The 55,311-nt window shown below is 73.1% G+C and carries 55 protein-coding genes, 1 pseudogene and 1 riboswitch (2 of these 57 running past the window's edge); of the genes and pseudogenes, 27 read left to right on the top strand and 29 right to left on the bottom strand.

The window, feature by feature from the left end; translation table 11 throughout:
* Positions 1-120, bottom strand: partial view of a DNA-3-methyladenine glycosylase gene (locus ACQPW6_RS06830; RefSeq protein ID WP_433888630.1) — the beginning only. 519 nt of this gene lie to the left of the window's left edge; the window shows 120 of its 639 coding nt (coding positions 1-120); it begins with the start codon at positions 118-120; its stop codon lies beyond the left edge, outside the window.
* 121 nt (positions 121-241) lie between these two features.
* On the opposite strand from ACQPW6_RS06830, the gene ACQPW6_RS06835 reads away from it, so the two are divergent.
* The 3 genes from ACQPW6_RS06835 (at position 242) to ACQPW6_RS06845 (ending at position 2,369) form a co-directional block, all read left to right on the top strand.
* Positions 242-1,033 (top strand): sporulation protein, encoded by a 792-nt coding sequence (locus tag ACQPW6_RS06835; RefSeq protein ID WP_433888631.1) that lies wholly within the window; start codon positions 242-244, stop codon positions 1,031-1,033.
* 138 nt (positions 1,034-1,171) lie between these two features.
* Complete coding sequence (locus tag ACQPW6_RS06840; RefSeq protein WP_433888632.1) at positions 1,172-1,711, top strand: YbhB/YbcL family Raf kinase inhibitor-like protein; 540 nt, start codon at positions 1,172-1,174, stop codon at positions 1,709-1,711.
* A gap of 154 nt (positions 1,712-1,865) precedes the next feature.
* Complete coding sequence (locus ACQPW6_RS06845; RefSeq protein ID WP_433888633.1) at positions 1,866-2,369, top strand: HNH endonuclease; 504 nt, start codon at positions 1,866-1,868, stop codon at positions 2,367-2,369.
* Between the two features lie 45 nt (positions 2,370-2,414).
* Here ACQPW6_RS06845 and ACQPW6_RS06850 read toward each other — a convergent pair whose 3' ends face one another.
* From ACQPW6_RS06850 to ACQPW6_RS06865, 4 genes are all read right to left on the bottom strand, one after another.
* The gene (locus tag ACQPW6_RS06850; protein ID WP_433888634.1) at positions 2,415-3,182 is read right to left on the bottom strand and encodes a sulfite exporter TauE/SafE family protein; all 768 of its coding nucleotides are present in this window, start codon (positions 3,180-3,182) and stop codon (positions 2,415-2,417) included.
* Between the two features lie 132 nt (positions 3,183-3,314).
* On the bottom strand, positions 3,315-4,280 hold the full coding sequence (locus tag ACQPW6_RS06855) for an SPFH domain-containing protein (RefSeq protein WP_433888635.1): 966 nt from the start codon (positions 4,278-4,280) through the stop codon (positions 3,315-3,317).
* 134 nt (positions 4,281-4,414) lie between these two features.
* Entirely contained in the window at positions 4,415-4,849 is a 435-nt protein-coding gene (locus ACQPW6_RS06860) for an NfeD family protein (RefSeq protein ID WP_433888636.1), read from the bottom strand.
* Between the two features lie 60 nt (positions 4,850-4,909).
* The gene (locus ACQPW6_RS06865; protein WP_433888637.1) at positions 4,910-5,719 is read right to left on the bottom strand and encodes an ABC transporter ATP-binding protein; all 810 of its coding nucleotides are present in this window, start codon (positions 5,717-5,719) and stop codon (positions 4,910-4,912) included.
* Between the two features lie 105 nt (positions 5,720-5,824).
* Between ACQPW6_RS06865 and ACQPW6_RS06870 the strand changes: the two genes are divergently transcribed.
* Entirely contained in the window at positions 5,825-6,613 is a 789-nt protein-coding gene (locus tag ACQPW6_RS06870) for a hypothetical protein (protein WP_433888638.1), read from the top strand.
* 104 nt (positions 6,614-6,717) lie between these two features.
* On the opposite strand, the gene ACQPW6_RS06875 is transcribed toward ACQPW6_RS06870, so the two are convergent.
* The 3 genes from ACQPW6_RS06875 to ACQPW6_RS06885 form a co-directional block, all read right to left on the bottom strand.
* Entirely contained in the window at positions 6,718-6,963 is a 246-nt protein-coding gene (locus tag ACQPW6_RS06875; protein ID WP_433888639.1) for a chaplin, read from the bottom strand.
* Between the two features lie 181 nt (positions 6,964-7,144).
* A complete protein-coding gene (locus tag ACQPW6_RS06880) occupies positions 7,145-7,789 on the bottom strand; it encodes a response regulator (protein WP_433888640.1) in 645 nt (214 codons plus the stop codon).
* Positions 7,782-8,933 (bottom strand): GAF domain-containing sensor histidine kinase, encoded by a 1,152-nt coding sequence (locus tag ACQPW6_RS06885; protein WP_433888641.1) that lies wholly within the window; start codon positions 8,931-8,933, stop codon positions 7,782-7,784. The genes ACQPW6_RS06880 and ACQPW6_RS06885 overlap by 8 nt, the downstream gene beginning before the upstream one ends.
* A gap of 187 nt (positions 8,934-9,120) precedes the next feature.
* Between ACQPW6_RS06885 and ACQPW6_RS06890 the strand changes: the two genes are divergently transcribed.
* From ACQPW6_RS06890 to ACQPW6_RS06900, 3 genes are all read left to right on the top strand, one after another.
* Entirely contained in the window at positions 9,121-9,870 is a 750-nt protein-coding gene (locus ACQPW6_RS06890) for an SDR family NAD(P)-dependent oxidoreductase (protein ID WP_433888642.1), read from the top strand.
* Positions 9,867-11,087 carry an S-adenosylmethionine:tRNA ribosyltransferase-isomerase gene (locus tag ACQPW6_RS06895; RefSeq protein WP_433888643.1) on the top strand — a complete coding sequence of 407 codons (1,221 nt, stop codon included), beginning with the start codon at positions 9,867-9,869 and terminating at the stop codon, positions 11,085-11,087. Before ACQPW6_RS06890 ends, ACQPW6_RS06895 begins: the two co-directional genes overlap by 4 nt.
* A 286-nt stretch (positions 11,088-11,373) precedes the next feature.
* On the top strand, positions 11,374-12,210 hold the full coding sequence (locus tag ACQPW6_RS06900; protein WP_433888644.1) for a transglycosylase SLT domain-containing protein: 837 nt from the start codon (positions 11,374-11,376) through the stop codon (positions 12,208-12,210).
* A gap of 109 nt (positions 12,211-12,319) precedes the next feature.
* On the opposite strand, the gene ACQPW6_RS06905 is transcribed toward ACQPW6_RS06900, so the two are convergent.
* A complete protein-coding gene (locus ACQPW6_RS06905; RefSeq protein WP_433888645.1) occupies positions 12,320-14,971 on the bottom strand; it encodes an FHA domain-containing protein in 2,652 nt (883 codons plus the stop codon).
* Positions 14,972-15,182: 211 nt separating this feature from the next.
* Here ACQPW6_RS06905 and ACQPW6_RS06910 point away from each other — a divergent pair, with 211 nt between their 5' ends.
* Together ACQPW6_RS06910 and serB are read left to right on the top strand one after the other, a co-directional pair.
* The gene (locus ACQPW6_RS06910; RefSeq protein ID WP_433888646.1) at positions 15,183-16,928 is read left to right on the top strand and encodes a streptophobe family protein; all 1,746 of its coding nucleotides are present in this window, start codon (positions 15,183-15,185) and stop codon (positions 16,926-16,928) included.
* Between the two features lie 118 nt (positions 16,929-17,046).
* On the top strand, positions 17,047-18,309 hold the full coding sequence (serB, locus tag ACQPW6_RS06915) for a phosphoserine phosphatase SerB (RefSeq protein ID WP_433888647.1): 1,263 nt from the start codon (positions 17,047-17,049) through the stop codon (positions 18,307-18,309).
* An 18-nt stretch (positions 18,310-18,327) separates the two neighbouring features.
* Here serB and ACQPW6_RS06920 read toward each other — a convergent pair whose 3' ends face one another.
* From ACQPW6_RS06920 to ACQPW6_RS06935, 4 genes are all read right to left on the bottom strand, one after another.
* A complete protein-coding gene (locus ACQPW6_RS06920; protein ID WP_433888648.1) occupies positions 18,328-18,849 on the bottom strand; it encodes a SixA phosphatase family protein in 522 nt (173 codons plus the stop codon).
* Positions 18,850-18,904: 55 nt separating this feature from the next.
* Entirely contained in the window at positions 18,905-19,153 is a 249-nt protein-coding gene (locus tag ACQPW6_RS06925) for a hypothetical protein (RefSeq protein WP_433888649.1), read from the bottom strand.
* Between the two features lie 201 nt (positions 19,154-19,354).
* Positions 19,355-19,477 (bottom strand): SGM_5486 family transporter-associated protein, encoded by a 123-nt coding sequence (locus ACQPW6_RS06930; RefSeq protein WP_433888650.1) that lies wholly within the window; start codon positions 19,475-19,477, stop codon positions 19,355-19,357.
* A gap of 42 nt (positions 19,478-19,519) precedes the next feature.
* Positions 19,520-20,836 (bottom strand): CynX/NimT family MFS transporter, encoded by a 1,317-nt coding sequence (locus ACQPW6_RS06935; protein ID WP_433888651.1) that lies wholly within the window; start codon positions 20,834-20,836, stop codon positions 19,520-19,522.
* A gap of 22 nt (positions 20,837-20,858) precedes the next feature.
* Here ACQPW6_RS06935 and ACQPW6_RS06940 point away from each other — a divergent pair, with 22 nt between their 5' ends.
* Positions 20,859-21,542: a FadR/GntR family transcriptional regulator gene (locus ACQPW6_RS06940; RefSeq protein ID WP_433888652.1), complete on the top strand. Its 684-nt coding sequence runs from the start codon at positions 20,859-20,861 to the stop codon at positions 21,540-21,542.
* Between the two features lie 373 nt (positions 21,543-21,915).
* Here ACQPW6_RS06940 and fabI read toward each other — a convergent pair whose 3' ends face one another.
* The 3 genes from fabI to ACQPW6_RS06955 all read right to left on the bottom strand — a co-directional run bounded on the left by fabI (position 21,916) and on the right by ACQPW6_RS06955 (position 24,440).
* Positions 21,916-22,683 carry an enoyl-ACP reductase FabI gene (fabI, locus tag ACQPW6_RS06945; RefSeq protein ID WP_433888653.1) on the bottom strand — a complete coding sequence of 256 codons (768 nt, stop codon included), beginning with the start codon at positions 22,681-22,683 and terminating at the stop codon, positions 21,916-21,918.
* 5 nt (positions 22,684-22,688) lie between these two features.
* Positions 22,689-23,408 (bottom strand): 3-oxoacyl-[acyl-carrier-protein] reductase, encoded by a 720-nt coding sequence (gene fabG, locus ACQPW6_RS06950; protein WP_433888654.1) that lies wholly within the window; start codon positions 23,406-23,408, stop codon positions 22,689-22,691.
* Between the two features lie 120 nt (positions 23,409-23,528).
* Positions 23,529-24,440 (bottom strand): lytic polysaccharide monooxygenase auxiliary activity family 9 protein, encoded by a 912-nt coding sequence (locus tag ACQPW6_RS06955; RefSeq protein ID WP_433888655.1) that lies wholly within the window; start codon positions 24,438-24,440, stop codon positions 23,529-23,531.
* 192 nt (positions 24,441-24,632) lie between these two features.
* On the opposite strand from ACQPW6_RS06955, the gene ACQPW6_RS06960 reads away from it, so the two are divergent.
* The 3 genes from ACQPW6_RS06960 to ACQPW6_RS06970 are packed head-to-tail and all read left to right on the top strand — an operon-like array spanning position 24,633 to position 28,113.
* Entirely contained in the window at positions 24,633-26,159 is a 1,527-nt protein-coding gene (locus ACQPW6_RS06960; RefSeq protein WP_433888656.1) for a TldD/PmbA family protein, read from the top strand.
* On the top strand, positions 26,156-27,556 hold the full coding sequence (locus tag ACQPW6_RS06965; protein ID WP_433888657.1) for a metallopeptidase TldD-related protein: 1,401 nt from the start codon (positions 26,156-26,158) through the stop codon (positions 27,554-27,556). The genes ACQPW6_RS06960 and ACQPW6_RS06965 overlap by 4 nt, the downstream gene beginning before the upstream one ends.
* Before the next feature lie 5 nt (positions 27,557-27,561).
* Entirely contained in the window at positions 27,562-28,113 is a 552-nt protein-coding gene (locus ACQPW6_RS06970; RefSeq protein ID WP_433888658.1) for an RNA 2'-phosphotransferase, read from the top strand.
* A 62-nt stretch (positions 28,114-28,175) separates the two neighbouring features.
* Here ACQPW6_RS06970 and ACQPW6_RS06975 read toward each other — a convergent pair whose 3' ends face one another.
* Complete coding sequence (locus ACQPW6_RS06975; protein WP_433888659.1) at positions 28,176-28,460, bottom strand: GlsB/YeaQ/YmgE family stress response membrane protein; 285 nt, start codon at positions 28,458-28,460, stop codon at positions 28,176-28,178.
* Between the two features lie 241 nt (positions 28,461-28,701).
* On the opposite strand from ACQPW6_RS06975, the gene ACQPW6_RS06980 reads away from it, so the two are divergent.
* Together ACQPW6_RS06980 and ACQPW6_RS06985 are read left to right on the top strand one after the other, a co-directional pair.
* On the top strand, positions 28,702-29,079 hold the full coding sequence (locus ACQPW6_RS06980; RefSeq protein WP_433894448.1) for a DUF3099 domain-containing protein: 378 nt from the start codon (positions 28,702-28,704) through the stop codon (positions 29,077-29,079).
* A 172-nt stretch (positions 29,080-29,251) separates the two neighbouring features.
* Positions 29,252-29,494, top strand: a pseudogene (locus ACQPW6_RS06985) (hypothetical protein); the annotation flags it as partial.
* A gap of 78 nt (positions 29,495-29,572) precedes the next feature.
* Here the strand turns inward: ACQPW6_RS06985 and moaA are convergent.
* The gene (moaA, locus tag ACQPW6_RS06990) at positions 29,573-30,562 is read right to left on the bottom strand and encodes a GTP 3',8-cyclase MoaA (RefSeq protein WP_433888660.1); all 990 of its coding nucleotides are present in this window, start codon (positions 30,560-30,562) and stop codon (positions 29,573-29,575) included.
* Positions 30,563-30,780: 218 nt separating this feature from the next.
* Here moaA and ACQPW6_RS06995 point away from each other — a divergent pair, with 218 nt between their 5' ends.
* The 5 genes from ACQPW6_RS06995 to ACQPW6_RS07015 all read left to right on the top strand — a co-directional run bounded on the left by ACQPW6_RS06995 (position 30,781) and on the right by ACQPW6_RS07015 (position 35,654).
* Positions 30,781-31,782 (top strand): DEDDh family exonuclease, encoded by a 1,002-nt coding sequence (locus ACQPW6_RS06995; RefSeq protein ID WP_433888661.1) that lies wholly within the window; start codon positions 30,781-30,783, stop codon positions 31,780-31,782.
* Positions 31,783-31,870: 88 nt separating this feature from the next.
* Positions 31,871-32,122 (top strand): hypothetical protein, encoded by a 252-nt coding sequence (locus ACQPW6_RS07000; RefSeq protein WP_433888662.1) that lies wholly within the window; start codon positions 31,871-31,873, stop codon positions 32,120-32,122.
* Between the two features lie 32 nt (positions 32,123-32,154).
* Positions 32,155-33,000: an SURF1 family cytochrome oxidase biogenesis protein gene (locus tag ACQPW6_RS07005; RefSeq protein WP_433888663.1), complete on the top strand. Its 846-nt coding sequence runs from the start codon at positions 32,155-32,157 to the stop codon at positions 32,998-33,000.
* A gap of 110 nt (positions 33,001-33,110) precedes the next feature.
* Entirely contained in the window at positions 33,111-34,889 is a 1,779-nt protein-coding gene (locus tag ACQPW6_RS07010) for a glycoside hydrolase family 15 protein (protein WP_433888664.1), read from the top strand.
* 3 nt (positions 34,890-34,892) lie between these two features.
* Positions 34,893-35,654 (top strand): SDR family oxidoreductase, encoded by a 762-nt coding sequence (locus tag ACQPW6_RS07015; RefSeq protein WP_433888665.1) that lies wholly within the window; start codon positions 34,893-34,895, stop codon positions 35,652-35,654.
* Positions 35,655-35,729: 75 nt separating this feature from the next.
* Here the strand turns inward: ACQPW6_RS07015 and amaP are convergent, their stop codons facing one another.
* Genes amaP through ACQPW6_RS07040 form a run of 5 tightly spaced genes read right to left on the bottom strand, consistent with a single transcriptional unit; the run spans position 35,730 to position 38,201 of the window.
* Entirely contained in the window at positions 35,730-36,329 is a 600-nt protein-coding gene (gene amaP, locus ACQPW6_RS07020; RefSeq protein ID WP_433888666.1) for an alkaline shock response membrane anchor protein AmaP, read from the bottom strand.
* Between the two features lie 7 nt (positions 36,330-36,336).
* Positions 36,337-37,068, bottom strand: coding sequence for a DUF6286 domain-containing protein (locus ACQPW6_RS07025; protein WP_433888667.1), 732 nt, complete (start codon positions 37,066-37,068; stop codon positions 36,337-36,339).
* On the bottom strand, positions 37,065-37,439 hold the full coding sequence (locus tag ACQPW6_RS07030) for an Asp23/Gls24 family envelope stress response protein (protein ID WP_433888668.1): 375 nt from the start codon (positions 37,437-37,439) through the stop codon (positions 37,065-37,067). The genes ACQPW6_RS07025 and ACQPW6_RS07030 overlap by 4 nt, the downstream gene beginning before the upstream one ends.
* Positions 37,439-37,645 (bottom strand): hypothetical protein, encoded by a 207-nt coding sequence (locus ACQPW6_RS07035; protein ID WP_433888669.1) that lies wholly within the window; start codon positions 37,643-37,645, stop codon positions 37,439-37,441. Before ACQPW6_RS07035 ends, ACQPW6_RS07030 begins: the two co-directional genes overlap by 1 nt.
* A gap of 52 nt (positions 37,646-37,697) precedes the next feature.
* On the bottom strand, positions 37,698-38,201 hold the full coding sequence (locus tag ACQPW6_RS07040; protein ID WP_433888670.1) for an Asp23/Gls24 family envelope stress response protein: 504 nt from the start codon (positions 38,199-38,201) through the stop codon (positions 37,698-37,700).
* A 134-nt stretch (positions 38,202-38,335) separates the two neighbouring features.
* Here ACQPW6_RS07040 and ACQPW6_RS07045 point away from each other — a divergent pair, with 134 nt between their 5' ends.
* Positions 38,336-39,178: a hypothetical protein gene (locus tag ACQPW6_RS07045; RefSeq protein ID WP_433888671.1), complete on the top strand. Its 843-nt coding sequence runs from the start codon at positions 38,336-38,338 to the stop codon at positions 39,176-39,178.
* Positions 39,179-39,197: 19 nt separating this feature from the next.
* Here the strand turns inward: ACQPW6_RS07045 and ACQPW6_RS07050 are convergent, their stop codons facing one another.
* From ACQPW6_RS07050 to ACQPW6_RS07075, 6 genes are all read right to left on the bottom strand, one after another.
* Complete coding sequence (locus ACQPW6_RS07050; protein ID WP_433888672.1) at positions 39,198-39,989, bottom strand: enoyl-CoA hydratase/isomerase family protein; 792 nt, start codon at positions 39,987-39,989, stop codon at positions 39,198-39,200.
* An 86-nt stretch (positions 39,990-40,075) separates the two neighbouring features.
* The gene (locus tag ACQPW6_RS07055) at positions 40,076-40,297 is read right to left on the bottom strand and encodes a helix-turn-helix domain-containing protein (protein WP_433888673.1); all 222 of its coding nucleotides are present in this window, start codon (positions 40,295-40,297) and stop codon (positions 40,076-40,078) included.
* 371 nt (positions 40,298-40,668) lie between these two features.
* A complete protein-coding gene (locus tag ACQPW6_RS07060; RefSeq protein ID WP_433888674.1) occupies positions 40,669-42,267 on the bottom strand; it encodes an ABC-F family ATP-binding cassette domain-containing protein in 1,599 nt (532 codons plus the stop codon).
* A gap of 157 nt (positions 42,268-42,424) precedes the next feature.
* Positions 42,425-43,789 (bottom strand): hypothetical protein, encoded by a 1,365-nt coding sequence (locus ACQPW6_RS07065; RefSeq protein WP_433888675.1) that lies wholly within the window; start codon positions 43,787-43,789, stop codon positions 42,425-42,427.
* Between the two features lie 158 nt (positions 43,790-43,947).
* Positions 43,948-45,063 carry an alpha/beta hydrolase gene (locus tag ACQPW6_RS07070; RefSeq protein WP_433888676.1) on the bottom strand — a complete coding sequence of 372 codons (1,116 nt, stop codon included), beginning with the start codon at positions 45,061-45,063 and terminating at the stop codon, positions 43,948-43,950.
* Positions 45,064-45,215: 152 nt separating this feature from the next.
* Positions 45,216-45,869 carry a class II aldolase/adducin family protein gene (locus ACQPW6_RS07075; RefSeq protein WP_433894449.1) on the bottom strand — a complete coding sequence of 218 codons (654 nt, stop codon included), beginning with the start codon at positions 45,867-45,869 and terminating at the stop codon, positions 45,216-45,218.
* Positions 45,870-46,182: 313 nt separating this feature from the next.
* Here ACQPW6_RS07075 and ACQPW6_RS07080 point away from each other — a divergent pair, with 313 nt between their 5' ends.
* The 6 genes from ACQPW6_RS07080 to cobN all read left to right on the top strand — a co-directional run.
* Positions 46,183-47,574 carry an NAD(P)/FAD-dependent oxidoreductase gene (locus tag ACQPW6_RS07080; protein ID WP_433888677.1) on the top strand — a complete coding sequence of 464 codons (1,392 nt, stop codon included), beginning with the start codon at positions 46,183-46,185 and terminating at the stop codon, positions 47,572-47,574.
* A gap of 199 nt (positions 47,575-47,773) precedes the next feature.
* Positions 47,774-49,051, top strand: a complete 1,278-nt coding sequence (locus ACQPW6_RS07085; protein ID WP_433888678.1) for an anion permease — start codon at positions 47,774-47,776, stop codon at positions 49,049-49,051.
* A gap of 64 nt (positions 49,052-49,115) precedes the next feature.
* Entirely contained in the window at positions 49,116-49,328 is a 213-nt protein-coding gene (locus ACQPW6_RS07090) for a hypothetical protein (protein WP_433888679.1), read from the top strand.
* A 117-nt stretch (positions 49,329-49,445) separates the two neighbouring features.
* Positions 49,446-49,577, top strand: a riboswitch (cobalamin riboswitch).
* Between the two features lie 227 nt (positions 49,578-49,804).
* The gene (locus tag ACQPW6_RS07095; RefSeq protein ID WP_433888680.1) at positions 49,805-50,821 is read left to right on the top strand and encodes a cobalamin biosynthesis protein; all 1,017 of its coding nucleotides are present in this window, start codon (positions 49,805-49,807) and stop codon (positions 50,819-50,821) included.
* Entirely contained in the window at positions 50,818-52,335 is a 1,518-nt protein-coding gene (locus ACQPW6_RS07100) for a cobyric acid synthase (protein ID WP_433888681.1), read from the top strand. Before ACQPW6_RS07095 ends, ACQPW6_RS07100 begins: the two co-directional genes overlap by 4 nt.
* Positions 52,332-55,311: the 5' portion of a cobaltochelatase subunit CobN gene (cobN, locus tag ACQPW6_RS07105; protein ID WP_433888682.1), read on the top strand. Its footprint extends 698 nt past the window's final position; only the first 2,980 of its 3,678 coding nucleotides appear in the window; the start codon lies at positions 52,332-52,334; its stop codon lies off the right edge, out of view. Before ACQPW6_RS07100 ends, cobN begins: the two co-directional genes overlap by 4 nt.

Consider the following 55,311-nt stretch of genomic DNA (forward strand, 5'->3'; position numbering starts at 1 on the left):
GATGGGGCCGGCGTCGGTGGCGCGTACCAGGGTGCGGCCGAGAAGGTCGGGGGCGATCTCCAGGACCGGCCGGTCGAAGAAGGACCGGGTCAGCGGGGTCCTGTCAGGTGCGGTGATCACACCGCAGGAGCGTAGTGGAACCGGAGATGCCGCCCTGGCGTTCGTAGAATTCGCAAAGGCTTGGCAAGGTTGGGCCGGTTGGCACGGTTGGTACGGGACGCGACAAGAAGGCGGTCGGGGTATGGGGTTCAAGAAGCTGATGGCGAGTCTGGGGGCCGGCGGGGCGAAGGTGGAGACGGAGCTGCGGCAGGCGGACGTCTATCCCGGCGGTGTGGCGGAGGGGAACGTACGCGTCGAGGGCGGCTCGGTCGAGCAGCGCATCGAGGGGATCGCCGTCGGTCTGCGGGCGAAGGTCGAGATGGAGCGGGTCAACTCCGACGGCAAGAAGGTGGAGTACCTCAAGAACGTGGACTTCTACCGGGAGCAGGTCGGCGACGGGTTCGTGATCGCGCCCGGCGCGGTGATCGACCTGCCGTTCTCGATGGAGGTGCCGTGGGAGACCCCGGTGACGATGTTCATGGGGCGCAAGCTCACCGGTATGGACGTGGGCGTGACGACGGAGCTCGCGATAGCCCGCGCGGTGGACAAGGGCGACCTCGACCCGGTCTCCGTCCACCCGCTGCCGGCCCAGGACGCGCTGCTGAACGCGTTCGGGCAGCTCGGTTTCGCGTTCAAGAGCGCGGACCTGGAAGACGGCCAGATGCGCGGGACGCGGCAGCGGCTGCCGTTCTACCAGGAGATCGAGTTCCGGGTGCCGCAGCAGTACCCGGGGCTCAGCGAGGTGGAGCTGACGTTCGTCGCGGACGGCCGGCAGATGGACGTGGTGCTGGACATGGACAAGAAGGGGCTCTTCAGCGGGCGTGACACCCGCAGGTCGTTCGTGATGGACCTGGACGGCCACGAGGGGACCGACTGGGCGGCTTATCTGCACGGCTGGCTGGCCGAGGTCGGCGGCAAGCGGAACTTCTTCTAGGGCCTGTCGTGTGGATCTCCGCGACGCCGCGGAGATCCACACGACAGGCCCTAGGCTCGGCCGAGCAGGTTCCGCGCCGCCGAGCTGGGGCGGAGGGACCGGATCATCAGTGCCAGACCAGTTCCAGGAGGTGTCGAGGTGACCGAGCAGAAGCGACGGCCGCTCCCCCATGACTTCCATCCGCCGGTGCCGGCGTTCACGGTGGTGAGCGACGACGTGACGGCGGGTGCGCGGCTCGGCGAGGACCAGGTGTACGCGGGCGGCAACGTCTCGCCGCAGCTGCGGTGGGAGGGGTTCCCGGCCGGGACGAAGAGCTTCGCCGTCTCCTGCTACGACCCGGACGCGCCGACCGGCAGCGGGTTCTGGCACTGGTCGCTGTTCGACATCCCGGTGTCGGTGACGGAGCTGCCGCGCGGCGCCGGCTCGGGTGACTTCACCGGGCTGCCGGCCGGCGCGGTGCAGGTGCGCAACGACTACGGCAGCCGGGACTTCGGCGGCGCGGCGCCGCCGCCCGGGGACGGCCCGCACCGCTACGTGTTCACCGTCTACGCGGTGGACACCGAGAAGCTGGGCCCCGACGCGGACGCGACTCCGGCGTTCGTGGGCTTCAACCTGCGCTTCCACGCCATCGGGCGGGCGCAGCTGGTCGCCGAGTACGAGGTGCCGGCCGAGGGCTGACCTCCGTCGCGGGTCGCGGGGCGTTCCGGACGGTGTCCGGGGCGCCCCGCCGGCGTTGTGGCGGGCGGAAATTGCGTTGTCCGCCGGGGTGTCGCGGGGCATGGTTAAGCGACTTCGCCACGGCGGCGGGGGCAGGCCCGGGAGGTGGGCGGAGATGCGCGAGACGCTGGTGCTGAATGCGAGTTTCGAGCCGCTGTCGACGGTGTCGCTGCGGCGTGCGGTCGTGCTGGTGATGCAGGACAAGGCCGTCGTGGAGCAGGCGCATCCCGGGCTGCGGATCCGTGCGGCGGCGGTGGACGTCCCGGTGCCGCAGGTGATCAGGCTGTGCCGGTACGTGCGGGTGCCGTTCCGACAACGGGCGTCGTGGTCGCGGCGGGGGGTGCTGGTACGTGACCGGCACCGCTGTGCGTACTGCGGGCGGCGGGCGACGACCGTGGACCACGTCCAGCCGCGGTCGCGCGGTGGCGCGGACTCCTGGCTGAACACGGTGGCGGCGTGCACCGAGGACAACCAGCGCAAGGCGGACCGTACGCCGGAGCAGGCGGGGATGCGGCTGCTGTCGCAGCCGTTCGAGCCGACGCCGGCCGACGCGCTGCTGCTGGCTCTTGGGGTGCGGGACCGGGTGGCGCTGCCTGACTGGCTGGCGCAGCCCGCCTGAGCCCCATCCGGGGCCCGGCCCGAGCCATGAGGACTGCTGAGCGGGCTATTTCAGCAGGAGTTGGACGATCGCGGCGATGCCCACCAGCACGATGAGGGTGCGCAGCGCGACCGGTGGCAGCCGGCGCCCGACCCGGGCGCCGATCAGGCCGCCGATGGTGGCACCCGCCGCGATCAGTCCGACGGCCGCCCAGTCCATGTGGGTGGCGAAGACGAAGAAGAGCGCGGCGACCCCGTTGACGAGGGCGGCCAGGACGTTCTTCAGGCCGTTGATCCGCTGCAGGCCCTCGTTGAGCAGCAGCCCCATCAGCGACAGGTACAGGACGCCCTGTGCCGCGCCGAAGTAGCCGCCGTAGATACTGGCGAGCAGCAGGCCGACCACCAGCACCGGGCCGCCGTGCGCGGGCACCTCGGTGTTGTTGCGTTCTCTGCGGGCCTGAACGATGCGGGACAGCCGGGGTTGCAGCACCACCAGGACCAGCGCGATGCCGATCAGTACCGGCACGATGGCCTTGAACGCCCCTGACGGCAGTGTGACCAGCAGCAGCGCGCCGGTGATCCCGCCGATCAGGCAGACCGCGCCGAGCCGCAGCAACCTGGCCCGCTGGCCGGCCAGTTCGCGGCGGTAGCCGATCGCGCCGGTCAGCGATCCGGGCACCAGGCCGAGGGTGTTGGACACGTTGGCGGTGACCGGGGGCAGCCCGACGGCGAGCAGCACCGGGAAGGTGATCAGGGTGCCGGATCCGACGATGGTGTTGATGGTGCCCGCGCCGATTCCGGCCGCCAGGACGGCCAGGGCTTCCGCTGGGGACATCGCTTCTCCGTGATCGCCGTGCGCGCCCTCCCCGCCGCTCGGGTCGAGGGGTGCGCAGCGATCATCCCACAGCCGTACCCGGGCCCACCGGGGCCGGGTCCCGCTGGACGGGCCGGGCCGCGGCGGAGGGGGTCAGTCCTTGTCGAAGTCGGGGCTCTCGCGGCGCGGCGCGGGCGGGCCGGACGCGCCCCTGGCCACCGCGGGTCCGGCGCCCGAACCGCCGGGCGCGCCGGGGATGTTGACGAGCCCGCCGAGGCCCTTGAGCGCGTCGTTGAGCTCGCTGGGGATGATCCACAGCTTGTTGGAGTCGCCTTCGGCGATCTTCGGCAGCATCTGGAGGTACTGGTAGGCCAGCAGCTTCTGGTCCGGGTCCCCGGCGTGGATGGACTCGAAGACCGTGCGGATGGCCTGCGCCTCGCCCTCGGCGCGCAGCGCGGCGGCCTTGGCGTCACCTTCGGCGCGCAGGATGGACGACTGCTTCTCGCCCTCGGCGGTGAGGATCTGCGACTGCCTGATGCCCTCGGCGGTGAGGATCGCGGCGCGCTTGTCACGGTCTGCGCGCATCTGCTTCTCCATCGAGTCCTGGATGGAGGTGGGCGGTTCGATCGCCTTGAGCTCGACGCGGTTGACCCTGATGCCCCACTTGCCGGTGGCCTCGTCGAGCACGCCGCGCAGCGCCGCGTTGATCTCCTCGCGGGAGGTCAGGGTGCGCTCCAGGTCCATGCCGCCGATGATGTTGCGCAGCGTGGTGACGGTGAGCTGCTCGATGGCCTGGATGTAGCTGGCCACCTCGTAGGTCGCGGCGCGGGCGTCGGTCACCTGGTAGTAGATGACGGTGTCGATGTTGACCACCAGGTTGTCCTGGGTGATCACTGGTTGCGGCGGGAACGGCACGACCTGCTCGCGCAGGTCGATCCGGTTGCGGATGGTGTCGATGAACGGCACCACGATGTTCAGTCCCGCGCTGAGGGTGCGGGTGTAGCGGCCGAAGCGCTCCACGATGGCGGCGCTGGCCTGCGGGATCACCTGCACCGTCTTGATCAGCGCGATGAAGACGAGCACCACCAGGATGATCAGGACGATGATGATGGGCGCCATGTCCACTCCCCACGCCGTTCGGGTGCCGGAACACGGTGTGCCCTGGCATGATCAATTCTCGCAGAACACCCGTACGCCGCGGGCGGGTTCGGTGATTCTGTCGTACCTGTCGGTCTCTGTATGCCCACCTGGCGTCACATGACCACGGCGGTGGCGCCGTCGATCTCCACCACGTCCACCTGCTGGCCGGGGTCGAACACCCGGTCGGTCTCCAGTGCGCGGGCCGACCAGACCTCGCCGCCGAGCTTGATCCTGCCGTTCTCGCCGCTGTCGACCCGTTCCAGGACGACGGCCTGCCGGCCCTTCAACGCGTCGACCCCGCTGCGGTGTTCTGGCGGCTGGGTGCGGTGCCGGTAGGCGATCGGCCGGACGACGGCGATCAGCGCGACCGAGACGACCACGAAGACCACCACCTGGGCCACGACTCCGCCGCCGAGCCCGGCCGTGACGGCGCCGGCCACCGCGCCGACGGCGAACATGCCGAACTCCGGCATCGCGGTGATCACCAGCGGAATGCCCAGTCCCACGGCGGCTATCAGCCACCACACCCATGCGTCCACGGTGTTCATCGTAGGGGCGGGCACCCCCGCAGCGGCAGTCCCCCAGGCCATGACGCTGCCGAAGTGGCCTTAAGACAGCGGTAGTCCGGCCGCGGTGAAGCGGTCGCCGCGGCGCTCGATGACCAGCGGCAGGCCGAAGCAGACCGACAGGTTGCGGGAGCTGAGTTCGAGTTCGATCGGGCCGGCCGCGACGACCTTGCCCTGACGGATCATCAGTACGTGGGTGAAGCCGGGGGCGATCTCCTCGACATGGTGGGTGACCATGATCATGGAGGGCGCGATCGGGTCGCGGGCCAGCCGCCCGAGCCGGCGTACCAGGTCCTCGCGGCCGCCCAGGTCGAGGCCGGCGGCCGGCTCGTCGAGCAGCAGCAGCTCGGGGTCGGCCATCATCGCGCGGGCGATCAGGGTGCGCTTGCGCTCGCCCTCGGACAGGGTGCCGAACTTCCGGTCGAGGAACTCGCTCATGCCGAGCCGGTCGAGGAAGGCGCGGGCGCGATCCTCGTCGATCTGCTCGTACCCCTCCTGCCAGGTGGCGGTCATGCCGTACGCGGCGGTGAGGACGGTCTGCAGCACGGTCTGCCGGCGCGGCATCTTGTCGGCCATCGCGGCGCCGGCCATGCCGATCCGCGGGCGCAGCTCGAAGACGTCGACGCCGCCGAGCTTCTCGCCGAGGATCGAAACGGTGCCGCTGCTGGGGAAGAGGTAGCTGGAGGCGACGTTGAGCAGGGTGGTCTTGCCGGCCCCGTTGGGACCGAGGATCACCCAGCGCTCACCCTCGGCGACCGACCACGAGACCTGGTCCACCAGAGCCCGTCCGTCGCGGACCACCGATACGTCCACCAGCTCCAGCACATCGCTCATGAGGCCGTTGTCTCCCATTGCAGTCTCGGCTGTCCGGGTGCCGACAGGCACGGTCGGTCCAGAAGGAACCCCCTGGGAAAACTTACGCCACCGCACGACGGGTCCAGTCCATAGGCTGGGGGCATGCTTGATGAACCTCGCTCAGGGCGGCTGACCGCGTGGGGAAATGCGCTGCTTGCCGGACTTGCCGCACCCGATGACGTCGCCCAGCAGATCACGGCGGAGGACGCCGTGCACCGGATCGCGGGCCTGCCAGGGGAAACCGGCCCGGTCGGGCTGACCCTCGGGCTCGGCCGGCTGCGGGCACTGGGAGTGACCGGGCTGCGGCTCGCGCTGCCGGTCGCCGGGCATCCGCTGGGCCTGACGGGGCCGCCGGAGTTCAACGACCTGGCGCTGTCGGCGGGTGAGGCGGTGCTGACCGTCGGCGGCACCGCGCTCGGCCTGGTGCCCGAGGTGCGGTCGGCGGGCCCGGCCGGCGACCTGCATGTGGACGTGGAGTGGCAGTGCCTGCCGGTGCGGGACGCGCCGCCGGCCGACGTGCCCTCGCTCGGCGAGGCGGAAAGAGAGCTGGCCGAGGCGCTGCGGGACGCCACCACGGCGCTGGCCCGGCTGGACGTGGCGGGTGCCGGTCCGGCGGCGCAGGCGGCGCTGGACGCCTACCGGGCGCGCACCGAGCGCGGCCGGGAGGTGCTGGCGCCGGGCTATCCGCCGCGCGCGGTGCGGGTGCTCGCGCTGGCGCAGCGGGTGGCGGCGCTGGTGGCGATCGCGGCCGACGGTGACGGGGCGGCGGTGAGCGCGTCGCAGATCGCCGCGCGGGCGGAGCTGCTGCGGCCGGTGGAGCGCACGGCCCGGCGGGCGCAGGTGGCGGCGTACAACGCGAGCGTGGAGGAGGCCGAGCGCGGCAGGCCGTGAGGCCGGCCGGCAGGTGTTGGCGGGCGGCCGCGCGGGTCCCGGACGGGTGCTCCCCGGGACCCGCGCGGGCGGCCGGCGCGGTGGCCGGCCGGTGCCGGCAGTGGTCAGCGGTTGATCGCCGCGTTGCCGAACACCGGGTTGAGCAGGCCGATCACGTTGACCGAGTTGCCGCTGACGTTGACCGGGACGTGCACCGGAACCTGCACGAGGTTGCCCGAACCCACACCGGGGGACTTCGTGGTGGTGCCGTGCGCGCACGCGCCGCTGTCGGCGGAGGCGACACCGGCGCCGGCGACGGCCAGGCCGCCCGCCACGAGGGTGAGGGTCGCGGCCTTCTTCAGGTTCATCACTTCGAACTTCCTCCTTGCGGGAGCGCCGCGGCAATCCGCCGCGGCACGCCATGCAGAACGGGTCACCGCCGCAAGGGTTGCGCCGTTCGGGCGACATACACCCGACAGTATGAATCTCAGTCCGGTCCCGGACGGGCAGCGCGAGCCGGGCCGCTCCTAAAGCCGCGGCTCGGGCCCGGCGTCAGCCGCCGATCCCGTTGCGTACCGCCCACAGCGCGGCCTGCGTGCGGTCGGCCAGGTCGAGCTTCATCAGGATGTTCGACACGTGCGTCTTCACGGTCTTCTCCGAGAGCACCAGCGCGCGGGCGATCTCCCGGTTGGAGCGGCCGTCGGCGATGAGCGTGAGCACCTCGCGCTCCCGTTCGGTCAGCGCGTTGCCGCGGCCGTGGCCCCCGGGGTTCTGGTCCTGCGAGAGCAGGGCGCCGGCCACCTCGGGCTGGAGGAGTACGTGCCCGGCGTGCACCGAGCGGATCGCGTCGGCCAGCGCGACCGGGTCGACGTCCTTGTAGACGTATCCGGCGGCGCCGGCCCGCAGCGCGGGGACGACGGTGCGCTGCTCGGTGAAGCTGGTGACGATCAGCACCCGCGCCGGGTTCTCCGCGTCGCGCAGCATCCGCAGCGCCTCGATGCCGTCCACGCCCGGCATCTTGACGTCCATCAGGATGACGTCGGGCCGCAGCTCCTGCGCGCGGGCCACGCCCTCCTCGCCGTCGCCGGCCTCGCCGACGACCTCGATGTCGCCCTGCACCTCCAGGAAGGTGCGCAGGCCGCGCCGTACCACCTGGTGATCGTCCACGAGCAGGACGCGGATCGCCTGGTCAGCCACCGGGCACCTCCATCTCGACGACGGTGCCCTTGCCGGGCGCCGATTCCACGGTCAGGCTGCCGCCGACGCCGGCGGCGCGGTCCCGCATGGAGACCAGGCCGAGGTGCCGCCCGGCGCGGTGGACGGCGGACGGGTCGAAGCCCCTGCCGTCGTCGCGGATCCGCAGCCGGGCGCCTCGGCCGACGCCTTGCAGGGTGACGTTCACGGTGCCGGCGTGCGCGTGCCGCAGCGCGTTGTGCAGGGCCTCCTGCGCGACCCGCAGCAGCGCGTCCTCCTGCGCCGAGGGCAGCGCGCGGGGCTGGAGGGAGTGGAAGGTGACCCGGGCGGAGTGCACCCGGTCGAGTACCCCGGTCTGGCTGCGCAGCGCGGCGACCAGCCCGTCCTCGTCGAGGCCGGCCGGGCGCATCTCGACCACCACCGCGCGCAGTTCCTCGGCGGCCTCCGCGGCGAGCGCGGCGACCTCCTTGATCTCCTGCTTGGCCCGGTCGGGGGCGCTGTCGACCAGCGCGGCGGCGGCCTGCGCGGTCAGCCGCAGCGAGAACAGCTTCTGCGAGACGGCGTCGTGCAGCTCGTGGGCGATCCTGGCCCGCTCGCCGGCCAGGGTCAGCTCCCTGTTGCGCTCGTACAGCCGGGCGTTGGTCAGCGCGATGGCGGCGTGGTCGGCGAGGATCCGCAGCAGGTCCTCGTCGTCCTGGGTGAAGCCGCCGGTGTACTCCGGGTCCCTGGGGCAGTCCTTGTTGGCCAGGAACAGGGCGCCGAGGATCTCGTCGCCGTCGAGTACCGGCATGCCGACGAAGCTCTTCATCCGCGGGTGGTGCCTGGGCCAGCCGGCGAAGCTCTCGAAGTTCCTGACGTCGTCGAGCCGCAGCGGCTCCGCCTCGTGCAGCATCGCCGCGAGGATGCCGTGCTGCCTGGGCAGCGGGCCGATCGCCTTCCACTCCTGGTCGCTGACGCCGTCCACCACGAACTGGGCGAAGCCGCCGTGGTCGTCGGGCACGCCGAGGGCGGCGTATTTGGCGCCGAGCAGCTCGCGGGCCGAGGCCACGATGGTCTGCAGGACCTCGCGCACCTCAAGGCGGCGGTTCATCGCCAGCACCGCGGCGCTGACCGCCTCGATTCCGCCTCTGGGCGACTGGATGGGCATGTTCTTACGGTACGGCGTCCGGTGACCGTCCGTATGCGCCGTCCGGCCGACCGCCCTGGTCCTCGGGACGTAGGCACAACTGACCCCGGCGGCTGCGCCCGGCGGCCGAGGCCGGCACCGGGGGCCCGTTCCTACCGTGGGGGCAGGTGGTCCGGCGACCGGCCGGGCCCGGGCGGAGGGCGGGATCATGCCGGTAGCGATCATCACAGGGGCGTCCCGGGGCCTCGGCCGGGCGCTGGCCGCGCAGCTGGCCGGGCGCGGCTGGGACCTGGTGCTGGACGGGCGGAACGCGGACGCGCTGCGGTCGGCCGCGGCCGAGCTCGAACGTACGGCGGAGAAGTCGCCCGGCACGTCGAACGGGCCGGCCGGGCGCGGCCCCGCGGTGCGGGCGGTGCCCGGTGACGTCACGGATCCGGCGCACCGCGCCGAGCTGGTGGCGGTGGCGCTGGACCTGGGGGACGGCGGCGGGATCGACCTGGTGGTGAACAACGCGAGCGCGCTGGGCGCGGAGCCGCTGGTGCCGCTGGCCGAGCTGCCGGTGGAGGGGTTGCGCGAGGCGCTGGAGACCAATGTGACGGCGCCGTTCGCGCTGCTGCGGGCGGCGCTGCCGGGGCTGCGGACGGCCGGCGGCGCGGTGGTCAACGTCAGCTCCGACGCGGCGGTGGAGGCGTATCCGACCTGGGGCGGCTACGGGGCCAGCAAGGCGGCGCTCGAACAGCTCTCGGCGGTGCTCGCGCAGGAGGAGCCGGAGCTGCGGGTGTGGTGGGTGGACCCGGGCGACCTGCGCACGCAGCTGTACGCGGCGGCGGTCCCGGACGACGAGGACTTCGACGAGCGGCTGCTGCCCGAGGAGGTGGCGCCGGCCTTCCTGCGGCTGCTGGACGCGCGGGCGCCGGGCGGCCGGTATGTGGCCAGTGTGCTGCTGGAGACCCGATGAGCGCGGTTCGGGACGCGGAGCGGGGCGGCGCCGGAGGGCGCGGCATCAAGGACGGGCGCGGCAAGGAGGCGGGCTCCGCGCAGGGCCGGAAGGACGGGTCCGGGCGCGCCAAGAACGGGCCGCGCGGCGCTGGCGAAAAGGACATCGCGCGAGCAGTACATATAAAGGGGACAAAACCTCCCGACGGGCTGGCGGGGCTGACGGTGCCCGACGGGCTGCTCGCGACGGCGCCGCCGCCCCGCCGGGACGCGGTCAGGCTGCTGGTCGGCCGGCAGCGGCAGGACGAGGTCAGCCATCACGCCTTCCGCGAGCTGCCCGGCCTGCTGCGGGCCGGTGACGTGCTGGTGGTGAACACCTCGCGGACCCTGCCGGCCGCCCTGGACGCGCGGCTGGACGGCGAGCCGGTGGTGGTGCACTTCTCCACCCGCAGGGACGACGGCCGCTGGTCGGTGGAGGTCCGCACCCCCGACGGGCACGGCTCGACGCTGCGCCGGCGCGGCGGCCCGGCCGGCGCGGTGCTCGATCTGCGCGGCGGCGGCCGGCTGACCGTGGACGAGCGGCTCGACCCGGCCGGCGACCGGCTGTGGGTGGCGACCCCGTCGATGGCCGACCCGGTACGGCACCTGCACCGCCACGGGCGGCCGATCCGCTACGCGTACACCGAGCGGGACCAGCCGCTGGCCGCGTACCAGACGGTGTTCGCCACCCGGTCGTCCGACGGGCTCGGCTCGGCGGAGATGCCGAGCGCGGGGCGCCCGTTCACCGCGCCGCTGGTGACCGAGCTGGTCTGCCGCGGCGTGCAGATCGCGCCGATCGTGCTGCACACGGGGGTGGCCTCGGCCGAGGCGCACGAGCCGCCGTACGCCGAGCCCTTCGCCGTACCCGAGGCCACCGCACGGCAGGTCAACGCCGCTCGGGCGGCCGGCGGCCGGGTGGTGGCGATCGGGACGACGGCGGTACGGGCGCTGGAGACGGCGGCCGACGACCGCGGTGTGGTGCGGGCGGCGCGCGGCTGGACGGACCTGGTGATCACCCCGGAGCGCGGGGTGCGCGCGGTGGACGGCCTGCTCACCGGGCTGCACGAGCCGGAGGCCTCGCATCTGCTGATGCTGCGGGCGGTCTCCGGGGACCGGCTGCTGGACCGGGTGTACGCCGAGGCGCTGCGGGGAGGCTATCGCTGGCATGAATTCGGCGATGTGAATCTGCTGCTGCCGTAGCCGCTATAAAGGTCACATAAAGCACCCCCTCCGTCACCTTGTGCGACGGAGGGGGTGCCGTCGTGTGACCTCACCGATAGGACCTGCGTCACATACTAAGCAGCTTAGTCCTATTGCCGGTGCCCGTGGCCCGGCAGAAAACCGGACCCGCACCGGCGGGAATTGGGCGGCGCCGGCCGGCCCGTCACCCGCCACTACGAATTCAGCTCGTAGCCGGGCTCATTGACCTCGCGATTTCGGACCCTCTATGAATTCTCAGGTCCGCAATCGGAAGAGGTAATCCCGTATGCAGCTCCCCACGATCCCGAAGATCGGCCGGCTTTCCAGAAAGCACAAGATCACGGCGGCCGGCGCCGCCGCCGCGGCCGCTGTCGTCCTGACGGTCACCGGTCTCCAGGCGACCGGCGGGACCGCGGTCGCCAGCGGTGACCCGACCGGGTTCACCGTCGCCGCGAGCGCGGGCACCGCGCAGCAGGTCAAGAGCATCGACGCCCAGGCCGAGGTCGCCGCCAAGCGCGGCGTGGCCGAGGACGCCGCGGCGAAGAAGAAGGCGGCGGCCGACGCGGCCGCCAAGAAGAAGGCAGCGGCTGAGGCGGCGGCGAAGAAGAAGGCCGCCGCGGCTGCCGAGGCCAAGCGGCAGGCGGCGGCCGAGGCCGCCGCGAAGAAGAAGGCCGCTGACGAGGCCGCCGCCCAGCGCGCCAAGGCCAAGCAGGCCGCGACCCGCTCCACCCAGCGCGCCGCGCTCCAGCCGACGGCGGCCCCGGCCGCCGCGCCGACCACCGCCCCGGCCGCCACGACGTACACCGACGACCTCGACGGCTGGATCAAGCAGGCGATGTCGATCATGCAGGCCAACGGTATTCCGGGCAGCTACGACGGCATTTACCGGAACATCATGCGTGAGTCGAGCGGCAATCCGAACGCGATCAACCTGACCGACTCGAACGCCGCCGCCGGCATTCCGTCGAAGGGTCTGCTGCAGACGATCGACCCGACGTTCGAGGAATACCACGTCGCCGGCACGTCGTCGAACGTCTACGACCCGGTCGCGAACATCGTCGCCGCGTGCAACTACGCGTACCACCTGTACGGTTCGATCGACAACGTCGATTCCGCGTACTGATCCGGGTACCGATCCGGCGCACAGAATCGGCGTACCGATTCCGCATACGGACAAAGGGCGGTGGGACTATCACGGTCCCACCGCCCTTTCCCCGTAAGGGACTTGGCGACTACTTCCGCATGACCTCGGGCTCGTGCCGGCGCAGCAGCCGGGAGACGACGATCCCGCAGATCACGCCGAGCAGCAGCAGCACGCCGATGTCCACCGTCCAGTGCGTGGCGCTGTGCACCCACAGCGGGTCGCCCGCCGCATCCCACGGCATCACGGCGTTCAGGTTCGCGGTGACGCCGAGCGCGGCGACCGCCCAGCGGGCCGGCATCAGCCAGGCGAACTGCTCGACGCCGGGCGAGCCGTAGAGCTGGAACAGCACCCCGGTGAAGACCACCTGGACGATCGCGAACATCACCAGCAGCGGCATGGTCTTCTCGGCGGTCTTCACCAGCGAGGAGATGATCAGGCCGACCATCATGGAGGTGAAGCCCAGGCCGATGACCGAGATCGTCATCTCGACCGCGGGCTGGCTCTTCATGATGACGCCCTCGACCGGCATCTTGCGCGGCGCGAAGCCGATGCCGCAGATGATCGCGCCCTGCACGGCGGTGATCACGCCGAGCACCAGCACCTTGGACATCAGATACGCCGAGCGCGACAGGCCGGTGGCCCGTTCCCGCTCGTAGATGACCCGCTCCTTGATCAGCTCGCGGACCGAGTTGGCCGCCCCGGAGAAGCAGGCGCCCACCGCCAGGATCAGCAGGATGGTGCCGGCGTCCTTGTTGATGCCGTGCGCCTTCAGCGGCCCCGGGCCCAGGCCGCTGGCCGCCGGGATGACCACGCTCACCACACCGAGGACCGCGGGCAGGATGAACATCAGCGCGATGAAGCCGCGGTCGGAGGCGATCACCGACAGGTAGCGGCGGATCAGCGTGACCAGCTGCGGCAGCCAGGCCTGCGGCTTGGGCGGCTTGGCCGCCTGGTGCGGGATGTAGGGGGCGGCCTGCGGGGCCGCCACATCCAGCTCGGCGGCGTACATCTGGTAGTGCTGCGAGCCGCGCCAGCGGCCCGCCCAGTCGTAGTCGCGGTAGTTCTCGAAGGCGGAGAAGACGTCGGCCCAGGTCTCGTAGCCGAAGAAGTTCAGCGCCTCGTCCGGCGGCCCGAAGTAGGCGACAGAACCGCCGGGCGCCATCACCAGCAGCTTGTCGCACAGCGCCAGTTCGGCCACCGAGTGGGTGACCACCAGCACGGTGCGGCCGTCGTCGGCCAGGCCGCGCAGCAGCTTCATGACGTCGCGGTCCATGCCCGGGTCGAGGCCGGAGGTCGGCTCGTCCAGGAAGATCAGCGACGGCTTGGTGAGCAGTTCCAGCGCCACCGAGACCCGCTTGCGCTGGCCGCCGGACAGCGAGGTGATCCGCTTGTCCGAGTGCAGGTCGAGCTTCAGCTCGTGCAGCACCTCGTTGATCCGGGACTCGCGCTCGGCGCTCGCGGTGTCGCCGGGGAACCGGAGCTTGGCCGCGTACCGCAGTGCGGTCTTGACCTTCAGCTCCTTGTGCAGGATGTCGTCCTGCGGCACCAGGCCGATGCGCTGCCGCAGTTCGGCGAACTGCTTGTACAGGTTCCGGTTGTCGTAGAGCACGTCGCCCTGGTCGGCGGGCCGGTAGCCGGTCAGCGCGCGCAGCAGCGTCGACTTGCCGGAGCCGGACGGGCCGATGACGCCGATCAGCGACTTCTCCGGCACACCGAACGAGACGTCCTTCAGGATCGTCTTGGTGGTCTTGCCGTGCGGGACGGTGACCGACAGGCGGCGCGCGGAGAACGAGACGGCGCCGGTGTCGACGAACTCCTCCAGCCGGTCGCCGACCAGCCGGAAGGTGGAGTGGCCGACGCCGACGATGTCGTTCGGGCCGAGCAGGTGCCGCTGGATCGGCTGGCCGTTGACGTACGTGCCGTTGTGGCTGCCGAGGTCCACGATCTCGTAGCGGCCGTCGGGGTGCGCGCGGAACTCCGCGTGGTAGCGGGAGACCTGGAGGTCCGAGACCACCAGCTCGTTCTCCCGGGCGCGGCCGATCTTCATCACCCGGCCGAGGGCCAGCTGGTGGAACGTGGTGGGGCTGCGCTCGCTGTAGCCCTGCTGCGCGCCGCCGCCCTGCTGGGGCCGCGGCTGCTGCTGCGGCGGCGGGGGCTGCTGCGGCAGGTGCTGCTGGGGCTGCATCTGCGGCTGCCGCACGGGCGGTTGGGCCTGCGGCTGCGCCTGGGGCTGCTGGCCCCAGCCGGCCTGCTGCGGCGGCACCTGCGCGGGCGGCGCGCCCCAGCCGCCGGCCGCGGGCTGCTGCTGCGGCGGGGCGGAGGGCTGCTGGCGGGGCGGCGCGGCGGCGGCCTGTGCCTGGACCGGTGCCTGCTGCATCGGGGCCGGCGCCTGCATCTGCGCCTGCGCGTACGGCTGCCGTTCCGCCTGCGGCACCGCGGTCGCGGTGAAGCTGAGCCGGGGTCCCTCCGTCGCATTACCGAGGTGGACGGCCGAGCCCGGCCCCACCTCCGTCTGCTGTACGCGCCGGCCCTGGACGAAGGTGCCATTGGTACTGCCCAGGTCCTCAAAGACCCAACCGCGCTCCCCCCAGCGGATGGTGGCATGCCGCCACGACACCCTGGGGTCGTCGAAGACCATGTCTGCCTGCGGGTCTCGCCCAAGGCTGTACACCCGTGACGTGTCTAGCGTCCAGGTCTGACCGTTCATTTCGAGTACGAGTCCAGGCACCCCATGCCCCATGTGTTGTCCCCCGAGTAGTCCCCCTGAAGGGAGTCTAGGTATAGCGAACTTCGGGAGGAACTATTGCAGGCCCCGGTCTCGTAACAGAAAACCGCCCCATGTCGCGTTCCGGTAAGCGTTCCGCACAGGGCCGTTGACGGCGAACCGGGCCCACCCGAGAGTAGGGGGTCATCGGGTGCGTCGCGGGTGGTACGGCCTCAGGGGGACGGGCATGACCGGACGGAGCACACCATGGCCGAGCGTGCTGCTCTCGGCTGTGGCGTCGGTGAGTTGGGCGTTTCTCGGCATGGCCGGGGTGGCCGCGCTCGGACTGCATCTGCTGGGGGCCGACGCGGCCGGCTCGCTGGGGCCGATGACGGCCGCCGCGGTGGCGATGGCGGTCGGCGGCAAGGTGCACCCGACCGGCGACATCGGCGCGTTCGGGCTCAACGGCTCGCAGACGCAGGCCGCGATCGGCATCACCCCGCTCGGCGTGTCACTGGTCGGCGCGCTGCTGCTGGCCTGGGTCTTCCTGCGGTCGCTGCGCGGCGCGGGGGTGGTGGTCCGGCCGGCCGAGCTGGTGGCGCGGGTGGTCAGCACGGCGGTGCTGTTCCTCGCGGTGCTCGGCGGCCTGGCCTGGGCCGGCCAGGACACCGTGGCGATCAACGGCGGCAAGATCGCGCCGCCCAAGGGCGCCACCGACGACCTGCTGAACAAGCTGCCGGGGGTCGGGAAGATCAGCGGCGGACTGAGTGACGGGTTGCAGGGGCTGATCACCGCGAAGACGTCAGTGCGCTTCCACGTGGAGACCGGCCGGACGCTGACCGGCGGCCTGGTGTGGGTGCTGGTGGTGCTGCTGATCGCGCTGCTCGCCTCCCGTCGCAGCCCGCTGCCGGCCGGCTGGGAGGCGGTGCACCGGCTGGTCAGGCCGGCCGGTTCCGCGCTCGCGGTGGTCGGTGTGGTCGCGGTGGCCGCCGGGATCGCGGCGGCCGGCTACGCGGCGGCGACCGGTGACGAGCCCGGCCGGATCATCGGCGCCGCGCTGCTCGGCGCGCCCAACGGGGTGTGGCTGGCGATACCGCTCGGCCTGTTCGTGCCGTGGAAGGGCACGGCGTCCGGGCCGCTGGCGACGCTGCTGCCCGATCCGGTGAACCGGCTGGTGGCCGGCCATGACGGGGCCTCCATCACGCCGGGCAAGCTGGCCGAACTCGACGGCCGGGTCTGGCTGCTGCCGGTGGCCATCGCACTGATGATGCTGGTCGCGGGCGCGCTGACGGCGACCAGGACCCCGCGCGAACCCGGCGTCGGACGGGCCGGGTTCGTCGGCCGCTGCGCGCTGCGGCTCGGGGTGGCCACCGCGCTGACGCTGCCGCTGCTGGTCCAGCTCACCAGGGTCAAGGTGAACGCGAACCTGTCGGTCTTCGGGCTCGACGCCGTCGGCGCCGGGGTGGACCTGCGCGGCAGCCTGCCGCTGGCGCTGCTGCTCGGCGCGGTCTGGGGCGCGGCGGCGGGCGGGATCGGCGCGCTGCTGGCGCTGGCGACGGGCGCGGCCGGGCAGCAGGCGGCCCGGCTGGCGCTGCCCGGCGGCACGCAACTGCCGGACAAAGCGAGCCTGCCAGGCGCGACGGCCCCGCCGGACGGAACAGGCGGGACGCGGCCGGCCCCCGTGGACGCGCCCGGCCCGGTCGGGAGCGCCGGAGCGGCCGCGCCCGGCCGCGCCGGGAGCAGCGGAGGGGCAGACGACTCCAACCGCACGTATCCCGAGGTGGCCTACCGCCCGGGCCCGTACCGGCCCAGCCCCGCGTACCGTCCCGAGGAGGCCGAGCCCAACCCGTACGCCACCGGGCAACCGGGCGCCGCCGACTCCCCGACGGTCGCCGCGCCGCCCAGCCCCCGCCGCCGGCCGCCGCGCGATCCGGACGCGGCCAAGGACAAGTGGCCGGAGCCGCCACCGCCTCCGCCGCCGGTCAGGCCGTAGGGCCGGCCTCGTACGGTCCGCCGATCCGGGCGGCCGCGCGGCGGCCCGCCGGTTCACCGGTCCGCCACCCGAGACGGGTGGTGGACCCCGCGGGCTTGGCCGATACGGTGGAGGCACCATGGACGACGCCTCACAGACCACGCCTGTCGCCGCCGTTCCCGCAGCGGACGTGCCGACTCTCCTGGTCAAGATCTTCGGCAAGGACCGTCCCGGCATCACGGCCGGGCTCTTCGACACGCTCGCCGCGTACGGCGTCGACGTGGTGGACATCGAGCAGGTCGTGACCCGGGGCCGGATGGTGCTCTGCGCCCTGGTCACCGTGCCGGCCGGCCGGAGCACCGAGGGCGAGCTGCGGGCCACCGTGCACAGCTGGGCCGAGTCCATCCAGATGGAGGCCGAGATCCTCTCCGGCACCGGTGACAACCGGCCGCGCGGCGAGGGCCGTTCGCATGTGACGGTGCTGGGCCGGCCGCTCACCGCGGAGTCCACCGCGGCCATAGCGGCCAGGATCGCCGGCGTCGGCGGCAACATCGACCGGATCTTCCGGCTGGCGAAGTACCCGGTCACGGCGGTCGAGTTCGCCGTGTCGGGCGCCGATCCCGGCGACCTGCGCTCGGCGCTGTCGCTGGAGGCCGCGGCCCGCGGGGTGGACGTGGCGGTGGTCTCGGCGGGGTTGCAGCGCCGGGCGCAGCGCCTGGTGGTGATGGACGTGGACTCCACCGTGATCCAGGACGAGGTGATCGAGCTCTTCGCGGCGCACGCCGGCTGCGAGGCCGAGGTCGCCGAGGTGACCGCCGCGGCGATGCGCGGCGAGCTGGACTTCGAGCAGTCGCTGCACGCCCGGGTGGCGCTGCTGGCCGGCCTCGACGTATCGGTGGTGGACAAGGTGCGCTCCGAGGTGCGGCTCACCCCGGGCGCCCGCACCCTGATCCGTACGCTCAAGCGGCTCGGCTACCAGGTCGGGGTCGTCTCCGGCGGCTTCACCCAGGTCACCGACGACCTCAAGGAGCGGCTCGGCCTGGACTTCGCGGCCGCCAACACCCTTGAGGTGGTCGACGGCCGGCTCACCGGCCGGGTCACCGGGCCGATCGTGGACCGGGCGGGCAAGGCCCGGCTGCTGCGCGCCTTCGCCGAGCAGGCCGGGGTGCCGCTGAGCCAGACGGTGGCGGTCGGTGACGGCGCCAACGACCTGGACATGCTCAACGCGGCCGGGCTCGGCGTCGCCTTCAACGCCAAGCCGCTGGTACGGGAGGCGGCCGACACCGCGGTGAACGTGCCGTTCCTGGACACCGTGCTCTACCTGCTGGGGATCACCCGCGAGGAGATCGAGGCGGCCGACGCGCTCGACGGGGTCCCGACGGACGACGAGCCGCCCGCCTGACAGCCGTCCCCCTGAGGGCTATGCCTCGTGCGGCGTCCAGAACTCGGTGAGCCGGGCCACGCCGTGCTCGACGCCCTTCCACGAGCCGCTGAACGTCAGGACGGCGAAAGCGGCGGTCGGGAAGCCTCCGCCGGACATCCGGGCCAGCACGTCCGGCTCCGCGCTGCCGGCCAGCGCGTCGGCGAGGGCGTGCATGCCCGGGTTGTGGCCGACCAGCAGCACCGAGCCGACGTCGTCGGGGGTCTCGGTGAGCAGCGCGATCAGCTCGCCGAGGGTCGCGTCGTAGAGCCGCTCCTCGTACACCGTCTTCGGGCGGTGCGGCAGTTCGTGTGCGGCCAGCTTCCAGGTCTCCCGGGTGCGGGCGGCGGTGGAGCACAGCACGAGGTCGACGGTGACTCCGTCGTCGGCGAGGCGGCGGCCGGCGGTCGGGGCGTCCTGCCGGCCGCGGTCGGCCAGCGGCCGTTCGTGGTCCGGGACCGAAGGCCAGTCGGCCTTGGCATGCCTGAGCAGGACGATGGTGCGGGGCGAATCGACGGTCATGCCCTTCAGCTTTCCAGAAAACCCGCTGTCAGGCGCGGGGTGGGCGGTGCCGTGGTCAGAACACCTGCCGCAGCAGGTCGGGCACCGCGCCGGCCAGCCGGGCCAGCAGGTCGCCGGCGGGCTGGGCGGTGGAGGCGTCCGCGCCGCCGCCGGTGAGCAGCACCAGGAGCGCGGCGAAGCCGATCACCGGGAGCGCCACCGCCCACCACGGCAGCCGGGTCTGTACGCCGCCGGGTGCCGGCTTGCCGGCCCGGTCCGCGGCGTTGTGCTGCCGGGAGTACAGGTGCGGGGACTGCGTGGTCACGGTGACCGCCTCCGTGGTGAGCCGTCGAAGTGCCGTTGTCTTGACTGCACTTCGACGCTACGGGGACGGAGCGGGCGGTCCCATCCGGTCGTCCACCCACTTGACCCTGACCCTGGCCCCCTAGGGATGGTGGGGTTGTCCCCACCCCCGTCCCGGGGTCGGGCCCTGAGTGGCCGGGGTCCGGCGCGGGCGGGCGGGGGGTCAGCCCATCCGGGCGGCGAAGGTGGCGATGACGGCGACCAGCGCGGGCACCCCCATCATCAGACCGAAGATGATCAGCAGACGCCGCTGGGGCTGCGGGGGGTTCGGCTCGAGTACGGGCATGGATTCAGTCTGGCACCGGGCCTCCCGCGGCCCGCACCGGGGTCATAGTTCGTCTTCGATGTACCGGTTCCGCCCGGCCAGCACCCCGCACACCAGCTGCGGGACCATCAGCGCGGCCATCAAGGCGATCGGCAGGTCCCAGCCGCCGCTGTGCTGGTAGAGGGTGCCGACCAGGATCGGGCCGGGGATGGAGAGCAGGTAGCCGGTGCTCTGGGCGAACGCCGACAGGCTGGCGACCCCGCCGCCGGTCCGCGAGCGCATGCCGATCATCGTCAGGGCGAGCGGGAAGGCGCAGTTGGCGACGCCGAGCAGCAGCGCCCACAGGTAGGGGGCGGCGGCCGGCGCGGACCACAGCCCGGCGTAGCCGGCCAGGCCGAAGGTGCCGAGCACGGCGACCAGCGGGCCCTGCGTCGGCATCCGGGCGGCGAGTGGCGGCAGGACGAAGGACAGCGGCACCGCCACCACCATGGTGACCGCGAGCAGCAGGCCCGCCTGGCCGGCCGAGATCCCGGCGTCGCGGAAGATCTGCGGCATCCAGCCCATGGTGATGTAGGCGGCGGTGGCCTGGAGGCCGAAGAAGCAGGCCATCGTCCAGGCGGTGCGGCTGCTGGTGATCCGGCCCTGGACGCCGTGGTCTGCCCTGTCTGGTGTGGCGGGCTCGGCCGACCTGGTGGCGGTCGGGCCGGCCGCCGGGGCGCGGAGCCTGGCCAGCGGCGCCCAGACGACCACCGCGACGGCGGCCAGCAGTGCCCACAGGCCGAGGCCGAGCCGCCAGCTGTGGCCCATGGAGTCGGCGAGCGGCACGGTGACGGCGGCGGGCAGCGCCGTGCCGAACGACAGCGCCATCGAGTACAGGCCGGTCATGGCGCCGACCCGGTCGGGGAAGTAGCGCTTGACGATGACGGGCATCAGCACGTTGGAGACCGCGATGCCGCCGAGCGCGAGGGCGCTGGCGGCCAGGAAGACCGGGCTGCCGCCGGCCAGCGGGCGGAGCAGCAGTCCTGCGGTGATCGCGGCCATGCCGGTGCAGACGACGGCGCCGGGACCGTACCGGCGGGCCAGCCGGGGCGCGGCGAAGCCGAAGAGCGCGAAGCAGGCGGCCGGTACGGAGGTGAGCAGGCCGGCCATGGTGCCGCTCATGCCGAGGCCGTCACGGACCTCCTTCATCAGCGCGCCGAGGCTGGTGACCGCGGGGCGGAGGTTGACGGCGGCCATGATCAGGCCGGCGACCAGGAGGCGGCGCTGCCAGGGCGTGAGAGCCGGCGCGGGGGCCGGTCCCGGGGCGGCCGGTATCGCGGTGTCCGCGTCCGGTGCCGGGGTCTTCAGGGGGTCCAGGGTGAGGTGGTCGTCGGCTGGCATCACACCATCATAGAATGATGGGATGAATCTCGGACCTGTGACCCGCCCCACCTCGCTCGCCGACCAGGTCATCGGCCGGCTGCGCGCGGAGATCGCCGGCGGAACGTGGCCGGTGGGCACCCGCATCCCGACCGAACCCGAGCTGGTCGAACGGCTGGGGGTGGCCCGCAACACCGTCCGCGAGGCGGTCAGGGCGCTGGCGCACAACGGCCTGCTGGACATCCGGCAGGGCTCGGGCACGTATGTGGTGGCGACCAGCGAGCTGGCCGGGGTGATGCGCGGGCGGTTCGCCGACGCCGACCCGCTGCATGTGGCCGAGCTGCGCAGCTCGCTCGAAGCCACGGCGGCCGGGCTCGCGGCGCGCCGCAGGACCGGGCACGACCTGGCGCAGCTCGACGAGCTGCTGGAGCGCCGCGAGCGGGCCTGGGACTCAGGCGAGTCGGAGGCTTTCGTGGAGGCGGACGCGGCGCTGCACACGGCGGTGGTGGCCGCCTCGCACAACGACGTGCTGACGACCCTCTACGCCGACCTCGGCGAGGTGCTGCGGGACTTCCTCCGGGCCGACGTCGGCCCGCAGCTGCGCCCGGCCGACCACCTCGACCACGCCCGGCTGGTGGCCGCGATCCGCTCCGGCGACACCGCCACAGCCACAGCCGAGGCCCGGGACCACGCCTTCCACTGCCGCTTCACCGCTGCGCTCGGCTGATCCCCCGGCCGCGCCCCGTCCGCGCTCCGGTTGCGCCCCGGTCGAGCCCCAAAGGGGCGCGGGGAACTGCGCGACCAGCCACAGCGCGCCTGCAGGCGGCCCGCAGACCCAGCCACTTGCGGTAGTTCCCGGACCACCCGGCCGGTGGGGGCTGGTCGAGCAGTTCCCCGCGCCCCTGGTGATGCCGGGGTGAATCGCGCCCACGCGACGGAGCCGCAAATCGACAACAGCCCCGCGCCCCTGAAAACCTGGCGTGGCCGGGGACGGCCGGCTCGCGCCCGCGCGGCGGAGCCGCACACCCGACAACAGCCCCGCGCCCACGCGGCGGGTCACCGGGCGCGGCCCCGTGACCCCGCGAGCGCGCCGCAGGCGGCTACGCGCCGATGGCGTGCACTCCGCCGTCCACGTGGACGATCTCGCCCGTCGTCTTCGGGAACCAGTCGGAGAGCAGCGCCACCACGCCGCGGCCGGCCGGCTCCGGGTCGGACATGTCCCACTCCAGCGGGGAGCGGTGGTTCCAGACGTCCGCGAGGTCGGTGAAGCCGGGGATGGACTTGGCGGCCATCGAGCCGATCGGTCCGGCCGAGATGAGGTTGCAGCGCACGTTCTGCTTGCCCAGGTCGCGGGCCAGGTAGCGGGAGGTGGCTTCGAGGGCCGCCTTGGCCGGGCCCATCCAGTCGTACTGCGGCCAGGCGAACTGCGCGTCGAAGGTGAGGCCGACGACCGCGCCGCCATCGGTCATCAGCGGCAGGCAGGCCATGGTGAGCGACTTCAGCGAGAAGGCCGAGACGTGCATCGCGGTGGCGACGGACTCGAACGGAGTGTTGAGGAAGTTGCCGCCGAGCGCGTCCTGCGGGGCGAAGCCGATGGAGTGCACGACACCGTCGAGGCCGCCGAGCTCCTCGCGGACCAGCCCTTCGAGCCGCCCCAGGTGCTCGGCGTCGGTCACGTCGAGCTCGATGACCTTGGCCGGCTTGGGCAGCTTCCTGGCGATCCGCTCGGTGAGGGTGGGCCGCGGGAAGGCGGTCAGGATGATCTCGGCACCCTGCTCCTGGGCCAGCCTGGCGGTGTGGAAGGCGATGGAGGACTCCATCAGCACACCCGTGATGAGGATGCGCTTGCCGTCGAGGATTCCGCTCATGGTGATCAGTGACCCATGCCCAATCCGCCGTCAACGGGAATGACGGCTCCAGTGATGTACGAGGCGTCGTCGGACGCCAGGAAGCGCACCGCCGCGGCGATCTCCGCCGTCTGCGCGTAGCGGCCGAGCGGCACCTGGGCGACGATGTCCGCGCGCTGCTCGTCGGTGAGCGCCCGGGTCATGTCGGTGTCCACGAAACCGGGCGCGACGACGTTGAACGTGATGTTGCGCGAGCCGAGTTCGCGGGCCAGCGAGCGGGCGAAGCCGACCAGGCCGGCCTTGGAGGCGGCGTAGTTGGCCTGGCCGGCCGAGCCGAGCAGCCCGACCACCGAGGACACCAGGACGACCCGGCCCTTCTTGGCGCGCAGCATCCCGCGGTTGGCGCGCTTGACCACCCGGAAGGTGCCGGTGAGGTTGGTGTCGAGTACGGAGGTGAAGTCCTCCTCCGACATCCGCATCAGCAGCTGGTCCTTGGTGATGCCGGCGTTGGCGACCAGCACCTCCACGGTGCCGTGCTTGTCCTCGATCTCCTTGTAGGCCTGCTCGACCTGCTCGGTGTCGGTGATGTCGCACCGCACCGGCAGCACGCCGAGCTCGGTCAGCTCGGCGGGCGGCTCTCCCGAGCGGTAGGTGATGGCGACCTTGTCGCCCGCCTCTGCGAATGCCCGGGCGATGGCGAGGCCGATGCCCCGGTTTCCTCCGGTGACGAGAACCGAGCGGCTCAACGGATCACTCCTCAGTCGTGAGTATCTCCGTGAAAAGCTATCGGTCCGCGCACCGATCCGGGGAATCGGCCCCGACAGGCCGGTCGGCCGGTCCCTGTGGGATTCCTACAGTGGACGCCGTCAGCCCTTGCTGCGGGCGGCGGACCGGCGGCGGCTGTAGAACAGCAGCCCGACGGCTCCGGCGGCCAGCACGGCGCTGCCCGACAGCGCGGTCTCCAGGGTTGCGACGGCCGGCCGGGTGGCCGCCACGTCGCTGGTCGGAAGGTCGGCGGTGGCCGAGGTGACGGCCGTGTCACCGCCGTGGCCGTGGTGGCTGACGGTCGACCTGGACGCGCCGGCGGCGATCTGCGCGTCGGTGGGCGCCTGGGGTGCCGCGGCGGCGGCCGCCTGGCCGGTCTGGCCGAAGACGACATCCGCGCAGCCGTAGAACGCCTCGGGGCTGTCGCTGCGCTGCCACACCTGGTAGATCAACTGGCGGCCGGTCCTGGCCGGCAGCGTGGCGTTGAAGGTGTAGTAGCCGCTGGTCTCGGTGTTGGCGGTGTTGTAGACGGCGATCGGCGTGTCGTCCAGGTCCGACCACTTGAGCGGCTTGGTCGGGTCGTAGCCCGCCTTGGTGATGTAGAGCGTCATGGTGCCGCGGTGCGGTGCGGTCACCCGGAAGCTGATGCTCTTGGTGCCGGCCGTGACCGGGGTGGCCGGCCAGTCGGTGCGGGCCCAGTCCAGCGCCCGGTACTTGTCGCGGTCGGCGGAGCAGAGGTGGCCGTCGGGGATGATCGTCCGGCTCTGGCCGTTGGCGTTGGCGATGTTGACCTCGTTCCAGTCGTACAGCGGCTGGGTGCCGCTGTCGGCGACGAGGTCCTTGCAGACCTGCGAGACGGGGTGCTCGGGGCCTTCCGCGTAGCAGGCGGAGATCCGGCTGACGGGGGTGTTGAGCGCTCCGTGCGCGCTCGCGGTGACGGGGGTGAGGCCGGCGATCGCCAGGGCGGCGGCGCCGATCACGCCGCCTGCGGCGGCTTTGTGACGTACTGACATGTGGGGGGACTCCTAGCCGAGAGTTGGCAGAGACCTGACAGTCCTATGAGCATAGGATTGGCCTAGACCAACCTCAAGGCCCCTTACGTCATTGGCCGGTGGAAAACGTACGGCCCGGTGTCGGTGCGACGTGGTTCACTGCCGTTACCTGTCGAAGCCGGACCAGCCGAACGGGAAAAGGGGAAGTTCGCCGTGCCTCATGAGGTCGATCAGTCATTCCTGGCGCTGCCGACGCGGGCGCTCGCCGACGCGGCGCTCGCCCGGGCCCGCGCGCTGGGCGCCGACCACGCGGACTTCCGCCTGGAGCGGGTGCGCACCGCCGAGTGGCGGCTGCGGGACGCCCGCCCGGCGGGCAGCTCCGACACCACGGACCTGGGCTACGCGGTCCGGGTGGTGCACGGCGGCGCCTGGGGGTTCGCGTCGGGGGTGGACCTGACGATGGACGCGGCGGCGCGGGTGGCCGCCCAGGCGGTGGCCATGGCGAAGCTGTCGGCGAAGGTGATCGCGGCGGCCGGCTCGGCCGGCGGCGGGCGGGTGGAGCTGGCCGAGGAGCCGGTGCACGCCGACCAGGTGTGGGTGTCCTCGTACGAGATCGACCCGTTCACGGTGCCGGACGCGGACAAGACGGCGCTGCTCGCCGACTGGAGCGCCCGGCTGCTCGCCGCCGACGGCGTGACCCACGCGGACGCCGGGCTGATGACCGTCCACGAGAACAAGTTCTACGCCGACACCGCCGGCACCACGACCACCCAGCAGCGGGTCAGGCTGCACCCGGCGCTGACCGCCACCTCGATCGGCGACGACGGCGCGTTCGACTCGATGCGCACCCTGGCGCCGCCGGCCGGCCGCGGCTGGGAGTACCTGACCGGCACCGGCTGGGACTGGGACAGCGAACTGGCCCGGATTCCCGAGCTGCTGGCCGAGAAGATGCGCGCGCCCTCCGTCGAGGCGGGCAGCTACGACCTGGTGGTCGACCCGTCCAACCTGTGGCTGACGATCCACGAGTCGATCGGCCACGCCACCGAGCTCGACCGCGCGCTGGGCTACGAGGCGGCGTACGCGGGCACCTCGTTCGCCACCTTCGACAAGCTCGGCTCGCTCACGTACGGCTCGCAGCAGATGAACGTGACGGGCGACCGCACCGTCGAACACGGCCTGTCCACGATCGGCTTCGACGACGAGGGGGTGGCGGGCCAGTCCTGGGACCTGGTCAAGGACGGCGTCCTGGTCGGCTACCAGCTGGATCGCAGGATCGCCCGGCTGACCGGCTTCGAGCGCTCCAACGGCTGCGCCTACGCCGACTCCCCCGGCCATGTGCCGGTCCAGCGGATGGCCAACGTCTCGCTGCAGCCGGCCCCTGACGGCCCCTCGACCGAGGAGCTGATCGGCGGCGTGGAGCGCGGCATCTACGTGGTCGGCGACCGCTCGTGGTCGATCGACATGCAGCGCTACAACTTCCAGTTCACCGGGCAGCGGTTCTTCCGGATCGAGAACGGCCGGCTGGCCGGGCAGCTCAAGGACGTCGCCTACCAGGCGACCACCACCGACTTCTGGGGCTCGATGGAGACCGTCGGCGGCCCGCAGACCTATGTGCTCGGCGGCGCGTTCAACTGCGGCAAGGCCCAGCCGGGCCAGGTCGCGGCGGTCAGCCACGGCTGCCCGTCGGCGCTGTTCCGTGGCGTCAGCATTCTCAACACCACCCAGGAGGCCGGGCGATGAGCGGGACGACGACGAAGCCGCACGAGATCGTCGAGCGGGCGCTCGCGCTGTCCACCGCGGACGGCTGCGTGGTGATCGCCGACGAGGAGTCCAGCGCGAACCTGCGCTGGGCGCGCAACGCGCTGACCACCAACGGCGTCACCAGGGGCCGCCGGCTGACGGTGATCGCCACCGTGGACGGCGGGAAGGGCACCGCCTCGGGTGTGGTGTCCAGGTCCGCGGTCACCGCCGACGACCTCGAACCGCTTGTGCGCGCCGCCGAGGCGGCCGCCCGTGAGGCCGGCCCGGCCGAGGACGCGCAGCCGCTGGTGCGGGGCGGCCAGGCGTCGGCGGACTTCACCGAGTCACCGGCCGAGACCAACTCCGAGGTGTTCGCGGCCTTCGCCCCCGCGCTCGGCGAGGCGTTCGCCGCGGCCGGCTCCGCGGGCCGGGAGCTGTACGGCTTCGCCTTCCACGCGCTGACCTCGACGTATCTGGGCAGCTCCACCGGGCTGCGGCTGCGGCACGACCAGCCGACCGGCACCCTTGAGGTCAACGCCAAGTCCCCGGACGGCACCCGCTCGGCCTGGGCGGGCGCGGCCACCCGGGACTTCACCGACGTCGACCCGCGGGCGCTGGACACCGACCTGGCCCGCCGGCTGGCCTGGGCCGAGCGCCGGATCGAGCTGCCCGCCGGGCGGTACGAGACGCTGCTGCCGCCGTCGGCCGTCGCCGATCTGATGATCTACCAGCTCTGGTCGTCCGGCGCTCGGGACGCGGCCGAGGGCCGCACGGTCTTCAGCAAGAAGGGCGGGGGCGGCGGCACCCGGGTCGGCGAGAAGCTGTCCCCGCTGCCGCTGACCCTGCGCGGCGACCCGGCGGAACCCGGCCTGGAGTCGGCGCCGTTCGTGATCGCGCACGCCTCGGAGGAGAACGCCTCGGTGTTCGACAACGGGCTGCCGGTCGAACCGGTGGACTGGATCCGCGAGGGCACCCTGCAACGGCTGCCGGCCACCCGGCACGGCGCCGGGCTCACCGGGCTGCCGGCCACCCCGGCCCCGGACAATCTGGTGCTGGACGGCGGCAGCGGCAAGTCGCTGGACGAGATGGTCGCGGCCACCGAGCGCGGCCTGCTGCTGACCTGCCTGTGGTACATCCGCGAGGTCGATCCGGCCACCCTGCTGCTCACCGGCCTGACCAGGGACGGCGTCTATCTGGTGGAGAACGGCGAGGTCAGCGGGGTGGTCAACAACTTCAGGTTCAACGAGTCCCCGGTGGACCTGCTGGGCCGGGCCACCGAGGCCGGCCGCACCGAGCGCACCCTGCCGCGCGAGTGGAGCGACTACTTCACCCGCGCGGCGGCGCCCGCGCTGCGGATCCCGGACTTCAACATGAGCTCGGTCAGCCAGGGGGTCTGACGGTGATGCCCGACGAGAAGCGCGCGGTGAAGGTGTCGAAGTTCCTGTCGCTGGTGCTGCGGCACCAGCCGGAGGCGGTCGGCATCACCCTCGACGAGGCCGGGTGGGTGGACGTGGACGTGCTGATCGCCGCGTGCGCCGCCCGCGGCCGTCGCTTCTCCCGGGCCGAGCTCGACCACGTGGTGGCGAACAACAACAAGAAGCGGTTCGCCTATTCGGATGACGGCCGGCGGATACGGGCCAGCCAGGGCCACTCGGTCCAGGTGGAGCTCGGCCTGCCCGCCGCCACTCCCCCGGCGGTGCTGTACCACGGCACCGCGACGGCCACGCTGCCACTGATCCTGCGCGAGGGGCTCAAGCCGATGTCCCGGCAGGACGTGCACCTGTCGGCCGATCTGGAGACGGCCGTACGGGTCGGTGCCCGGCACGGCCGTCCCGCGGTGCTCGTGGTGGACGCGGCGGGGCTGGCCGCGGCCGGCCACACGTTCCGGGTCAGCGCGAACGGGGTCTGGCTGACCGACCTGGTGCCGCCGCGGTGGCTGCGGCACCAGCCCTGACCTGCGCCGGCCAGGGCCGGGGCCCGGTCCGGCCGGGCGGTCCGGTCAGGGCCGGGGCCCGGTCAGGCCCGGGTGGTGCTGCGGTTCCTGCCCTTCATCATCGACCAGAGGGCGTCACCGATCGCCACCACGACGACCGCGCCGATCAGCTGGAGCACATGCCGGGTCCAGTCGAACCCCTTGGTGTCGTTGACGCCCATCCAGGTGGACACGGCGTTACCGAGCACGCTGCCGCCCATACCGCAGATGACCGTGGCCCACAGCGGCAGCGCCTGCTTGCCCGGCAGGATCGCCTTGGCGATCAGACCAAGGACCAGACCGACGATGATCGCCCACAACCAACCCATGTCACTCGCCTCCTCGCGTCCGGGCGGAGCCCGGCACTCGTGCCGTCAGTCTCCGCCCGGCTCCACTACGCCGCATGTCGGAGCGGGCCGTCCGCAGGACGGCCCGCTCCCCGCGCCGCAACGCGGCCGGTACCCGCCCTGCTGATCGGGGTGCCCGCGGCGTACCGTGGTGACGATGCCGGGCGGGCGCTGCGACCTGTGGACAGGGCAGCCGGGCCTGAAGAGCGGGCGGTGGATGGCGATGCGGAAGCAGGACGGGCCTGAGGTCTTCCAGATCTCCGGGGCACGCACCGGGCTGACCGAGGACGTACGCGGTAGGCAGCGGCGGTACATCATCTCGATGTCGATCCGCACCCTCTCGGTGATCCTCACCGTGGTGCTGTGGAACGTGGAACGGCCGCTGGCCTGGGCGATGCTGGTGCTGGGCTTCGCGCTGCCGTACGTGGCGGTGGTCTACGCCAACGCGGGCCGGGAGAACGCGCCGCAGGCGCCCTCCTCCTACATTCCGCCGCCGGTCCGCCCGGCCCTCGAGCCGACGAACGTCGAGAAGGCGGAGACGGCGGAATCCGCGGCGGAGGCCGGCTGGGAGCCGACGGCGGAGCACTCCGAGTCCCGCTGACCGACAGGTCCCACACACGTTGTACCGAACCTCAAGAAAACCTCAGATCAATCATGGGGTTTCCCTCCCGCGAGCGCTTGGCCGCATGACATACTTCGTACGCGCTCCGCATCCCCCGTCGGAGCGACGGACCGACGCCGGGCGGCTCCCCCCGTGGCTGCCCGGCGTCGCCATGTTTACTGGGTCCGTGAACCCTGTGAACACCGACGAGCCGCCGATCTGCTCGGCCAAGGACTGCCGCACCGCCGCCGTATGGGTGCTGGCCTGGAACAACCCCAAGATCCATACGCCGGAGCGGCGCAAGACCTGGCTGGCCTGCGACGAGCACCGCGAGCACCTGTCGCAGTTCCTCGGGATGCGGGGCTTCCTCAAGGGCGTGGTGCCGCTCGCGCAGTGGGAGTCGCACGCGGGGACACCGGCGGGCGGTCCGGCCACCGAGGCCGACGGGACCACCGGGACGGCCGGGACCGGCGGAACCGCGGAGGGCGGCGGCTCAGCCGCCGATGGCTGACATCGGGCGGTCCGGCTGGAGGAACGCCGGGTCGTCCAGCCCGGAGCCGGCCTTCTTGCCCCACATCGCCGCCCGCCACAGCTCGGCCATCCGGGCGTCGTCGGCGCCGGAGCGCAGCGCTGTGCGCAGGTCGGTCTCGGTGCGGGCGAACAGGCAGTCCCGCACCTGGCCGTCGGCGGTCAGCCGGGTGCGGTCGCAGGCCCGGCAGAACGGGCGGGTGACCGAGCCGATCACGCCGACGCGGGCCGGGCCGCCGTCCACCAGCCAGCGTTCGGCCGGGGCGGAGCCGCGTACCGACTCGCCCTCGGGAGTGAGCGTGAACTGCTCGCCCAGCGCGGTGAGTATCTCCTGCGCGGTGACCATGTCGGTGCGCTGCCAGCCGTGCTGGGCGTCCAGCGGCATCTGCTCGATGAAGCGCAGCTCGTAGTCGTTCCGCACGACCCAGCGCAGCAGGTCGGGCGCCTCGCCGTCGTTGATCCCGCGCATCAGCACGGTGTTGACCTTCACCGGGGCCAGTCCGGCGGCGCTCGCCGCGGCCAGCCCGGCGATCACGTCATGGTGCCGGTCGCGGCGGGTGAGGGTCTTGAAGACCTCGGGGCGCAGGGTGTCCAGCGAGACGTTGATCCGGTCGAGCCCGGCCTCGCGCAGCGCCTGGGCGGTGCGGGCCAGCCCGATCCCGTTGCTGGTCAGCGAGAGCTTGGGGCGCGGCTCCAGTTCGGCGCAGCGCCGCACGATGCCGACCAGGCCCGGCCGCAGCAGCGGCTCGCCGCCGGTGAAGCGGACATGCCGGACGCCGAGGTCAGTGACCGCTATCCGCACCATCCGGACGATCTCGTCATCGGTCAGCAGGTCGGGCTTGGCCAGCCACTGCAGGCCCTCCTCCGGCATGCAGTACGTGCAGCGCAGGTTGCACCGGTCGGTGAGCGAGACCCGCAGGTCGGTGGCCACGCGTCCGTACGTGTCGATGAGCACGGGCTGCTCCTTCCCTGCCTGGGGTGGCGCGAAGGGCGCCGCCGTCCTTCCAGCGTATGTCCAGGTGCCGACAGTGCGGCCGGCCCCGGCTTTGCGCGCAGCGTACGCGATCCGGCCATTGTGCAACAGTTTGTTGAAATGGGCGAGGGCCGGGTGCCGCCGCGGACGTCAACACGCGGGAGCCGCCGGGGAGCTGTCGGTGCCGAGCCGTATCCTCAATGACCATGCTGGACAACCTGACCGAGCCGCCTCCGCCGTCCCCGTGGCCTTCCGGCTACCCCGACGGCTACGCAGTGGTCGACGTGGAGACCACCGGACTCGGCAGGGACGACCGGATAGTGTCCGCCGCGGTGTACCGGCTCGACTCCCGCGGTGAGGTGCAGGACCACTGGTACTCGCCGGTCAACCCGGAGCGCGACCCCGGTCCGGTGTGGATCCACGGCCTCACCGGCGCGATGCTCGCCGACGCCCCGCTCTTCCCCGAGATCGCCGCCGAACTGGCCGAACGGCTGGCGGGCCGGGTGCTGGTGGCGCACAACGCGGTCTTCGACTGGTCGATGCTGGCCCGCGAGTACGCCAGGGCCCGGTCGGCCGCACCGGTCGAGCACCGGCTGTGCACCATCGTGCTGGCCAAGGAGCTGCGACTGCCGCTGGCCAACCACAAGTTGGCGTCACTTGCCGCGCACTACGGGGTGCGGCAGCGCAGGGCGCACCACGCGCTCGACGACGCCCGGGTGCTGGCCGAGGCGTTCCGGCCCAGCCTGCACATGGCCGCCGCCGAGGAGCTGCCGCTGCCGCTGCACGCCTGCCGGCCGCTCACCGAGTGGACCGAGAACCCGGCGCCGGTCCCGGCCGCGCGCTACGGCGCCCTCCACGGCTCCGGCTACCGCACCTGGCGCCCGGCCCGCCGGCGGCCGGTCTGCCCGTACCCCAACCCGGGCCGGCTGGCTCCGGACGGGCCGCTGGTGCAGGGCATGCGGGTCGCCTTCTCCGGCGACACCGGAACAGACCGGGAGCTGCTGGAGGACCGGGCCACCGACGCGGGCCTGCATGTGGCGTCGAGTGTCAGCCGGCTCACCAGCCTGCTGGTCACCAACGACCCCGACTCGTTCACCACCAAGGCGGCCAGGGCCCGCGAGTACGGCACCCCGGTGATCCCCGAGCAGCGCTTCACCTCGCTGCTCGAAGCCGTCACCCCGGCCTCCGGCGTGCACGGCTGACGGCGGCGGCCCGCCGTTCGGGTGGGTCTGCGGCAGCCCGCCAGCGGTTCGCGTTGCCGTCGCCGTCGCCCGGCCGCAGGGTGCAGGCATGGCCCGATGTGAGGTTTGCGGCAACGACTACGTCATGAGCTTCGAAGTGCACGCGCAGGGCGCTGTACACGTCTTCGACAGCTTCGAGTGCGCCATCCACCGGATGGCCCCGATCTGCGAGCACTGCCGGGTGCGGATCGTCGGCCACGGCGTGGAGGTGGACGGCCGCTGGTACTGCGGCGGCCACTGCGCGAAGTCCGAGGGCGGCTCCGGGATCGTGGACCGGATCGGCTCGGTCACCCCCGCCTGAGCCGCCGTGGGACCGAGTTGTACCGTCGTGGGGTGTACCGCTTCCTATGGTCCCGGCAGTGGGTGTTCCTCACCCTGCTCGGTCTGGTCATGATCCCTGTGATGATCAGACTGGGCTTTTGGCAGCTGCACCGCCATGAGCACCGGGTGGCGAACAACCGGATCATCGCGACCGCGCTGAAGGCCGCGCCGGTCCCCGTCGAGTCGGTCACCCACCCCGGCGCGGTGCTCCCGCACAGCGATCTGTACCGCTCGGTGAGCGCCACCGGCCGGTTCGACACCGCGCACGAGGTGGTCGCCCGGCACCGCACGGCGGGCAACGACGGCTCCGACGACGACTCGGGCGGCGGCGAGGAGATCGGCTACCACGTGATCACCCCGCTGGTGCTCGCCGACGGCCGGGCCGTTCTGGTCAACCGCGGCTGGATCCCGGCCGGCGACGACCCGACCGCGTTCCCGAAGATCACCCCGCCGCCGTCGGGCGAGGTGACGGTCACCGGCCGGCTGCGCCCCGACGAGACCACCTCGGAAACCGGCATCCACAACCGCAAGGGCCTGCCCGACCGGCAGGTCATGCTGATCAGCAGCACCACCGAGGCGGCCGACATGCCGGAGAAACTGCTCTCCGGCTACATGGAGCTGGTCTCCACCACCCCGAAGCCCGGCCCGCACCAGCCGAACCTGATCGGGGCGCCCGACCACAGCAGCATCGGCCCGCACATGGCCTACGCGATCCAGTGGTGGCTGTTCTCCGCCATGGTCCCGGTCGGCTGGGTGGTGCTGCTGCGCCGGGAGCGCGCGGAGCGGATCGAGCAGCGCAAGAAGGCCGCGGGCGAGGCCCCGCAGGAACCGGAAGACGCCACTCCGGTCGCGGTCTGAGCCACCGCCGGGCACGCTGTGCACTCCACCCGCGGGCGGTCCGTACGGCCGCGCCCGCCCCACCGGGGCTGAACCGGGCCCCTCCGAGCAGAAGGCGGCGACGCACGACCGTGCCAGGACGTATCGAGGACTACGCGCTGATCGGCGACCTGCAGACCGCCGCGCTGGTGGGCAGGGACGGCTCCATCGACTGGCTCTGCCTGCCGCGGTTCGACTCGGCCGCCTGCTTCGCCGCACTGCTCGGCGACGAGGACAACGGCCGCTGGCGGCTGGCCCCGGCCGGCGCCGCCGAGTGCACCAGCCGCTCCTACCGCGGCGACACCCTCGTCCTGGACACGTACTGGGAGACGCCCACCGGCACCGTCAAGGTCACCGACTTCATGCCGCAGCGGGACCGTTCACCCGACGTGATGCGGATCGCGGAGTGCCTCTCGGGCACGGTGGACATGCACACCGAGCTGGCGCTGCGCTTCGACTACGGGGCCGTGGTGCCCTGGATGCGGCGCACCGACGGCCACCACGTGGCCATCGCCGGCCCCGACTCGGTGTGGCTGCGCAGCGATCCGCCGGTCGACACCTACGGCCAGGACATGCGCACGCACGCCGACTTCACCCTCGAAGCGGGCCGGCAGGCGGCCTTCGTGCTGACCTGGCACCCGTCGCACTCGCTGCGGCCCCGCAGGATCGACCCCTACGGGGCGCTCACCCAGTGCCTGAACGACTGGGAGAAGTGGTCCGCGCAGTGCCGCTACCGCGGTCCCTGGCGGTCGGCCGTGCTGCGCTCGCTGATCACCCTCAAGGCGCTCACCTACGCGCCCAGCGGCGGCATCGCCGCCGCCGCGACCACCTCGCTGCCCGAGGAGATCGGCGGGGTGCGCAACTGGGACTACCGCTTCTGCTGGCTGCGGGACGCCGCCCTGACGCTGAACGCGCTGATCGCCGGCGGCTTCCTCCAGGAGGCGCACGCCTGGCGGGACTGGCTGCTGCGCGCGGTGGCCGGCGACCCGGCCGACCTGCAGATCATGTACGGCATCGCGGGCGAGCGCCGGCTGCCGGAGTTCGAGGTGCCGTGGCTGCGGGGCTACCAGGACTCCGCGCCGGTCAGGATCGGCAACGCCGCCGCGGGCCAGCTGCAACTGGACGTCTACGGCGAGGTGCTGGACTCGCTGCACCTGGCCAGGAGCCGGGGCCTGGGCGACGAGACGCACGCCTGGAACCTGCAACGTGCCCTGATGGACTTCCTGGAGACCAAGTGGCGCGAGCCCGACGAGGGCCTGTGGGAGGTACGCGGCCCGCGCCGGCACTTCGTGCACTCCAAGGTGATGGCCTGGGTCGCCGCCGACCGCGCGGTCCGCACCGTCGAGGCCCGGCCGAAGCTGCGCGGCGACGTGGACCGCTGGCGGTCGATGCGCGCCCAGGTGCACGCGGAGGTGTGCGAGAAGGGCTACGACCCGCGGCGCAACACCTTCACCCAGTCCTACGGCTCCCAGGAGCTGGACGCGGCCACCCTGCTGATCCCGCAGGTCGGCTTCCTGCCGCCGACCGACCAGCGGGTGATCGGCACGGTGGAGGCGGTACGGCGCGAACTCGACCACGGCGGGTTCGTCCGCCGCTACTCCGCGGGCTCCGGCGCGGTGGACGGGCTGCCCGGCGGCGAAGGGGCCTTCCTCGCCTGCTCGTTCTGGCTCGCCGACGCGCTGCACGCCACCGGGCGGACGGACGAGGCCGCCGAGCTGTTCGAGCGGCTGCTCGCGGTACGCAACGACGTGGGGCTGCTCGCCGAGGAGTGGGACCCGGTGGCCGGCCGCCAACTGGGCAACTTCCCGCAGGCGTTCAGCCATGTCGGGCTGGTCAACACCGCACTGGCACTGTCCGCCGGGAGGCACTGAACCATGGATCTGGGACTCCGGGACCGGGTGTACGTCATCACCGGCGGCGGTCGCGGCCTCGGCCTGGCCGCGGCCCGCGAACTGGCCGCCGACGGGGCGAAGTTGGTGCTCTCCGGCCGCAGTGAGGCCACCGTGCGGGAGGCCGCGGAACAACTCGGCGGCCCGCGGCAGGCGGTGGGCGTGGCCGCCGACAACGCCGACCCCGGCACCGCCGATCTGCTGCTGCGCACCGCGCGGGAGCGGTTCGGCCGGGTGGACGGCATCCTGATCAGTGTGGGCGGGCCGCCGGCCGGCGGCGCCACCGCGATCACCGACGAGCAGTGGCAGGCCGCCTTCAGCTCGGTGTTCCTGGGCGCGGTACGGCTGGCCAGGGCCGCGGCGGAAGTGCTCGGCGAGGGCGGGGTGATCGGCTTCGTGCTGTCAGGCTCCGTGTACGAGCCGATCCCGAACCTCGCGATCTCCAACGGCCTGCGGCCCGGGCTCGCCTCGGTCGCCAAGACGCTGTCGGCCGAGCTCGGGCCGCGCGGCATCCGGGTGGTCGGCCTGCTGCCGTCGGCGATCGAGACGGACCGGCTGCGCGAACTGGACGCGCTGGGCGGCGACGCCGGCCAGGCCAAGGAGCGGCGCAGTGCGACGATCCCGCTGCGCCGGTACGGCACGCCGGAGGAGTTCGGCCGGGCGGCGGCCTTCCTGCTGTCGCCTGCCGCCTCCTACCTCACCGGGGTGATGCTGCCGGTGGACGGCGGCGCCCGGCACGGCGTGTGACGGCCGCCGGGGCCGGGCCACGGGCCGGCCTCGGGACTGTCCGCCGGCTCAGGGCCGTCCGCCGCTGATCTCCGGTCAGCTCACCCGTGCGGCCCGGTGCTTGACGGCCCGCAGCCTGGCCTCGGCGGGCAGCTCGTCCAGGCCCGCCGACGTCCTGGCCCGCTCCAGCACCTCGGCGTCGAGGCCGGCCACCACCTCGTCAGGCGTGGCGTGCGGGGCGAGGCCGAGCACCAGCCGGGCGTGCGGGGTGCCGCGCTTGCCGGTCAGGGTGGCGTTCGCCCACTCCACGCCCTCGTAGCCGCTGGACTCCGCGGTGAGCACGTTCTCCACCGCCCGGCCGCGCAGCAGCGCGCCCTGCCCGTCGCCGCTGTCCACCCGCAGCTGCCGCAGCCGCTTCGCCCGCCGCGCCTGCGAGAGCAGCCACCACAGGGCGGCCAGCATGATGACGGCGAGCGCGGCGATGACCACCGGCCACCACCAGCCGTCCGAGCGGTAGCGGGTCCTGGAGTGCGCGGTGAGCAGGACGTCCTTGGGGCCGGTGAACGGCCACCAGTGCGGCATCGTGAAGTTCCAGTGCCGCTGTAGATCCAGGCTGCCGACCAGCACGGACAGGCCGACCACCAGCAGCACCAGGCCGGCCAGCGCCAGCAGGACGCGGTTCACCGCGGTACGCATCGCCCGGTCACCCCTTCTTCTCGGCGCGCTGGACATGGATGTTGAGCTGCGGCTGCCGGGCGAGGCCGAGCTGCCTGACGGCCTCGGCGAGCGCGGTGGTCAGGTCGGCGCGCACCGCGTCGAGCTCGCGGAAGTGCGAGGCGGCCCTGATCCTGGCCTTGCGGCGGCCGACGTCGACCCGGGCCCAGCGGATGCCGGCGACCTCCATCGCCCGGTCGCGCAGCACCAGTTCGGCGGCCCGCCGGTCGAGTCCGGCGCGGATGCCGGCCCGGCCGCGGCGGGCCATCGGCAGCACGTCCCGCTCGCCGGGGGTGGCCGCGAGCACGATCAGCCACAGCCCGAGCGCCGCGGCGACGGCGGCGCCGGTGATCACCCAGACGTCGTCCAGGTGCCGGGTGGCGAGCTCGTCGGCGAGCCGGCGCCGCCAGGACATCGCCTCGCGGTCGGCGCGCACCGCGGAGATGTCGTAGAGGAACAGTCCGGAAAGGCCGAGGACGACGATCGCGGTGAGCGTGGCGGGCACCCGGCGGGCGGACCAGAACCGCTTGGCGCGGTACGGGGATTCGTCCGGCACGGGCTGGTAGACGCCCTCGGAGTCGGGCTCCTTGGCCAGCCGGACCCGGGTGGCGGACGAACGCGCCACGGGGCCGGGCTCGGACTCGGGACCGGCCGCCGGCTCCGGCTCCCGCTCCCCCTTCGGGCCCGGCTCCCGCTCCGGTGGCGGGGTGCTGTCGCTCACTGAACTCTTCCCTCGTCCTTGCGGCGGGCGGCGGCCGAGTGCAGCCGCTCGACCTCCACGGCCACCTCGGGTACGTCCATGCCGGTCAACGCCTCGACCCTGCTGGTGACATGGCGGCGTACCGAGCCGCACACCCCGCCGATGTCGGAGGGGTAGCCGATCTCCAGGGCCAGCCGCAGCCGGGCGGTGTTCCTGCGTACCGACACCGAGGCGTGCGGGGCCGCGTCCGGCGGCACCAGGTCGGACCCGGGCGCGTTGGACAGCACCTCACCGGCCGCCTGCGCGGCGATCTTCGCCACCACCCGGTCCGCGATCCGCAGCGAACCGCGCTCGGCGGCGGGCAGCCGGTCCGGGACGGCTGGTGCCGCCATCAGCGCCGCCGGTCGCGATCGCGGTCGCGGTCCCGGTCGCGCGAACGGAAGAACTCCCCGGGCTCCAGGTCGCCGTCCAGGAACTTGCCTGCCACGAACCCGACCGCGCCCAGCGCCGCCACCAGTAGAAAGGCCCCGAATCCGCCGAAGTACCCGGCGAATCCCAGTGCCATTCCGACGGCCAGTCCGATCACCGCCATGCTCATCCCGCGCACTCCGTCTCCTCAAGCGTCCCCGTCGGCACTCTGTGGCAGTGCGTCACTGGACGCGCGTCTCACGGTCGTCGTCGTCCTCGTCGTCGGGCAGCTTCACATCGCCGACCGCGACATTGACCTCGACGACCTCAAGGCCGGTCATCCGCTCCACGGCGGCGATCACGTTCTCCCGTACGGCGCGGGCGACCTCCACGATCGAGACGCCGTACTCCACCACGATGTCCAGGTCGAGCGCGGTCTGCACCTCGCCGACCTCGGCCTTCACGCCGCGGGTCACCGAGCGGCTGTTGCCCGGCACCCGGTCGCGGACGGCGCCGAAGGTACGGGACAGGCCGGTGCCCATGGCGTGCACGCCGACCACGTCACGCGCGGCGAGTCCGGCGATCTTCTCCACCACACCGTCGGCGATGGTGGTGCGGCCGCGGCTCGCCGGGTCGCCGAGCGCCTTGCGACCCGAACCCGCGGAGCCCTTGTCCAACGTCCGGCCCTCAGACGTTCCTGACGAGCCCTCCGGTTCCGGACGGTCGTACTGGGTGGTCTCGCTCATCGCGCGTCGTCCCTTCGTCTGGGCTGCTCCGTGCACCACACTATGTGCGCATGCCCGCTCTTGCTGGCGGGATGCGGCCAGAGGGTTCAGCCGACCCCCCGTTCGAGTGGTCGGCGCACGGAAGGCGATGCCCGGTGACGATGGACCGACTGACCCGGACGGTACGGGAGCAGATCGCGCTGGGCAGGCTGCTCCCGCTCGGCGCCCCGCCGGACGCGGTCTGGATCACCGAACGCGCCACCGTACGGGCGCTGCGGCAGGCGGTCGCGTCGCTGCCGGGCATCAGGCTCGGCGACGTCGCCGTGTCGCTGGCCGATCCGCCGGACGGCGGCGGTGCCGGGGACGACGGTGGTGACGGTGTGTCGCAGGCGTACGGTGCCGCGCCGGTCGGCGCGCTGCCGCACGTCCCGCTGCGGGTCGAGGCGGCCTTCGAGGCGGCGGTGGACGAACCGCTGCCCCGGGCGGCGGACCGGCTGCGGGAGGCGATCTGGCAGACCGCGCGGGAACGCCTCGGGCTGGCGGTGCGGACGGTGGATCTCCAGGTGACCGGGCTGATCGAGGCGGATTCCGCCGAGGCCGCGGGGCCGGCGTCCTTCGAGGGCGCCGACGGGCCCGCGGACGACGAGGAGTTGGGGATCGGGCCCGGGCGGGAGGCCCCGTCGGACACCGCCACGGCGGTACGGACGGCGGTGACCGCCGTCCCGGGCGTGGCGCGGCTGACCCGCGGGCTGGCCGGCCTCGGCCCCGGCGTGCGGGTGCGCGACCTGGCCGCGCCCGAGGACGTGCCGGGCCGTCAGGTCCAGGTGCAGATCGCGGTGGCCCCCGGCCACTGGGCGCTGGAGGTCGCCCGCGCGGTGGCCGGGGCGGCGGCCCGCGCCGCCGCCCCGGGCGCGCCGGGCCCGGTGCTGACGGCGGTGGTGGTGACCGAGGCGGCGGCCGACATCGTCGGCGAGGTGGTGGGCAGGACGGCCGGCTGAGGTCCGGACCGTCGGGCCGCTACTCCCCCAGGCCCACCAGGTCCCGCAGCCGGCGGCCCTGGGCGGCGCGCTCCGCGCCGTACTGCTCCTGCTCGCCGCGGTCGGCCGCGCCGCTCAGCAGCGCCTTGGTCTCGATGACGGCGGCGCGCGGCGGGGCGAGGAGGGCGGAGACCAGGTCGGCCACCGCGTCGCCCAGTTCGGCGGCGGGCACCACGAGGTTGGCCAGGCCGATCCGCTCGGCCTCGTCGGCGTGCACGAAGCGGCCGGTGACGCAGATCTCCAGCGCCCGGGCGTAGCCGACCATGTCGACCAGCGGCTTGCTGCCGGTCAGGTCGGGCACCAGGCCGAGGCTGGTCTCGCGCATGGCGAACTGCGCGTCGTCGGCACAGACCCGCAGGTCGCAGGCCAGCGCGAGCTGGAATCCGGCACCGATGGCGTGGCCCTGGACGGCGGCAACCGTGATCAGGTCGGTACGCCGCCACCAGGTGAACGCCTCCTGGAACACGCCGATCGTCGCGTCGAGCTCCGGTTCGCTGCCGCGCGCGAGATCGAGGAACGACGGCTCACCGTCGAAACCCTCGGGCGTGAACGCCCGCCGGTCGAGACCGGCGGAGAAGGACACCCCTTCGGCACGCAGCACCACGACCCGTACCTGCCCCGGCAGCAGCCGTCCCGCCTCGGCCAGGGCCCGCCACACGGCGGGCGTCTGGGCGTTGCGCTTGGCCGCATTGCACAGGGTGACATACGCCACGGTGTCGTCCAGGTCGAGCCGGACCCCGTCGCGTTCCAGCAGGTTCTGCACTTCGGACATCGGGCGCCTCCGAGCGGACCGTGAACGTGATTACCGAAGGGTAACCAGTCCCGCCGTCCGGAGAGCCGCCGGGTGCCCGCCGGACCTCAGGCCGCAGCCGTCTTCTTGCCCCGGGTTGCCCCGCCACGACCGCGCAGGGTCACTCCGGACTCGCTGAGCATCCGGTGCACGAATCCATAGGAGCGACCGGTTTCCTCGGCCAGCGCCCGGATACTCGCACCGGAGTCGTACTTCTTCTTCAGGTCCGCCGCGAGCTTCTCGCGCGCGGCGCCGGTCACCCGGCTGCCCTTCTTCAGAGTCTCGGCCACCCGTGCCTCCTCCAGGGAAGTGCGCTTATGGACTCTCATGATCACCCCTGAGCGCGATCCTGGCCACCCATTCGACAAGGTCGATGAGTGGACATTCGTCCGGCGAATGCCCGGATAGCCGGCCCGGAACGGCCTTGGGGCCGTATTCCAGGCCGCCGAATTTCGTCCCGAGAACCGCTACCGGCCGATAGCGGCAGGTCAGCACGGGTCCGTCAGGTGTTTGCCGACGTCACGCGCCTGATCATCGGGCGGCCGGCCCTCCGGACGGCGGCTGCGCGAGCGGTATGAGCCGGACTCACGCAGATGGTGGATCACCGGTGGGCCGAATGATCGAATCGGCATGATCACCGGGCCCCGCGTCCGGTTCCGGCTCAGGCCAGCGCCACCAGGTCCGCGTAGTCCTGCCCCCACAAGTCCTCCACGCCGTCCGGCAGCAGGATGATCCGTTCCGGTTCCAGCGCCTGCACCGCGCCCTCGTCGTGGGTCACCAGCACCACCGCGCCGGTGAAGGTGTGCAGCGCGCCGAGGATCTCCTCACGGCTGGCCGGGTCGAGGTTGTTGGTGGGCTCGTCGAGCAGCAGCACGTTGGCGCTGGAGACCACCAGCGAGGCGAGCGCGAGCCGGGTCTTCTCGCCGCCGGAGAGCACCCCGGCGGGCTTGTCCACGTCGTCGCCCGAGAACAGGAAGGAGCCGAGGATCTTCCTGATCTCCACCAGGTCGGTGTCCGGCGCGGCCGAGCGCATGTTCTCCAGCACCGTACGGGCCGGGTCGAGCGTCTCGTGCTCCTGCGCGTAGTAGCCGAGCTTGAGGCCGTGACCGGGGGTGACCTCGCCGGTGTCGGGCTTCTCCACCCCGGCGAGCAGCCGCAGCAGGGTGGTCTTGCCGGCGCCGTTCAGCCCCAGGATGACCACCCGGGAGCCGCGGTCGATGGCCAGGTCCACATCGGTGAAGATCTCCAGCGAGCCGTACGACTTCGACAGCCCGGCCGCCATCAGCGGGGTCTTGCCGCACGGCGCCGGGTCGGGGAAGCGCAGCTTGGCGACCTTGTCGGACTGCCTGACGTCGTCAAGACCGGCCAGCAGCTTCTCCGCGCGGCGCGCCATGTTCTGCGCCGCGACCGTCTTCGTGGCCTTGGCACGCATCTTGTCGGCCTGCGAATTCAGCGCGGAGGCTTTCTTCTCCGCATTCGCCCGCTCGCGCTTGCGGCGCTTCTCGTCGGCTTCGCGCTGCTGCTGGTAGAGCTTCCAGCTCATGTTGTAGACATCGATCTGGGAGCGATTCGCGTCCAGATAGAAGACCTTGTTGACGACGGTCTCGATGAGGTTGACATCGTGCGAGATCACGATGAATCCACCGCGGTACGTCTTGAGGTAGTCGCGCAGCCAGACGACGGAATCCGCGTCGAGGTGGTTGGTCGGCTCGTCGAGCAGCAGGGTGTCGGCGTCCGAGAACAGGATCCGCGCCAGCTCCACCCGGCGGCGCTGGCCGCCGGACAGGGTGTGCAGCTGCTGGCCGAGGATCCGGTCGGGCAGGCCGAGCGCGGCGGCGATCGTGGCGGCCTCCGCCTCGGCCGCGTAGCCGCCCTTGGTGAGGAACTCCGTCTCCAGGCGCGAGTACTTCTTCATCGCGTTGTCACGGGTGGCGCCCTTGCCGTTGGCCATCCGCTCCTCGTTCTCCCGCATCTTGCGCAGCACGGAGTCCAGGTCGCGGGCGGACAGGATGCGGTCGCGGGCGAGGGTGTCGAGGTCGCCGGTACGGGGATCCTGCGGCAGGTAGCCGACCTCGCCGGAGCGGGTCACGCTGCCCGCGGCGGGCTGGCCCTCGCCGGCCAGCACCTTGGTCAAGGTGGTCTTGCCCGCGCCGTTGCGGCCGACCAGGCCGATGCGGTCGCCCTTGGCGATCCGGAACGAGGCGGACTCGATGAGCATGCGGGCGCCGGCGCGCAGTTCCAGGCCGGTGGCAGTGATCACGGCAAAAGCTCCAGGGATGATCGGTCAGGGGGCGGGGTGGGGGTGCGCCCCGTGCTAATCGAGGAGGAGGTTTTTTGCCATGCGGCAAGTCTAACGGCGCCCGGCAACCCCTTTTCACGGTCGGGGGCGGGCTCGCCGGGAGCCGGCGTCAGCCCCGTTACGCCTCGCCGGTGTGCACCTGGAAGGCCGCGCGGCGCATCGCCTTGGACGTCGCCGGGTCGGGGTGCGCGGCGGCCAGGGCCACCAGGACCTGGACCGTGCGGGGGTGGCCGACGCCGCGGACCTCCTCCAGGAGGCCGGGCACCGAGCCCTGGACGGCGGTCTCCAGGTGGCTCACCAGCAAGTGGTCCTCCCCGTGGTCGGCGACGGCCGCGGCCGTGTCGATCCACAGCCACGTCGCCTCCTCCCGGGTGAGCAGCCCCGTCGCCGTGTCCGGGTCGTCGCCCTCCAGCTCGGCCAGCCACAGCACCGCGTACGGCCGCAGCGACGGCTCCGCCACCACGGCCCGCACCGCGGGCTCCGCCGGGTCGCCGACCACCCGCAGCGCCTCGAAGGCGAGACCGCGCAGCAGCGCGTCGTCCCCGCGGGCCGCGTCCAGCAGCTCGGCGACGGCGAGCGCCACCGGCCGGGCGGCCAGCCAGGCGCGGTACTCGGCGCGGGCCGGGCCCGGTGAGAGCCGGGCGCAGGCCCGCAGCATGGTCTCGGCGGACTGCTCCATGTTGCCCGCCGGGCCCTGCGCGGCCACGCAGATCTGCTCCAGCTTGACCCACACCGCCCAGCTGCCGAGCGCGGTGAGCGTCACCTCGTCGGGCCGCAGCGGATCGCGCGGGCGCAGCGCCCCGACCAGCCCGGCGGCCTCCAGCGTCCAGTCGAGCAGCGCGGGCAGCAGGTCGCCGGCGCCGTCGGCGGGCGGTTCGTGCCGCTCGGTGCGCAGCTCCGCGACCCGCTGCCGCAGCAGGTCCAGCAGGACGTCCACCGGCACCGGCTCGTTGGACAGGTGCAGGAAGGACAGCAACTGCGGTGCGGCCTCCACCACTTCGGCCACCAGTGCCGGGTCGGGACCGGCCTCGGGCAGGAACGGGTGGGCCAGCGACCAGGCGTCGAAGAGCGCGACCCAGCCGCGCAGCACCGCCGTGTCGTCGGTGTTCCAGGCGCCGAGCCGCCAGCCGGGGCGGGCGGCCCCGCCGTGCAGTTCGATCAGTCCCGCCAGCCGTGCCCGGTCCCAGTCGAGCCGGATCTGCCGCGGGGTCAGGCCCAGCGCCACGGCGGCCTGCCGGGCGGTGTCGTCGGGCAGTATGCCGGTCGGCTCGGCGGAGCCGGGGCGGGCGCCGGCCCAGCGGGCCAGCCGTACCGCGTCGGTGAGTTCGGTGCGCGCCAGCCGGGCGAGTTCGGGCACCGAGGGCGTGCCCTCGGGCGGGCGCGGAGGTCTGGGCCTGCGCGTCGTGGCGGTCCTGCGGGCGGCGGTGAGCGGCCGGCGGGGGACGAGGCGGAGCGGAGTGTCTCGCGGGCTACGGGACGTCACTGGAGCAGTCTCTCCGGTGACCCCCGATATTCCCAAACGGACGCCGGGCGTCCTGTCCCCCGAGCCGGCCTCCGGGGCGGTCGCGGACGGTTCCGCGGCGGCCGCCGCGGGAGGCGAAACGGCAGGTCGCGGGGGCCGCGCCGGGCCTGGGGCCCGGCTCACATGAGCGGCGTGAGGAAGCGCCGCAACGTTTCCTCGTACGCGGCCGGGTCGGCGTTCCACATCGCCGCGTGCGGCGCGCCCGGCACAGTGTGCAGCACCACCAGTTCCGGTCGGCGCGCGGCGAGTTCGCGGGATGCGGCCCACGGGGCGAGCTTGTCGTCGGGCCCGTGCAGCAGCAGTGTGGGCACCGTGATCCGGCCGGGGTCGGCCATCGCGGCGACCTGCTCGGGATGCGGGTCGGTGCGGCCCTCGGCGGCCCGTACGGTCAGCGGCATGAGGGCGGCCGGCACGCCGTTCGCCTCGGCGGCGGCCCGTACGGTGGCCTCCCAGTCCAGCACGGGTGAGTCCAGCACCAGCCCGTTGACCCGGTCGCGTACCGGCGACTCGGCCAGCGCGCGCAGCGCCATCGTCGCGCCGGTGGACCAGCCGAAGAGCACGATCCGCTCGGCGCCGTACTCCACGGCGTAGCGCATGGCCGCGTCCAGGTCGCGCCACTCGGTGTGGCCGAGGTGGCTGATGCCGTCCGGCGAGGCGGGCGCGCCGGGGTCGCCGCGGTAGCCGAGGACGAGCTGCGGGAAGCGGTTCCGGTGCAGGGCGGGCAGCACGCTGAGCGCCTGCTCGCGGGTGGCGCCGAAGCCGTGCACGGTGATCACCCAGGTGGCGCGGTCGCCGGGCAGGTACCAGGCGGGCAGCTCGCCGAGGTCGCCGGGCACCTCGACGTCGGTGAAGTCGAGGCCGAGCGCGGTACGCGGGTCGCCGGTGAACGCCTGCGGGGTGACCCTGACGGCGGTGCCGGGTTCGAGGGCGCCCTCCTGCGTCCGCAGCAGCCGCCTGGTCACCGAGTACGGGGTGCGGCCGGTGATCTCGCCCGCGGTCGCGTGCGTGCCGTCGGCGGCCAGGCCGTATACGCCCCGGCGGGCCGACGCCCCGGTCCGGGTGAGCACCACATGGTCGCGGGTCAGCGAGTGCACGGTGACCGCGCCCTCGGGCGCCGGGCCCTCGGCGGCCGGCTTCAGAGCGAAACGCGATCCGTACCGGCCGGCCGCCAGCGCGGCCGTACCGGCACCCAGCACGGTGGTGACCGCAGCGGCCACCGCGATTCGTAGGCGCATCGTTCTCCCAGTGTGAGCCGATGTGATCACCTCGGCCAGCCGGGCCGCTCTGCCCGGGTGACCAGGCCGTGTCGCCTTGAGGCTTCCCCGGGCGGCGCGGACTACGCCCGACGGGCCGGGGTGGGGCGGGACGCTCGCCCCGGTGCCGTGCCCTACTCCGGCTCGTCCGTCGGCCGCTGCCCGTAGCCGCGCAGCTGGTCGGCGACCTCGTTCAGCTCGCCGGTGGACAGGGTGTGCGGGCCCGGGCCGGCGCTGGGGTCGCGGGACAGCAGCCAGACGCGGCACATCCACTCCAGCTGGGCGGTGTGGTCGAAGGCGCGGTCCAGGGTGTCGGCGTGGACGAGGGTGCCGTGGTTGCGCAGCAGGCAGCCGCTGCGGTCGCGCAGCGCGTCGAGCACGGCGGCGGCCAGTTCCTGCGAGCCGTAGCGCGCGTAGCCGGCCACCCGGATCCGGCCGCCCATCGCCGCGGCCATGTAGTGGATCGCCGGCAGCTCGTCGACCAGCGTGGACACGGCGGTGGCGTGCGGCGCGTGGGTGTGCACGATCGCCCTGGCCGGTGTCTGCCGGTAGACCGCCAGGTGCATCGGCAGCTCGCTGGTCGGGCGCAGCCGGCCGCGTACCTGGCGTCCGGTCAGGTCCACCGCGACCGCGTCATCCGGGCCGAGCCGGTCGTAGGGCACGCCGGTCGGGGTGACCAGCACCAGGTCGCCGACCCGGGCCGAGACGTTGCCCGACGTGCCGACCACCAGGCCGTCGGCGACCGTGCGCCGGGCCGTGTCCACGACGTCCGACCAGGCCCGTTCCAGCTCGTCCGCCCCGGCCGCGGTGCCGGCGGCCGGTTCCCGCCGCGTCCCCGCCTTCGCCGGATCTTCCCGCTCTTCCCGTTCTTCCCGCACGCGTGTCCTTTTCCTCGTCGCCGCCCGCCGGGCCGTTGCCGCGCCGCAGCGGTGCGCAGTACCGTCCCGGCACACACCGGCCGGTCGGATCCGGCCACCGGCATCTCATCGGATCACATCCGATCGCACCAGACCGCGTCGCCCAGACCCACACCCGTCAGACCACACCCGTAAGACCGCACCCGTCAGACCGCAGCAGACCGCATCGGATTGCAGGGGAATCATGACCACCGTCAACGGCGGCATCTCGTTCTGGTACGCAGGCACCGGCATCCCCGTGCCGCGAGAGCCGCTGCCGGGCGATCTCGACGCCGACGTGGTGATCGTCGGCGGCGGCTACACCGGGCTGTGGACCGCGTACTACCTCAAGAAGGCGGTGCCCTTCCTGCGGATCGCCGTCCTGGAGGCGAAGTTCTGCGGCTACGGCGCCTCCGGGCGCAACGGCGGCTGGCTGTACAACGGGATAGCCGGCCGCGACCGCTACGCCGCGCTGCACGGGCGGGAGGCCGCGGTCGCGCTCCAGCAGGCGATGAACGACGCCGTCGACGAGGTGGCCAGGGTCGCGGAGGCCGAGGGGATCGACGCCGACATCCAGCGCGGCGGTGTCCTCGAAGTGGCCAACTCCCCCGCGCAGTTGGCGCGGCTGCGGGCGTACCACGAGGCGGAGACGGCGTTCGGCGAGAAGGAACGGGTGCTGCTCGGCGCGGGCGAGTCGGCCCGCCGGATCCGGGTGGCCGGCACGGTCGGCGGCACCTGGACCCCGCACGGCGCCCGCGTCCACCCGGTGAAGCTGGTGCAGGGGCTGGCGGCGGCCGTGGAGCGGCTCGGCGTGCTCATCCACGAGTCGACGACGGTGACCGAGATCCGCCCCAAGCACGCGGTCACCCCGTACGGCACGGTCCGCGCGCCGTACGTGCTGCGCTGCACGGAGGGCTTCACCGCGTCGGTCAGGGGCCAGCGCCGCACCTGGCTGCCGATGAACTCCTCGATGATCGCCACCGAGCCGCTGCCCCGGGAGATCTGGGACACCATCGGCTGGACGGGCGGCGAGACGCTCGGCGACATGGCGCACGCGTACATGTACGCGCAGCGGACCGCCGACGGACGGATCGCGCTGGGCGGCCGCGGGGTGCCGTACCGCTTCGGCTCGCGCACCGACAGCGACGGCCGCACCTCGGCGGGCACGGTGGCGGCGCTGCGCGAGATCCTGGTCAGGATGTTCCCGGCGACCGCCGGAGTGGCGGTCGAGCACGCCTGGTCGGGGGTGCTCGGTGTGCCGCGCGACTGGTGCGCGAGCGTGCAGCTCGACCGCACCACCGGGCTCGGCTGGGCCGGCGGCTACGTCGGCAGCGGGGTGGCCACCTCCAACCTGGCCGCGCGCACCCTGCGGGACCTGGTGCAGCTCGACTCGGGGCAGGGCCGGCGCACCGAGCTGACGGCGCTGCCGTGGGTCGGCCACCGGGTGCGGCGCTGGGAGCCCGAGCCGGTCAGGTGGGCGGCGGTACGCGGGCTGTACGCGGCCTACCGGGGAGCGGACCGGCGCGAGCTGCGCGGCCGGAGCGCGGCGACGGACGTGGTGGCGCGGTACGCCGACCGGCTCTCCGGGCGGCACTGACCCGGTCGTTCCCGGTCGTTCCCGGTCGCTTTCGGGGCTCCCGAGGTGGCGCTCGATTGGCTGAAACTCGCCTACGCTTAGCACGCGGTTCATACGACGTTCATGTCAGCACCGCAAAGCCGCCGTCAGTTCACCTTCCGTTCATTCATGATCCGTACGGTCGCCTCGCCACTACCCGATCAAACGATTGCCTGGGTCTATGGAACACATCACGCTCCTGATCGGAATCGTGATCGCCACCGCTCTCGTGTTCGACTTCACGAACGGTTTCCACGACACCGCCAACGCGATGGCCACCACCATCTCGACCGGCGCTCTCAAGCCCAAGACGGCGGTGGCCATGTCCGCCGTGCTCAACCTCGTCGGCGCGTTCCTGTCGGTCGAGGTCGCCAAGACGATCTCCGGCGGGATCATCGACGAGTCGGCCGGCATCAGACCCGAGGTGATCTTCGCCGGACTCGTCGGCGCGATCATCTGGAACCTGGTCACCTGGCTGGCCGGGCTGCCCTCCAGCTCCTCGCACGCGCTGTTCGGCGGCCTGATCGGCGCCACCCTGGTCTCGGTCGGCACCCACGGGGTGGACGGCGAGGCCGTGGTGATGAAGGTCATCATCCCGGCGGTGGCCGCGCCGATCGTGGCCGGCCTGGCCTCGATGCTGGCCACCAGGCTCACCTACCGGATCGGCCGGAACGCCGACCCCAAGGCCACCGCCACCGGCTACCGGGCCGGCCAGATCGCCTCCGCCGGCCTGGTCTCGCTCGCCCACGGCACCAACGACGCGCAGAAGACGATGGGCGTCATCACCCTCGCGCTGATCGCCGGCGGCAGCATCGCGCCGCACTCCGACCCACCGCTGTGGGTGATCGTCTCGGCCGGCACCGCGATCGCGCTCGGTACGTACATCGGCGGCTGGCGGATCATCCGGACCGTCGGCCGGGGCATCACCGACATCCAGCCGCAGCAGGGCTTCGCCGCCCAGACCGGGGCCGCCGCCACCATCCTGGCCTCCTCGCACCTCGGCTTCGCGCTGTCCACCACCCAGGTCTGCACCGGTTCCGTGATGGGCGCGGGTCTCGGCCGCAGCGGCGCGGTGGTGCGGTGGAGCACCGCGGGCCGGATGGTCGCCGCCTGGGGGCTGACGCTGCCGGCCGCCGGCCTGGTGGCCGCGGCGGCGGCGCTGCTGGCCGACCGGGGTACGTGGGGCGTGGCCGGGGTCGCGCTGGTCGGCCTGGCGGTCTGCGTCCTGGTCCGGAACGCGTCCCGGCGCAAGCCGGTCACCCATGCGAACGTCAACGACGCGCTTCCGGGGATCGAGGCCGTTGTCGAATCCGGCTCCGCGGCCGGCTCGGGCACCGTCCCCGGCGCCGTTCTCCCCGGTACCGTCGTCGAGCCGCAGGGCGTGGTGACCGCGGCCATCGCCGCGGTGGCGCCGCCGCCCGCCGGGTCCGCTGCCGCCTCCGCGCCGACCACGGCATGACCCGGCCACCGGGCCCGGCCCCGTATCGCCTCCCGCCTGCTGAGCGTCTCGTGAAGGACACCGCATGAACATCGACTGGCACGCGCTCGGCACCGTCCTGGCCGTCACCCTGCTGTCCACCGTCGGCCTGGTCGGGGTCTTCACCCTGGGCATCGTCGGCCTGTCCCGGCGGGACGGCGGCGGCGCGGCGGCGGTCGGCAGGACCGGCGCGGCGTATGTGTGCTTCGCCGCCTGCGCGGCGGCCGTCGCGTACGGCATCTATCTGATCGTCGGCTGACCGCCGCCCGGCGTCCGCGCGGGGTGTGGACCGCACCACACTCCGTCCGCGCAGGTCAAGCGTGGTTGACGGGCTATCGCGGGCGTGGTGGACTGCGGTAGCCATGCGGCGGCAGGAGAGGAAGTTCGGTGTGAATCCGGCGCGGTCCCGCCACTGTCACCGGGGAGTGCACTCCCAACCCGTACGTCACGGCCGGTAGTTCGCCGGCTGGAAGACCGGGAGTGCGTTGATCCGGGAGCCAGGAGACTCTCACCGCCGGACACGTCGAACCAGGGCGCGGACCCTGAGTGAGGACTTCGCCATGCCCGGCACGCGAGCACGCCTGTACGACCCTGCGGATACGACGGATGCGGAATCGGTGCGCGACCGGGGGCCGCGGCCCAGCGGCGGCGCCCGGAACACCCGGAGGGCCGGGGCGAGTCGGCCCGGCTGTCCCGGCGGCAGAATCCTGCGGAGCGTGACGGCGGTCTGAGCCGATGCGTGCCGATCGCGTTTTCGCGTACGGCGCCACGCTCGGCCTTCTCGGCGATCTCCTCGCGGGCGACCCGCGCCGCGGCCATCCGGTCGCGGCCTTCGGTCGCGCGGCGGGGGCGCTCGAATGCCGGATGTGGCGGGACGACCGGGCCAGTGGCGCGGTCTACACGGCGCTGTGCGCCGGTTCTGCGGTGGGCGCCGCCCTGCTCGCCGAGCGGGGTGTGCGGGGCAGCGCCGTGCTGTCCGTCGGGCTGACGGCGACAGCGACCTGGTCGGTGCTCGGCGGCACCTCGCTGGCGCGCGAGGCGCGGCTGATCGCGGCGGCGCTCGAAGCCGGTGAACTCGGCGCGGCCCGGGCCCGGTTGCCGCATCTGTGCGGGCGCGATCCGCAGGGGCTCGACGAGGACGGGATCGTCCGGGCGGTGGTCGAGTCGGTCGCCGAGAACACCTCGGACGCGGTCGTCGGGGCCCTAGTGTGGGGCGCGTTGGGCGGGGTGCCGGGGCTCGTCGGCTTCCGTGCGGTGAACACGCTGGACGCGATGGTGGGCCACAAGTCCCCCCGCCACCGGCGGTTCGGCTGGGCGTCGGCCCGGCTCGACGACCTCGCCGGCTGGCCCGGCGCGCGGCTGACGGCCACGCTGGCCGCCCTGGCCGGCCCCTCGCCCCGCTCGGCGCTGCGCACATGGCGCGCGGACGCCGCGGCGCACCCGAGCCCCAACGCGGGCCCGGTGGAAGCGGCGTTCGCCGGCGCGCTGCGCATCAGGCTGGGCGGGCCGGTGAGTTACGCCGGCCGGCCCGATCCCCGCCCGGTCCTGGGCGCCTCCTTCCCACCCCCGACGCTCGCGGACATCCCCCGCGCGATCGCCCTGTCCCGCCGCGTGACCTTCCTGACCCTGGGGGTGTCCGTCCTGACCTCCGCGGCCCGCCAGGCAGCTCTGTTGCCGCGGCAGCGGCGCAACCGCGCGGTGCCGCCCCCACCCCAGCGCCCGGCCGGCGTTCTGCCGGGGAGGCCGGCGTGAGCGCGCGCGGCGGCGGCCTGCTGGTCGCCGGGACGAGCTCGGACGCGGGCAAGAGCGTCATCACCGCGGGCATCCTCCGCTGGCTGACCCGGCAGGGAGTGCGCCCGGCCCCCTTCAAGGGGCAGAACATGTCCCTCAACTCGTTCGTCACCCGCGACGGCGCCGAGATCGGCCGCGCGCAGGCGATGCAGGCGCAGGCCGCCCGGGCCGAGCCGTCCGCCCTGATGAACCCGGTGCTGCTCAAGCCCGGCAGCGACCGCAGCAGCCAGGTCGTGCTGCTCGGCAAGGCGGTCGGCGAGATGAGTGCCCGCGGCTACCACGGGGGCAGGCAGCCGGAGTTGCTCGACACCGTCGTGGACTGCCTCGAACAGCTCCGCGCCAGCTATGACGTGGTGATCTGCGAGGGCGCGGGGAGCCCGGCGGAGATCAACCTGCGCCGTACCGACATCGTCAACATGGGCCTGGCCCGGCGGGCCGGGCTGCCGGCGATCGTGGTCGGCGACATCGACCGCGGCGGCGTCTTCGCCTCGTTCTTCGGCACCACCGCCCTGCTGAGCGCGGACGACCAGGCGCTGATCGCGGGCTATGTCGTCAACAAGTTCCGCGGCGACGTCACGCTGCTGCAACCGGGCCTGGACATGCTGGAGCGGCTCACCGGCCGCCCCACGTTCGGTGTGCTGCCGTTCGCGCACGGCCTGGGCATCGACGAGGAGGACGGGCTCCGGGTCTCGATGCGCGGCCACGTCCGCGAGTCGTCCACCGCGGCCCCGTACGGCGACGACCTGCTGCGGATCGCCGTCCCCGCGCTCCCGTTGATGTCCAACTTCACCGACCTGGACGCGCTCGCCGCCGAACCCGGCGTCGTGGTGCGGTTCGTGGACCGCCCGCAGGAGATGGCCGACGCCGACCTGGTGGTGCTGCCCGGCACCCGCGGCACGGTCAGGGCGCTGGAGTGGCTGCGGGCCAGGGGCCTGGCCGACGCGGTGCTGCGGCGGGCGGCGGAGGGCCGCCCGGTGCTCGGCATCTGCGGCGGCTTCCAGCTGCTCGCGCAGCGCATCGAGGACGACGTCGAGTCGAAGGCGGGGACGGTGCCGGGCCTCGGCCTGCTGCCGGTCCTGATCCGGTTCGCCAAGCACAAGACCCTCGCCCGGCCGTCGGGCACCGCCTACGGCGAGCCGGTGACCGGCTACGAGATCCACCACGGGGTGGCCGAACTGCTCGGCGGCGGCGAGGAGTTCCTCGACGGCTGCCGGGTCGGCCCGGTCTGGGGCACCCACTGGCACGGCTCGCTGGAGAGCGACGGCTTCCGCCGCGCGTTCCTGCGCGAGGTCGCCCGGGTCGCCGGGCGCCGCTTCGTGCCGGCCCCCGACACGTCGTTCGGGGCACTGCGCGAGGAGCAGTTGGACCGGCTCGGCGACCTCGTCGAGGAGCACATGGACACCGCCGCGCTGCTGCGGCTCATCGAGGACGGCGCACCCGCCGGCCTCCCCTTCGTCGCACCGGGGGCACCGTGACCGGCACCACCGTATTGCTGCTGTCGACCGCCGACACCGACCTGCTGGCCGCCCGCGCGGCGGGCACCGGCGCCGGCGGCGTGGCGTACCGGATCGCCAACCCGGCCCGGGTGGACGCCCGTTCCGAGCTGCCCGCGCTGCTCGACGGCGTGCACCTGGTGGTCGTACGGCTGCTCGGCGGCCGGCGCGCCTGGGAGGACGGGCTCGACGTGCTGGCCGCGTCGGGCCTGCCGACCGTCCTGCTGGGCGGCGAGTCGGTGCCGGACGCGGAGTTGATGGCGCTGTCGTCGGTGCCCGCGGGCGTGGTCGCGCAGGCGCTGCGCTACCTGGTGGAGGGCGGCCCGGGCAATCTCACCGAGCTGGCGCGCTTCCTGTCCGACACCGTGCTGATGAGCGGCGAGGGGTTCGCCGCGCCGCGGCGGATGCCGGAGTACGGCGTCCACGGGTCGCAGGAGGATTCGGTGGCGGGCCGGCCGACCGTCGCCGTGCTCTTCTACCGGGCGCACCAACTCGCCGGGAACACCGCCTTCGTGGACACGCTGTGCGCGGCGATCCGGGCGCGCGGCGCCAACGCCCTGCCCGTCTACTGCGGTTCGCTGCGCGGCGCCGACGACGGGCTGTTCGAGCTGCTCGGCCGGGCGGACGCGATCGTGGCGACCGTGCTGGCCTCAGGGGGCACCGTCGCCTCGGAGGCGAGCGCCGGCGGCGAGGACGAGGCGTGGGACGTCGGCGCGCTGGCCGCCCTCGACGTGCCGGTGCTCCAGGGCCTGTGCCTGACCTCGTCCCGCAAGGCGTGGCAGGAGTCGGACGCCGCCCTGTCCCCGATGGACGCGGCCATGCAGGTGGCGATCCCGGAGTTCGACGGGCGGCTGATCACGGTGCCGTTCTCGTTCAAGGAGAGCGGCGAGGGCGATGTGCCGGTCTACGCGGCCGACCCGGAGCGGGCCGCGCGGGTGGCCGGCATCGCGGTGCGGTACGCGGCACTGAAGCACAAGCCGAACGCCGACAAGAAGCTCGCCCTGGTCTTCACCGCCTACCCGACCAAGCACTCCCGGGTCGGCAACGCGGTGGGCCTGGACACCCCCGCCTCTGCGGTGCGGCTGCTGGACGCGCTCACCACGGCCGGCTACACCACCGGGGAACACCCCACCGAGGGCGACGAGTTGATCCACCGGCTGATCGCGGCCGGCGGCCACGACGTGGAGTGGCTGACCGAGGAGCAGTTGGCCGTCGCGCCCGCCCGGGTGCCGCTGGCGGACTACCGGCAGTGGTTCGGCACGCTGGACGAGGAGTTGCGCGCCTCGATGCTCGCGCACTGGGGCGAGCCGCCCGGCTCGCTCTACGTGGACGGCGACGACATCGTGCTGGCGTCGCTGCGGTTCGGCAACGTGGTGATCATGATCCAGCCGCCGCGCGGCTTCGGCGAGAACCCGATCGCGATCTACCACGACCCCGACATGCCGCCCTCGCACCACTACCTGGCGGCGTACCGCTGGCTGGAGACCACCTTCGGCGCCGACGCGATCGTGCACCTCGGCAAGCACGGCACGCTGGAGTGGCTGCCGGGCAAGGGCCTCGGCCTGTCGGCCGGCTGCGCACCCGACGCGGTGCTCGGCGAACTCCCGCTGGTCTACCCGTTCATCGTCAACGACCCCGGCGAGGGCACCCAGGCCAAGCGGCGCGGCCACGCCACCGTCGTGGACCACCTGGTGCCGCCGATGGCCCGCGCCGACTCCTACGGCGACCTCGCCAAGCTCGAACAACTCCTGGACGAGTACGCCCTGGTGAATGATCTCGACCCGGCCAAGGGCCCGGCCGTCCGCAGCCAGATCTGGACGCTGGTGCGGGCCGCCGAGCTGCACCACGACCTGCGTGTGGACGAGCAGCCGGCCGAGGACGACTTCAACGACTTCGTGCTGCACGTGGACGGCTGGCTCTGCGAGATCAAGGACGTGCAGATCAGGGACGGCCTGCACATCCTGGGCGGGGTCCCGCTCGGCGAGCCGAGGGTCAACCTGGTGCTGGCGGTGCTGCGCTCGGCCCAGGTGTGGGGCGGGGTGGGCGCGGCGCTGCCCGGGCTGCGGGCGGCCCTCGCGGAGTCGTTCGGACTGGTGGAGAAGGCGCTGCTGGCCGAACCCGGCGCCCAAGTGGCCGTCCCCGCAGCGCTGTCTGCGCTCGCCGAGGGGCCGGCGCGGACCGGATCGGACACCGTCGACCTGCTGGAGCAGCTGGCCAGGCGGCTGGTGACGGCGATGGAGGAGCGCGGCTGGGAGCCGGCCGCCGCCGGTCCGGTCGCGCTCGACGTGCTGGACGGCCGTGACGTGCCGGACGTGGCGCGGGTGCTGGAGTTCGCCGCGGCCGAGGTAGTGCCGCGGCTGACCCGCACGACCGACGAACTCGACCACATCCTGCGGGCGTTGCGCGGCGGCTACGTACCGGCCGGACCGTCGGGCTCCCCCACCCGCGGCCTGGTCAACGTGCTGCCCACCGGCCGCAACTTCTACTCCGTCGACCCCAAGGCCATCCCGTCCAGACTCGCCTGGGACGTCGGCAGCGCGCTCGCCGACTCACTGCTCGCCCGGCACCTCGCCGACACCGGCGACTACCCGAAGTCCGTCGGCCTCACCGTCTGGGGCACCTCCTGCATGCGCACCCAGGGCGACGACATCGCCGAGATCCTGGCGCTGCTCGGCTGCCGCCCTGTCTGGGACGACGCCTCGCGCCGGGTCACCGGCTTCGAGGTGCTGGACGCCGCGGAGCTCGGCCGCCCCCGGATCGACGTCACCGTCCGCATCTCCGGCTTCTTCCGGGACGCCTTCCCGCACGTGGTCGCGCTGCTCGACGACGCGGTGCGGGCCGTCGCGGAGCTCGACGAGCCCGCCGACGTCAACCACGTACGCGCGCACGCCGACGAGGACACCGCGGAGCACGGCGACCGGCGCCGCGCCACCGCCCGGATCTTCGGCTCCAAACCGG

This window comes from Streptomyces sp. CA-111067, assembly GCF_050956065.1.
Classification (GTDB): Bacteria; Actinomycetota; Actinomycetes; order Streptomycetales; family Streptomycetaceae; genus Actinacidiphila.

Bases quoted from the DNA above. Each gene is read 5' to 3' on its own strand.
- ACQPW6_RS06980 (WP_433894448.1), top strand. From the start codon at position 28,702: ATGCGGAAGCAGGACGGGCCTGAGGTCTTCCAGATCTCCGGGGCACGC.
- ACQPW6_RS06910 (WP_433888646.1), top strand. From the start codon at position 15,183: ATGACCGGACGGAGCACACCATGGCCGAGCGTGCTGCTCTCGGCTGTG.
- ACQPW6_RS06850 (WP_433888634.1), bottom strand. From the start codon at position 3,182: ATGTCCCCAGCGGAAGCCCTGGCCGTCCTGGCGGCCGGAATCGGCGCG.
- ACQPW6_RS06940 (WP_433888652.1), top strand. From the start codon at position 20,859: ATGAATCTCGGACCTGTGACCCGCCCCACCTCGCTCGCCGACCAGGTC.
- ACQPW6_RS07085 (WP_433888678.1), top strand. From the start codon at position 47,774: ATGGAACACATCACGCTCCTGATCGGAATCGTGATCGCCACCGCTCTC.
- ACQPW6_RS07040 (WP_433888670.1), bottom strand. From the start codon at position 38,201: ATGAGCGAGACCACCCAGTACGACCGTCCGGAACCGGAGGGCTCGTCA.
- ACQPW6_RS07080 (WP_433888677.1), top strand. From the start codon at position 46,183: ATGACCACCGTCAACGGCGGCATCTCGTTCTGGTACGCAGGCACCGGC.
- ACQPW6_RS06890 (WP_433888642.1), top strand. From the start codon at position 9,121: ATGCCGGTAGCGATCATCACAGGGGCGTCCCGGGGCCTCGGCCGGGCG.
- ACQPW6_RS07070 (WP_433888676.1), bottom strand. From the start codon at position 45,063: ATGCGCCTACGAATCGCGGTGGCCGCTGCGGTCACCACCGTGCTGGGT.
- ACQPW6_RS06860 (WP_433888636.1), bottom strand. From the start codon at position 4,849: ATGAACACCGTGGACGCATGGGTGTGGTGGCTGATAGCCGCCGTGGGA.
- ACQPW6_RS06930 (WP_433888650.1), bottom strand. From the start codon at position 19,477: ATGCCCGTACTCGAGCCGAACCCCCCGCAGCCCCAGCGGCGTCTGCTG.
- ACQPW6_RS06865 (WP_433888637.1), bottom strand. From the start codon at position 5,719: ATGGGAGACAACGGCCTCATGAGCGATGTGCTGGAGCTGGTGGACGTA.
- ACQPW6_RS06900 (WP_433888644.1), top strand. From the start codon at position 11,374: ATGCAGCTCCCCACGATCCCGAAGATCGGCCGGCTTTCCAGAAAGCAC.
- ACQPW6_RS06835 (WP_433888631.1), top strand. From the start codon at position 242: ATGGGGTTCAAGAAGCTGATGGCGAGTCTGGGGGCCGGCGGGGCGAAG.
- ACQPW6_RS07095 (WP_433888680.1), top strand. From the start codon at position 49,805: ATGCGTGCCGATCGCGTTTTCGCGTACGGCGCCACGCTCGGCCTTCTC.
- ACQPW6_RS07030 (WP_433888668.1), bottom strand. From the start codon at position 37,439: ATGGCGGCACCAGCCGTCCCGGACCGGCTGCCCGCCGCCGAGCGCGGT.
- amaP (WP_433888666.1), bottom strand. From the start codon at position 36,329: ATGCGTACCGCGGTGAACCGCGTCCTGCTGGCGCTGGCCGGCCTGGTG.
- ACQPW6_RS06905 (WP_433888645.1), bottom strand. From the start codon at position 14,971: ATGGGGCATGGGGTGCCTGGACTCGTACTCGAAATGAACGGTCAGACC.
- ACQPW6_RS07035 (WP_433888669.1), bottom strand. From the start codon at position 37,645: ATGAGCATGGCGGTGATCGGACTGGCCGTCGGAATGGCACTGGGATTC.
- ACQPW6_RS07090 (WP_433888679.1), top strand. From the start codon at position 49,116: ATGAACATCGACTGGCACGCGCTCGGCACCGTCCTGGCCGTCACCCTG.
- ACQPW6_RS06895 (WP_433888643.1), top strand. From the start codon at position 9,867: ATGAGCGCGGTTCGGGACGCGGAGCGGGGCGGCGCCGGAGGGCGCGGC.
- ACQPW6_RS06955 (WP_433888655.1), bottom strand. From the start codon at position 24,440: ATGTCAGTACGTCACAAAGCCGCCGCAGGCGGCGTGATCGGCGCCGCC.
- ACQPW6_RS06970 (WP_433888658.1), top strand. From the start codon at position 27,562: ATGCCCGACGAGAAGCGCGCGGTGAAGGTGTCGAAGTTCCTGTCGCTG.
- ACQPW6_RS06855 (WP_433888635.1), bottom strand. From the start codon at position 4,280: ATGGCGCCCATCATCATCGTCCTGATCATCCTGGTGGTGCTCGTCTTC.
- fabI (WP_433888653.1), bottom strand. From the start codon at position 22,683: ATGAGCGGAATCCTCGACGGCAAGCGCATCCTCATCACGGGTGTGCTG.
- ACQPW6_RS06935 (WP_433888651.1), bottom strand. From the start codon at position 20,836: ATGCCAGCCGACGACCACCTCACCCTGGACCCCCTGAAGACCCCGGCA.
- ACQPW6_RS07015 (WP_433888665.1), top strand. From the start codon at position 34,893: ATGGATCTGGGACTCCGGGACCGGGTGTACGTCATCACCGGCGGCGGT.
- ACQPW6_RS06870 (WP_433888638.1), top strand. From the start codon at position 5,825: ATGCTTGATGAACCTCGCTCAGGGCGGCTGACCGCGTGGGGAAATGCG.
- ACQPW6_RS06995 (WP_433888661.1), top strand. From the start codon at position 30,781: ATGACCATGCTGGACAACCTGACCGAGCCGCCTCCGCCGTCCCCGTGG.
- ACQPW6_RS06965 (WP_433888657.1), top strand. From the start codon at position 26,156: ATGAGCGGGACGACGACGAAGCCGCACGAGATCGTCGAGCGGGCGCTC.
- ACQPW6_RS06885 (WP_433888641.1), bottom strand. From the start codon at position 8,933: ATGCCCATCCAGTCGCCCAGAGGCGGAATCGAGGCGGTCAGCGCCGCG.
- ACQPW6_RS06920 (WP_433888648.1), bottom strand. From the start codon at position 18,849: ATGACCGTCGATTCGCCCCGCACCATCGTCCTGCTCAGGCATGCCAAG.
- ACQPW6_RS07050 (WP_433888672.1), bottom strand. From the start codon at position 39,989: ATGTCCGAAGTGCAGAACCTGCTGGAACGCGACGGGGTCCGGCTCGAC.
- ACQPW6_RS07000 (WP_433888662.1), top strand. From the start codon at position 31,871: ATGGCCCGATGTGAGGTTTGCGGCAACGACTACGTCATGAGCTTCGAA.
- ACQPW6_RS06975 (WP_433888659.1), bottom strand. From the start codon at position 28,460: ATGGGTTGGTTGTGGGCGATCATCGTCGGTCTGGTCCTTGGTCTGATC.
- ACQPW6_RS06845 (WP_433888633.1), top strand. From the start codon at position 1,866: ATGCGCGAGACGCTGGTGCTGAATGCGAGTTTCGAGCCGCTGTCGACG.
- serB (WP_433888647.1), top strand. From the start codon at position 17,047: ATGGACGACGCCTCACAGACCACGCCTGTCGCCGCCGTTCCCGCAGCG.